This is a genomic window from Desulfoluna sp. CLI2B (genome assembly GCF_056847375.1).
Genome location: NZ_CP186557.1, coordinates 5,385,945 through 5,443,615, shown reverse-complemented (window position 1 = coordinate 5,443,615; position 57,671 = coordinate 5,385,945). Strand labels below are relative to the sequence as shown.

49 protein-coding genes and 3 pseudogenes (2 of these 52 cut by a window edge) are annotated in these 57,671 nt (G+C 57.1%); 24 read left to right on the top strand and 28 right to left on the bottom strand.

The window, feature by feature from the left end; all coding sequences use genetic code 11:
• The 6 genes and pseudogenes from ACOYW2_RS25370 to rdgC form a co-directional block, all read right to left on the bottom strand.
• A protein-coding gene (locus ACOYW2_RS25370; RefSeq protein WP_482418583.1) for a response regulator crosses the window boundary here: on the bottom strand, positions 1-428 show its 5' portion. The gene continues 349 nt to the left of window position 1, outside the view; 428 of the gene's 777 nt are visible here — the first part of the coding sequence; its start codon is at positions 426-428; its stop codon lies off the left edge, out of view.
• A 166-nt stretch (positions 429-594) separates the two neighbouring features.
• Positions 595-3,007, bottom strand: a pseudogene (gyrB, locus tag ACOYW2_RS25365) (DNA topoisomerase (ATP-hydrolyzing) subunit B).
• On the bottom strand, positions 2,910-4,199 hold the full coding sequence (gene dnaN, locus ACOYW2_RS25360) for a DNA polymerase III subunit beta (protein WP_482768374.1): 1,290 nt from the start codon (positions 4,197-4,199) through the stop codon (positions 2,910-2,912). Before dnaN ends, gyrB begins: the two are co-directional and overlap by 98 nt.
• Before the next feature lie 732 nt (positions 4,200-4,931).
• Positions 4,932-5,099, bottom strand: coding sequence for a hypothetical protein (locus ACOYW2_RS25355; RefSeq protein ID WP_482420497.1), 168 nt, complete (start codon positions 5,097-5,099; stop codon positions 4,932-4,934).
• Between the two features lie 141 nt (positions 5,100-5,240).
• Positions 5,241-5,459 carry a hypothetical protein gene (locus ACOYW2_RS25350; RefSeq protein WP_482420496.1) on the bottom strand — a complete coding sequence of 73 codons (219 nt, stop codon included), beginning with the start codon at positions 5,457-5,459 and terminating at the stop codon, positions 5,241-5,243.
• A 3-nt stretch (positions 5,460-5,462) separates the two neighbouring features.
• Positions 5,463-6,080 carry a recombination-associated protein RdgC gene (gene rdgC, locus ACOYW2_RS25345; RefSeq protein ID WP_482768373.1) on the bottom strand — a complete coding sequence of 206 codons (618 nt, stop codon included), beginning with the start codon at positions 6,078-6,080 and terminating at the stop codon, positions 5,463-5,465.
• A gap of 334 nt (positions 6,081-6,414) precedes the next feature.
• On the opposite strand from rdgC, the gene ACOYW2_RS25340 reads away from it, so the two are divergent.
• Entirely contained in the window at positions 6,415-6,801 is a 387-nt protein-coding gene (locus tag ACOYW2_RS25340; RefSeq protein ID WP_482768372.1) for a hypothetical protein, read from the top strand.
• A gap of 54 nt (positions 6,802-6,855) precedes the next feature.
• Positions 6,856-7,485, top strand: a complete 630-nt coding sequence (locus ACOYW2_RS25335; protein ID WP_482768371.1) for a lytic transglycosylase domain-containing protein — start codon at positions 6,856-6,858, stop codon at positions 7,483-7,485.
• Here ACOYW2_RS25335 and galU read toward each other — a convergent pair.
• Complete coding sequence (gene galU, locus ACOYW2_RS25330; RefSeq protein WP_482768370.1) at positions 7,478-8,344, bottom strand: UTP--glucose-1-phosphate uridylyltransferase GalU; 867 nt, start codon at positions 8,342-8,344, stop codon at positions 7,478-7,480. The genes ACOYW2_RS25335 and galU overlap by 8 nt on opposite strands.
• Before the next feature lie 218 nt (positions 8,345-8,562).
• Here galU and ACOYW2_RS25325 point away from each other — a divergent pair, with 218 nt between their 5' ends.
• Complete coding sequence (locus tag ACOYW2_RS25325; protein WP_482768369.1) at positions 8,563-9,357, top strand: YkgJ family cysteine cluster protein; 795 nt, start codon at positions 8,563-8,565, stop codon at positions 9,355-9,357.
• Between the two features lie 163 nt (positions 9,358-9,520).
• Here ACOYW2_RS25325 and dapA read toward each other — a convergent pair whose 3' ends face one another.
• Positions 9,521-10,558, bottom strand: coding sequence for a 4-hydroxy-tetrahydrodipicolinate synthase (gene dapA / locus ACOYW2_RS25320; RefSeq protein ID WP_482418575.1), 1,038 nt, complete (start codon positions 10,556-10,558; stop codon positions 9,521-9,523).
• A 392-nt stretch (positions 10,559-10,950) separates the two neighbouring features.
• On the opposite strand from dapA, the gene ACOYW2_RS25315 reads away from it, so the two are divergent.
• The 7 genes from ACOYW2_RS25315 to ACOYW2_RS25285 all read left to right on the top strand — a co-directional run bounded on the left by ACOYW2_RS25315 (position 10,951) and on the right by ACOYW2_RS25285 (position 17,750).
• Positions 10,951-11,574: a tetratricopeptide repeat protein gene (locus ACOYW2_RS25315; protein ID WP_180138195.1), complete on the top strand. Its 624-nt coding sequence runs from the start codon at positions 10,951-10,953 to the stop codon at positions 11,572-11,574.
• 94 nt (positions 11,575-11,668) lie between these two features.
• Positions 11,669-12,799 (top strand): hypothetical protein, encoded by a 1,131-nt coding sequence (locus tag ACOYW2_RS25310; protein ID WP_482768368.1) that lies wholly within the window; start codon positions 11,669-11,671, stop codon positions 12,797-12,799.
• 593 nt (positions 12,800-13,392) lie between these two features.
• Complete coding sequence (gene dsrA, locus ACOYW2_RS25305; RefSeq protein ID WP_482420488.1) at positions 13,393-14,769, top strand: dissimilatory-type sulfite reductase subunit alpha; 1,377 nt, start codon at positions 13,393-13,395, stop codon at positions 14,767-14,769.
• 51 nt (positions 14,770-14,820) lie between these two features.
• The gene (dsrB, locus tag ACOYW2_RS25300) at positions 14,821-15,942 is read left to right on the top strand and encodes a dissimilatory-type sulfite reductase subunit beta (RefSeq protein ID WP_482768367.1); all 1,122 of its coding nucleotides are present in this window, start codon (positions 14,821-14,823) and stop codon (positions 15,940-15,942) included.
• A gap of 85 nt (positions 15,943-16,027) precedes the next feature.
• Positions 16,028-16,276, top strand: a complete 249-nt coding sequence (locus tag ACOYW2_RS25295; protein ID WP_180138187.1) for a dissimilatory sulfite reductase D family protein — start codon at positions 16,028-16,030, stop codon at positions 16,274-16,276.
• A 65-nt stretch (positions 16,277-16,341) separates the two neighbouring features.
• Positions 16,342-16,551 carry a nucleotide-binding protein gene (locus tag ACOYW2_RS25290; RefSeq protein WP_482420486.1) on the top strand — a complete coding sequence of 70 codons (210 nt, stop codon included), beginning with the start codon at positions 16,342-16,344 and terminating at the stop codon, positions 16,549-16,551.
• Positions 16,503-17,750, top strand: a complete 1,248-nt coding sequence (locus ACOYW2_RS25285) for a cobyrinic acid a,c-diamide synthase CobB (RefSeq protein ID WP_482768366.1) — start codon at positions 16,503-16,505, stop codon at positions 17,748-17,750. Before ACOYW2_RS25290 ends, ACOYW2_RS25285 begins: the two co-directional genes overlap by 49 nt.
• Before the next feature lie 348 nt (positions 17,751-18,098).
• Here ACOYW2_RS25285 and ACOYW2_RS25280 read toward each other — a convergent pair whose 3' ends face one another.
• The 5 genes from ACOYW2_RS25280 to ACOYW2_RS25260 all read right to left on the bottom strand — a co-directional run bounded on the left by ACOYW2_RS25280 (position 18,099) and on the right by ACOYW2_RS25260 (position 23,234).
• A complete protein-coding gene (locus ACOYW2_RS25280; protein WP_482768365.1) occupies positions 18,099-18,656 on the bottom strand; it encodes a hypothetical protein in 558 nt (185 codons plus the stop codon).
• 16 nt (positions 18,657-18,672) lie between these two features.
• On the bottom strand, positions 18,673-18,960 hold the full coding sequence (locus tag ACOYW2_RS25275; protein ID WP_482768364.1) for a hypothetical protein: 288 nt from the start codon (positions 18,958-18,960) through the stop codon (positions 18,673-18,675).
• Positions 18,961-19,340: 380 nt separating this feature from the next.
• Positions 19,341-21,287: a methyl-accepting chemotaxis protein gene (locus ACOYW2_RS25270; protein ID WP_482768363.1), complete on the bottom strand. Its 1,947-nt coding sequence runs from the start codon at positions 21,285-21,287 to the stop codon at positions 19,341-19,343.
• A gap of 480 nt (positions 21,288-21,767) precedes the next feature.
• Complete coding sequence (locus ACOYW2_RS25265) at positions 21,768-22,262, bottom strand: cytochrome c3 family protein (protein WP_482420482.1); 495 nt, start codon at positions 22,260-22,262, stop codon at positions 21,768-21,770.
• 234 nt (positions 22,263-22,496) lie between these two features.
• Positions 22,497-23,234 (bottom strand): lysophospholipid acyltransferase family protein, encoded by a 738-nt coding sequence (locus ACOYW2_RS25260; RefSeq protein ID WP_482418567.1) that lies wholly within the window; start codon positions 23,232-23,234, stop codon positions 22,497-22,499.
• A gap of 467 nt (positions 23,235-23,701) precedes the next feature.
• Between ACOYW2_RS25260 and ACOYW2_RS25255 the strand changes: the two genes are divergently transcribed.
• The 4 genes from ACOYW2_RS25255 to ACOYW2_RS25240 all read left to right on the top strand — a co-directional run bounded on the left by ACOYW2_RS25255 (position 23,702) and on the right by ACOYW2_RS25240 (position 26,549).
• Positions 23,702-24,115: a MarR family transcriptional regulator gene (locus tag ACOYW2_RS25255; protein ID WP_218950983.1), complete on the top strand. Its 414-nt coding sequence runs from the start codon at positions 23,702-23,704 to the stop codon at positions 24,113-24,115.
• 2 nt (positions 24,116-24,117) lie between these two features.
• Positions 24,118-24,540, top strand: a complete 423-nt coding sequence (locus tag ACOYW2_RS25250) for an iron-sulfur cluster assembly scaffold protein (protein ID WP_180138172.1) — start codon at positions 24,118-24,120, stop codon at positions 24,538-24,540.
• 6 nt (positions 24,541-24,546) lie between these two features.
• On the top strand, positions 24,547-24,996 hold the full coding sequence (locus tag ACOYW2_RS25245; RefSeq protein ID WP_482418566.1) for a MarR family winged helix-turn-helix transcriptional regulator: 450 nt from the start codon (positions 24,547-24,549) through the stop codon (positions 24,994-24,996).
• A gap of 257 nt (positions 24,997-25,253) precedes the next feature.
• Positions 25,254-26,549: a hypothetical protein gene (locus ACOYW2_RS25240; RefSeq protein WP_482768362.1), complete on the top strand. Its 1,296-nt coding sequence runs from the start codon at positions 25,254-25,256 to the stop codon at positions 26,547-26,549.
• A gap of 17 nt (positions 26,550-26,566) precedes the next feature.
• Here the strand turns inward: ACOYW2_RS25240 and ACOYW2_RS25235 are convergent, their stop codons facing one another.
• From ACOYW2_RS25235 to ACOYW2_RS25210, 6 genes are all read right to left on the bottom strand, one after another.
• The gene (locus ACOYW2_RS25235; protein ID WP_482768361.1) at positions 26,567-27,016 is read right to left on the bottom strand and encodes a hypothetical protein; all 450 of its coding nucleotides are present in this window, start codon (positions 27,014-27,016) and stop codon (positions 26,567-26,569) included.
• Between the two features lie 365 nt (positions 27,017-27,381).
• A complete protein-coding gene (locus tag ACOYW2_RS25230; protein ID WP_482768360.1) occupies positions 27,382-28,605 on the bottom strand; it encodes an ABC transporter permease in 1,224 nt (407 codons plus the stop codon).
• Positions 28,598-29,611, bottom strand: a complete 1,014-nt coding sequence (locus tag ACOYW2_RS25225) for an ABC transporter permease (protein ID WP_482768359.1) — start codon at positions 29,609-29,611, stop codon at positions 28,598-28,600. Before ACOYW2_RS25225 ends, ACOYW2_RS25230 begins: the two co-directional genes overlap by 8 nt.
• On the bottom strand, positions 29,608-29,823 hold the full coding sequence (locus ACOYW2_RS25220) for a hypothetical protein (RefSeq protein WP_482768358.1): 216 nt from the start codon (positions 29,821-29,823) through the stop codon (positions 29,608-29,610). The genes ACOYW2_RS25225 and ACOYW2_RS25220 overlap by 4 nt, the downstream gene beginning before the upstream one ends.
• 258 nt (positions 29,824-30,081) lie before the next feature.
• Positions 30,082-30,900, bottom strand: a complete 819-nt coding sequence (locus ACOYW2_RS25215) for an outer membrane lipoprotein-sorting protein (RefSeq protein ID WP_482768357.1) — start codon at positions 30,898-30,900, stop codon at positions 30,082-30,084.
• Between the two features lie 109 nt (positions 30,901-31,009).
• On the bottom strand, positions 31,010-31,225 hold the full coding sequence (locus ACOYW2_RS25210) for a hypothetical protein (protein WP_482768356.1): 216 nt from the start codon (positions 31,223-31,225) through the stop codon (positions 31,010-31,012).
• A 495-nt stretch (positions 31,226-31,720) separates the two neighbouring features.
• Here ACOYW2_RS25210 and ACOYW2_RS25205 point away from each other — a divergent pair, with 495 nt between their 5' ends.
• The 4 genes from ACOYW2_RS25205 (at position 31,721) to ACOYW2_RS25190 (ending at position 38,565) form a co-directional block, all read left to right on the top strand.
• Positions 31,721-33,037: a dicarboxylate/amino acid:cation symporter gene (locus ACOYW2_RS25205; protein WP_482420474.1), complete on the top strand. Its 1,317-nt coding sequence runs from the start codon at positions 31,721-31,723 to the stop codon at positions 33,035-33,037.
• 569 nt (positions 33,038-33,606) lie between these two features.
• Positions 33,607-35,181, top strand: a complete 1,575-nt coding sequence (locus ACOYW2_RS25200; protein WP_482768355.1) for a transporter substrate-binding domain-containing protein — start codon at positions 33,607-33,609, stop codon at positions 35,179-35,181.
• 2 nt (positions 35,182-35,183) lie between these two features.
• Positions 35,184-36,620, top strand: coding sequence for a sigma-54-dependent transcriptional regulator (locus ACOYW2_RS25195; RefSeq protein WP_482768354.1), 1,437 nt, complete (start codon positions 35,184-35,186; stop codon positions 36,618-36,620).
• Between the two features lie 607 nt (positions 36,621-37,227).
• Complete coding sequence (locus ACOYW2_RS25190; RefSeq protein ID WP_482768353.1) at positions 37,228-38,565, top strand: ammonium transporter; 1,338 nt, start codon at positions 37,228-37,230, stop codon at positions 38,563-38,565.
• 444 nt (positions 38,566-39,009) lie between these two features.
• Here the strand turns inward: ACOYW2_RS25190 and ACOYW2_RS25185 are convergent, their stop codons facing one another.
• The 7 genes and pseudogenes from ACOYW2_RS25185 to ACOYW2_RS25155 form a co-directional block, all read right to left on the bottom strand.
• Complete coding sequence (locus tag ACOYW2_RS25185) at positions 39,010-39,807, bottom strand: sulfite exporter TauE/SafE family protein (RefSeq protein ID WP_482768352.1); 798 nt, start codon at positions 39,805-39,807, stop codon at positions 39,010-39,012.
• A gap of 161 nt (positions 39,808-39,968) precedes the next feature.
• The gene (locus tag ACOYW2_RS25180) at positions 39,969-40,415 is read right to left on the bottom strand and encodes a FadR/GntR family transcriptional regulator (RefSeq protein WP_482768351.1); all 447 of its coding nucleotides are present in this window, start codon (positions 40,413-40,415) and stop codon (positions 39,969-39,971) included.
• A 40-nt stretch (positions 40,416-40,455) separates the two neighbouring features.
• A complete protein-coding gene (locus ACOYW2_RS25175; RefSeq protein WP_482768350.1) occupies positions 40,456-40,692 on the bottom strand; it encodes a winged helix-turn-helix domain-containing protein in 237 nt (78 codons plus the stop codon).
• A 374-nt stretch (positions 40,693-41,066) separates the two neighbouring features.
• Entirely contained in the window at positions 41,067-41,729 is a 663-nt protein-coding gene (locus ACOYW2_RS25170) for a response regulator (RefSeq protein ID WP_482771087.1), read from the bottom strand.
• Positions 41,719-43,425: pseudogene (locus tag ACOYW2_RS25165) on the bottom strand (histidine kinase dimerization/phospho-acceptor domain-containing protein); the annotation flags it as partial. The pseudogene ACOYW2_RS25165 and the gene ACOYW2_RS25170, both read right to left, overlap by 11 nt.
• Before the next feature lie 460 nt (positions 43,426-43,885).
• Entirely contained in the window at positions 43,886-44,890 is a 1,005-nt protein-coding gene (locus tag ACOYW2_RS25160; protein ID WP_482768349.1) for a BMP family lipoprotein, read from the bottom strand.
• Positions 44,887-45,945, bottom strand: a complete 1,059-nt coding sequence (locus tag ACOYW2_RS25155; protein ID WP_482768348.1) for a BMP family lipoprotein — start codon at positions 45,943-45,945, stop codon at positions 44,887-44,889. Before ACOYW2_RS25155 ends, ACOYW2_RS25160 begins: the two co-directional genes overlap by 4 nt.
• 694 nt (positions 45,946-46,639) lie before the next feature.
• On the opposite strand from ACOYW2_RS25155, the gene ACOYW2_RS25150 reads away from it, so the two are divergent.
• The gene (locus ACOYW2_RS25150) at positions 46,640-48,085 is read left to right on the top strand and encodes an ATP-binding cassette domain-containing protein (protein ID WP_482768347.1); all 1,446 of its coding nucleotides are present in this window, start codon (positions 46,640-46,642) and stop codon (positions 48,083-48,085) included.
• Between the two features lie 234 nt (positions 48,086-48,319).
• On the opposite strand, the gene ACOYW2_RS25145 is transcribed toward ACOYW2_RS25150, so the two are convergent.
• Positions 48,320-48,742: an HIT domain-containing protein gene (locus tag ACOYW2_RS25145; protein WP_482768346.1), complete on the bottom strand. Its 423-nt coding sequence runs from the start codon at positions 48,740-48,742 to the stop codon at positions 48,320-48,322.
• Between the two features lie 832 nt (positions 48,743-49,574).
• Here ACOYW2_RS25145 and ACOYW2_RS25140 point away from each other — a divergent pair.
• Positions 49,575-50,072 (top strand): hypothetical protein, encoded by a 498-nt coding sequence (locus tag ACOYW2_RS25140; protein WP_482768345.1) that lies wholly within the window; start codon positions 49,575-49,577, stop codon positions 50,070-50,072.
• A 239-nt stretch (positions 50,073-50,311) separates the two neighbouring features.
• Here the strand turns inward: ACOYW2_RS25140 and ACOYW2_RS25135 are convergent, their stop codons facing one another.
• Positions 50,312-51,832, bottom strand: coding sequence for a sigma-54 interaction domain-containing protein (locus tag ACOYW2_RS25135; RefSeq protein ID WP_482418546.1), 1,521 nt, complete (start codon positions 51,830-51,832; stop codon positions 50,312-50,314).
• A gap of 458 nt (positions 51,833-52,290) precedes the next feature.
• On the opposite strand from ACOYW2_RS25135, the pseudogene ACOYW2_RS25130 reads away from it, so the two are divergent.
• The 4 genes and pseudogenes from ACOYW2_RS25130 to ACOYW2_RS25115 form a co-directional block, all read left to right on the top strand.
• Positions 52,291-53,001, top strand: a pseudogene (locus ACOYW2_RS25130) (Y-family DNA polymerase); the annotation flags it as partial.
• A gap of 17 nt (positions 53,002-53,018) precedes the next feature.
• Positions 53,019-53,651, top strand: coding sequence for a DinB/UmuC family translesion DNA polymerase (locus tag ACOYW2_RS25125; RefSeq protein WP_482768344.1), 633 nt, complete (start codon positions 53,019-53,021; stop codon positions 53,649-53,651).
• Positions 53,652-54,771: 1,120 nt separating this feature from the next.
• Entirely contained in the window at positions 54,772-56,934 is a 2,163-nt protein-coding gene (locus ACOYW2_RS25120; RefSeq protein ID WP_482768343.1) for a TonB-dependent receptor, read from the top strand.
• A 349-nt stretch (positions 56,935-57,283) separates the two neighbouring features.
• Positions 57,284-57,671 carry the 5' portion of an efflux RND transporter permease subunit gene (locus ACOYW2_RS25115; protein ID WP_482768342.1) on the top strand. It continues 2,354 nt past the right edge of the window, so 388 of the gene's 2,742 nt are visible here — the first part of the coding sequence; it begins with the start codon at positions 57,284-57,286; its stop codon lies off the right edge, out of view.

Genomic DNA, 57,671 nt, shown 5'->3' with positions numbered 1-57,671 from the left:
TCCACAAGCAGGACCCGGTGGGTCTCCGGCGAGGCCTGGCGGTAGATATCCATGCCGCGGCGCGCACCGCCCGGGGGACGTGCCAGTTCCCTTTCATCCGGCAGGGACGAGACCGAAAAGGCCTTGCCCTCGGAATCTGTGCTTTTTTCCACCACATTGAGGAGTTTTTCGGTGAGGCGGGTTCCGCTTCTGATGTAGCGCTCCATGTTTTTGAGACGCTCGTGGAAGGGATCATCCGCGTCCGTGTCGTGGAGCATGATGGAGATGTTCCCCTGGATCACCATCATGAGGTTGTTAAACTCGTGGGCCACGCGCCCGAAAATCCGGTTGCGCTCCTGGGAGATCTCTTTTTCGCGCAGGGAATCCAGCTCCGCTTCCAGGGCGGCTATTTTCTTTTCCAGTTCTCGATATGTGGGGGTCTCAGCCATTATTGATCTCTTTTCAGGTAAAAAAGTCCAATCCCACGCCGGGCCCAAAAAACCAAAGGGCCCGGACAAAACCTGCCGCACACAAAGAAAGGTGATCCCTTCATCGTACCCCGGCGACCTTGCGCGAGCCCTTTAGAACAAAACGTATCCCTTTGGATACCTGCGGTTAAATATCCAGGGACGAGACCTCAAGGGCGTTCTTCTGGATAAACGCCCGCCTGGGTTCCACCTCTTCCCCCATAAGCAGAGAAAAGATGTCATCGGCATTTTCCGCATCGTCGATGGTCACCTGGAGCAGGGTCCGACGGTCGGGATCCATGGTGGTCTCCCAGAGCTGGTCCGGGTTCATCTCACCGAGACCCTTGTAGCGCTGGATGTTGATCCCTTTCTTGCCGTCCTTCATCACGAGGTCGAAGAGCTTAAAGGGGTCTGTTGCGGTGTGGACCGTCTCGCCGGTTTCACTGTTGGTGACCAGCACCTCCCCGTCCATGACAGCCTGGATCTTGGCAAGGCTTGTTACGGCGGCGATGTATTCGGAGGAGTAGAAGAGCACACGCCCCACCTCCATGGTGCCTCCCATGTGAAGGGTCACCTCGTCGTCATCGGCCTTGACATAGAAGCGGTAGCGCTCCCTTTCCGGGTTGTAGGCCAGTATCGCCCATGTTGAACGGGTGTCGACGACGCGGCAGCGGAAGGCTTCCATCTTCTCACGCTCGCCGCAGCTCTGTCGATCATGCCCTCTTTGAGGCGCCCCCATGAGGAGCCTGCGGTCGTAGCCCCGGCGCTCCATGGTGTCCATGGCCTGCACAAAGGTGGACAGGTCCATGAGCATGTTGAAAAGCTCTTCCCCGGAGATCTCGGTGCCCCCTGCCGTGATGTTGCGGTTTTCAAAAATACGCTTAAAGATAAAATCCCGGTACCCGGTTTCATCCTTTAAGTAGACGCTGCTCTTGCCCTTGCCCACCTTGTAGAGGGGGGGCTGGGCAATGTAGAGGTACCCGCGCTCGATGAGGGCCGGCATCTGACGGTAGAAGAAGGTCAGCAGCAGGGTACGGATATGGGATCCGTCCACGTCGGCGTCGGTCATGATCACCACCTTGTGGTACTTGATCTTCTCGATGTCGTACTCTTCGCTGCCCACGCCGGTGCCGAGGACGGTGATGATGTTCTTGATCTCATCGCTTCGTAAGATCTTGTCGAACCGGGCCTTCTCCACGTTGAGGATTTTGCCTTTGAGGGGAAGAATGGCCTGGGAACGCCGATCCCTGCCCATCTTGGCAGAGCCCCCTGCGGAGTCGCCCTCCACGAGAAAGAGCTCGCGGAACTCGGGCTCGGAGTACTGGCACTCGGCCAGTTTGCCGGGCAGGGTGGAGTCGATGAGGGCACCCTTGCTGCGGGCCAGGTCACGGGCGCGCTTGGCCGCATCCCGGGCACGGGCCGCTTCCACCGCTTTGGTGATGAGCTTTTTGGCCACCGACGGGTTCTCCTGGAGAAAGTCGGCAAACTTTTCGTTGACCAGGGACTCCACCACCCCTTTGACCTCGCTGTTGCCCAGCTTGGTCTTGGTCTGGCCTTCGAACTGGGGCTCGGGAACCTTGACGCTCACGATGGCGGTGAGGGCCTGCAGATGGTGTCGTCCCTGGAGATCTTGCCCGCAGGTTGGCACGTTGTCGCTGGTGGCGTAGGTGTTCACCGGACGGGTCAGGGCGCCTTTTTAGAATTCGGGAAAGGTGAAGCTCCCTCCTTGTGGGGGTGTGGATGTTGTTGGCAAAAGAGTAGATCTTTTCGTTGAAGGTGTCGTTGTACTGAACCGCCACCTCCACCTGGATCCCGTCCCGCTCTCCACCGAAGGTGATGGGCTCGTGCAGGGCTGTCTGGGACCGGTTAAGGTATTCCACAAAGCTCTTGAGGCCCCCTTCATAGTGAAAGGCCTTTTTCTCATCGGAGCGCTCGTCTTCGATGGTGATGCGGATCCCGCTGTTCAAAAAGGCCAGCTCCCGGAGCCGCTTGGTGAGGATATCGAGGTTGAAGTTGTCGTCGTTCATCACCTCGGTGTCGGCCTTGAAGTGGACCCTGGTCCCGCGTTTTTCGGTCTCACCCGTCACCTTAAGGTCGCTGGTCTTCTCCCCTTTGGCAAAGGACATCTGGTGAATCTTGCCGTTCTGGTAGATCTCCAGGTTCAGGAAAACCGACAGGGCGTTGACCACGGAGATACCCACGCCGTGGAGACCACCGGAGACCTTGTAGGACTTGTCGTCGAACTTGCCCCCTGCATGAAGCTTGGTGAGAACCACCTCAGCCGCGGTCATGTTCTCGGTTTCGTGCATGCCCGTGGGGATTCCACGCCCGTTGTCTTCAATGCTGATGGAGTTGTCCGGGTGGATGACGATGGAAATGGTATCGCAGTAGCCTGCCATGGCTTCATCGATGCTGTTGTCCACCACCTCGTAGACCAGGTGGTGAAGCCCCTGGATATCCACGTTACCGATATACATGGACGGTCTTTTCCGGACTGCTTCGAGTCCTTTCAATACCGTGATACTGTCTTGGTTGTAGCTGTTGGTCTGTTCTTCTGTCATGCGTCTCTATAGCCTTTGGCCCACGTGTTGAGTTGATCCCCTGTGTCCCTGCCGTGTCGGTTATCAGGGAAAGGATCAGATCTTCATGGGCATGATGATGCTCAAAAAGCGCTTTGCTTCCACCCCTTCCACAAGGCAGGGGGCGCTGTCTGAGGTTTACCAGAATACGCTCATCGTTTATCACATTCAATGTATCGATTAAATATTTGGGGTTGAAGGCCACCTCCACCTCGTCCCGCTCAAAGGCGATGGCCATGTCCTCTTTGGACTCCCCAAGGTCCGGGTTGGTGGCGGTCACCTCCAGCCGGTTATCGGAAAAGTTGAAGATGACGCTGTTGTAGCTGTCGGACGAAAGGATGGACATGCGCTTGAGCATCATGGAAAAGAGCTTTCGGTCCACCTCGATGTCAAAGGCGTCGTCTTTTTCGATGACCTGCTCGTACTCGGGAAAATCCCCTTCCAGAAGCCCGATGATCACCGTCTCCTTGGCCATCTTGAAGATCAGGTAGTTGTCCTTGACCCCCACCTCCACATGCTCTGCATCTTTGTCGAGGATCTTGGCCGCCTCCATGAGGCCCTTTTTGGGAACGATGACGCTCTCCCCGGGGACAAAGTTGGCGTCGTCTCCGATTTCCACATCCACCTTGCACAGGCGGCGGCCGTCCGTGGAGACCATGCGCATCAGGTTCTGGCCGCCGCGCTGGATCCGTTCAAAACAGACACCGGTGATGTGGGCCCTCTTTTCATCGGAGGGTGCCTGGATCATCACGGTCTTTTCGATCATCTCACGCACGCCGCCCGTGGGGACGCGGGCAAAGACCACTTCGTCCACCCTGGGGACATCGGGGAAGTCGTCCGGGCTCATGCCGACAATATGGTAGACGATGTTGTTGTTCTTGATCTCGATCCACTGGCGCTCGATCTCTTCGATGAGAACATCTTCACCCGGAAAATTCTGGACAATCTCAAAGAGCTTCTTGGCATTGATGGTGATGGCGCCTTCCCGCTCCACATCCGCGGTGTAGTGTCCTTCAAACCCTGTTTCAAGGTCCGTAGCCACAAAGGAGATGCCTTGGCCTTCCCCTTTGATCAGAACATTGGCGGTAATGGCCAGGTTGCTTTTACGTCCTGTAATCCCCTGTACCCGTCCAAGAATGGTGGAGATATCTTTTTTGGCTATTTTGAATTTCATGAGGTTTTCCAAAGTTTCATGCTGAATCCGTGGTTCGATGGTCGGTGCAACCGGTACTGGTGTCCGAAGGTGCAGCCGGGGTGTGGTCGAGACTGGGATCAGGTCGTTCAATCAAGGGGTTTGGATTCAACGATTCGGTTTGTGAATGAAGGGGTCCAGGACCTGATCACCCCCTATGTCATAGTAAGTTATACCGAAATTATCAATATAAAAAAAAGTCATTTACCCCTTTTTTGGGGATCTTCTGGGGGGCTTTTGGGTCTGTGTTTGGAAAGTGGTCTAACTTTTTAAAAATTCTTTCCGTTTTCATTGTGCGGAATGTGTGAAGGCAGCCTTTCCGGCTGCCTTTTTATGTTGGGTGTGTTTCAGGGACAGGAAGTGTGAAGAGGTAGGGGGTATGTTCTTATTTTTAATTTTTTATAAAAGATCATCATAATAAAGGGTGTTGATAAGTGACATAAGTAGGATAAGACCTTTAAATAAAAGAAGATAAAAATGTCAAAAAACGGATTTATTCGGTCTAAAGCGTTGTTGAAAACCACCTGCTTTTTGACAGGTTTTGAAAAATTGTTGATAACCCTGCAGGTTTTGAACAATCCGTGAACCGGTTTTGGACAACAAAAAAGGGGCGCGGAAGACCGCACCCCTTGGGATATTCGTGCAAACCCCCTGTATATACAGGGGGTTTTGGTTATGAACAGGTTATGAACAATAAGAAAAACCTTTTTGTTTCTAAGATGTTAACCAGACCTTGATGGCGGGAACCGTCTCTTTTTTCCAGGCCTCGGAGATGCGCAGCCGCACAAAGTCACGGAAGAGTCCCCCGGTAAGATCCACAATCTCCCGGGAGAGAAAGAGCTTGTCGATGACGGCCCCTTCGGTTTCATCGCCCGATTCCACCGGGGGCGTCTCAGGGGTTTTCAGACCTGTGATGTTGAAATTTTCGCCCTTAAGGGTAAAGGTCCAGCCCAGGTCCCCTTTTTGTCCACGGGGGTGTTTAGGTAACAGGACCCCTTCCGGGTAGGCGGTTTCTGCCTCGCTTCAAGTCTGCGTTGCTCTCGCCGTTGATGGTAACGCCTCCTCCGGTGCCTTCGCTTCCCGATCACTCCGAACGATACGGTTGCCCACGGTGAGCTGTACGGGCATGCCCTCGTCGTCCTTGAGGCGCTCGGGGTCATTTTCCAGGGTAAACCAGAGCCAGGTGAGGAACTCATGGCCGAGGAATTTGTATTTGTTGTATAAGACAGCGATGTCGAGCATGGGTTACTCCGTAAAATCTTCTGGGGTGATGGACGAGAGGCGGTCCCGGTCCGTGTCGGAGAGGGAAAAGGTCAGGTCGGCCTGGGTGTAGGGAAACAGGCGAATGAGTTTCAGGCCGGAAAAACTTTTGTTGAAAAGGGTCTCGAACTCTTCGTTGGCGGCCTTCTGGGTGGAGTAGAGCCACACCTCCTGCTCCTCGTACTGCCACACCACGTCAAAGACGTTTGGCGTGGGCGGGATGCGGATGGTGAGGACGTTCATGACGTGCTCTTTGATCTCGCTTTTTTCGTTTTTCGACAAAAACTCCCGGTCGCTTTCAGCCAGGCGTTTGGCCGAGGCAATGGCCACCTGCTGCACAATGTCGAGGTGGGGATCGGACTTTTTGTCGATACGCATGCCAAAGACGTAGTGGGTGCCGATCTGAAAGGTGGCGTCGTCGAAATCGGGGGTATAGGGGGCCTCAAAGGAGGTCCAGCCCACGGCCATGTCCTGGGCTTCGTTGTCAATATCGGTGATGATCTGTTTTTTTAGCCCTTTGCGAACCTGCTCGGTGGGGTTTTCCGAGAAGCTTCCCTCCACCCGGTATCGGGCGATGGTCTGGGTGGCTGATAACAATCCCATAGGGTAGTCCTTCGTGGTGTCGGTTGGTTGTGTTGATAACCCGGCGGCATCGTTTCCTGTGCACAAGGGGTGTAACAAAAAGGGGGCCGGGTTGATGAGGGGCACCGGAAAGAAGGGCTTTCCAGGCGGCCCAAAGGCATTTTATATCGTGAATACTGGAGCCAAACAAGGCATTATATCTTGATTTTTAAGGGGGCTGCCCCGTATACCTCGTTTACGGATTGCGCTGTGAACCCATCATTGAGAAATGGAAGAAAGGGCGCATCCAACCTGTGAAAAAGGCCCCATACCAGGGGGGGCAGCCCCATAGCCGATGTAAAAATGGAGTTTAACGATGACGAAAAACTGTGTAAAATCAATGAAACTTGAAAACGGCCTCACCTTGATACTTGAAGATGCGTCCCGAAGGATCAGCGAGGACGCCTTTGTGGTGACGGCCCTTTTTTCCATTGAGTTCGAGGTGACCGAGACCGAGGCTACTGCCGTGGGCCTTTCCCTTCCCGAGTTGACCAAGGCCCTGGGGGGAACCACAGCGCGCTATGAAAAACGGCTGGAGCGCAACTTTATTGCGGCGTCTGACAAAGAGAGGGTCTTTGACGAGGTGACAGGGTCCTTTCTCAAAACCGGCCTGGCGTATCTGTCACACCCTTCATTTACAGGGGGGGTGGTCCGGAAAACCCTTGTGGAAAAACGGGGACGGTACAACAGCATCGGGTCGTGACACAAATGAAGGTCTAATTTTGGTACAGGGGGCGGTATGGCGCGGAGTCGGTGGATGATTGTGTTGTGGGTGGTCATGGGATGGACCGCTGCGGAGGCCGACATCTATATCTACAGGGACGCCTCGGGCACCCTGTGCTATACCGATTCTCCGGACGCCCGCCAGATCGACCTCATGGGGGCACGGCCCATGGGGGGGCAGAAAAAGAAACCAACGGGGAGAATGTGGAGCTCGTCGGCCTATGACGCCATCATTGTCCGTGCCGCCGAGGCCCACAGCATTTCCTTTGCCCTGGTGAAAGCCGTCATTCACGCGGAGTCGGGGTTTAACCCGAGGGCCCTCTCCCCCAAAGGGGCCAAGGGGCTCATGCAGTTGATGCCGGACAACGTCACCTATTACAAAATCAAAAACCCCTATGACCCCTATGAAAACATCATGGGGGGCACAGCTTACCTCAAGAGCCTGCTCACCGATTTCAAGGGCAACCGGAAACTCGCCCTGGCAGCCTACAACGCAGGTCCCACCACCGTCAGACATCACAAGGGCATCCCGCCCATTGCCGAGACCCGGGCCCAACGCCGCCAAAGTGAAACGTTTCATTCTGATCAGCAGCCATTGATTCAATGCATCAGCACAGGGTGGGGCGAGAAGGTCGTTCCCCCCTCGCCCGGGGTGATCAGTTGAGGAGGGTCTGGAGGTAGGCGGTGAGGCGGCCCTTGATCTCCGGGTTGTCCATGGCATAGGCGATGTTGGCCATCTGGAACCCTGCCTTGTCCCCGCAGTCAAAACGGGTCCCTTCAAAGAGAAAGCCGTAGATGTCCTGGGTGGTCAAAAGTTTTTCCATGGCGTCGGTGATCTGGATTTCACCGCCGGCACCGGTCTCTTTGGCTTCCAGGAGGTCGAAGATCTCAGGGGTGAGAATGTAGCGGCCGATGATGGCCTGGTTGGAAGGGGCCGACTCCGGGTCGGGTTTTTCCACAAGGCCCTGCACTCGGATGAGGCTGCCGTTTTCACTGGCGCCATCCACAATGCCATACTTATCCGTCTGGCTCGGGTCCACCTCCATCACCGCCACCATGGAGGACTGGGTGTCGTCAAAGGCCTCCATCATCTGGGAGAGGACAGGGTTTTCTGCCTTGACCAGGTCGTCGGCAAGGAGGACGGCAAAGGGCTCGTTGCCCACCACGTCCCGGGCGCACCAGATGGCATGGCCCAGTCCCAGGGGTTTGTTCTGACGGGTGTAGATAATGGTTCCGGTTTCAGGGACCAGGGCCTCCATGAGTTCCAGGGTCTGGTCCTTACCCCGCTCCTTTAAGATAGACTCCAGTTCATGGGAGTGGTCGAAGTGGTCTTCCAGGGCCTCCTTGCCCCTGCCGGTGACAAAGATGATCTGCTCGATGCCGGCGGCCAGGGCCTCTTCCACGGCGTATTGAATCAAAGGTTTATCCACCACGGGGAGCATCTCTTTGGGGAGGGCTTTGGTTGCCGGAAGGAATCGTGTGCCGAGACCGGCAACTGGAAACACCGCTTTTCGTATTTTCATAGAGTCGAATCCTGATGGTTTGATGTTGTGAAATTGTGAGTCGACGACGGCGGGCAGTGAGACTTTTTTGTTATACGGTGAATGGCGTCCGAAATCAAGGGGTGTCGGTAAATTTTTATTGTAAAACCGGAGTGAAATTATTATGTTACTCCTTTTTTGGGAACTAAAAACACATATGGGACGTGTTTTTGACATAGAAGGAGTGAGGAGCGATCAATATGAGTGAATCTGAAAAAAAGGCAGACATCGTACCGGTGCGGTTGGGACGCAGCTCCGGTTTTCAATTTGAATGCCACAAAGGTGTCAGCTGTTTCACCAAATGCTGCCGGGGGATCGATATCATCCTGACCCCCTACGACATCATTCGCCTGAAAAACAAGTTGGAACTTCCGTCCGAAGAGTTTCTGGCAATCTACACCGAGCCCCAGCTGTTTGAAAAAACCGACCTTCCCGTGGTGACCCTGAAACTTCTCGATGACGAGATCCGGTCCTGTCCCTTTGTGCGGGACGAAGGCTGCCTTGTCTACGACGACCGCCCCACCACCTGTCGCTACTACCCCTTGGGGGTCGGCAACCTCAGCCACGGCGAAGACGGCGGTGACGACGACAAGGATTTTTTCTTTTTCGTCAACGAGCCCCACTGCAAAGGGTTTGAAGAGGCCAAGGAGTGGACCGTGGATTCCTGGCGAAAAGACCAGGGCGTGGACATTCACGACGAGATCAACGCGGGCTGGGCAGATCTTATCGTGCGGAAGCGCAGCTTTCCCCCCAACATCCAGTGGACCCCCAAGGCCAAAGAGATGTTCTTCATGGCCTGCTACAACCTGGACGCCTTCAAGCGGTTTGTTTTTGAGAGCCCTTTTCTCGACAAATTCGAGGTGGAGGAAGAGCGTATCGAAAAGATGAAGACCGACGAATTGGCGCTGCTTGAGTTTGGTTTTCTCTGGCTCAAGGATGTTTTTTTCTTAAAGGAAAACGAGGATAAGCTGTTCAAGCCGAAGAACCCGGCATAGCCTGGGACGATGGCAGCCTTTTTTAAGGCTGTTTTGATAAAAAAGGGTCAATTGTTCATAACTTTTCAGGCAAAAGGCCCTTGATCCCGTTTATTGTTCATAAAAAAAGCCGACTCCCAAAGGGAGCCGGCTTTTTTTGTGCAGTTAAGCCTTCAGGGGGCCGTTAATAGGTCTCGTCATAGACAAGGCTCTCCAGAAGGGCTTTGTCGGTGAGGCGGGCCTTGATATCCACCCCGAAGAAGGACTCCACCGGAGCCAGGAGCTCGGGGTTGTTGTCCATTACTTCGGTGAGGTAGCCCACCACCACGTCAAGTCCCTTGCGGGTCATTTTACCCAGGGGCTTGCGGCAGGATCCCGAGGGCATCCCCAGAAGCTGCATGGCGGTTTTCACGGCCAGGGGGTTCCGGGCCAGGCACTTGACCTCGCCGAAGGGGGTCTCCTCCATGGTGACCACGCTGGTGAGCTTGAACAGCGGGGTGAGGGCCTTGTGCAGGGTCTCGGCTTCATCCATCTTGCCTTCGGCCACAAGCCTGATGAGCTTTGAGGCAGGCCCGGGTACGATGTTGGAGGCCACGGAGATGACACCGGAGGCGGCAATGGCCGGGTCGGTCATCATCTCCACCACCAGGGCGTCGTCTCCCGAGAAGATGTTGAAGTCGGGGCCGCAGACTTCGCGGGTGCGCTTCATGTTGTCCAGGTTGCCCGTGGCCTCCTTGACGGCTGAGACGTTGGGGCACTCCCGGTGAAGCAGGGCGATGTCTTCGGGAAGCATCTGGGCGCCGGTGCGACCGGGGATGATGTACGGAATCACCGTGATATCCGGGAAGGTCCGGGCCACGGGGGTGACATACTCTTTTCTGATCTCAAGGGAGCTGGGGCCGTTGTAGTAGGGGTCCACGAGGAGGACCGCGTCCACCCCGGCTTCCACGGCGTGCCGTGTAGCTGAAAGCGCCTCGTTGGTGTTGTTGCTTCCGGTGCCCGCAATACAGAAACATTTCCCCTTGGTCTGTTTGGAAATAATCTCTATCAGGCTGTTGTGTTCGTCCCAAGCGAGTGTGGGGCTCTCGCCGGTGGTTCCGACGGCCAGGATTCCTGTGATGTCGTTTTCGATCTGAAAGCGACACAGTTTTTCGAGGCCCTCGTAGTCCACAAGATCATTTCTAAAAGGGGTGATCAGTGCTGTGTAGCAGCCTTTTTTCATTGTCTTACCTCTGGCTTCGCAAATGTGACTGTAAGGTGGCTAAAGATTACAAACCTTGGAAAAATATAAAAAAAAAGAATGGTGTGTCAATACCAAAGGCTTGATTTCAAGGGGAAGGCCCCTACCTTTGTTGGTTTGGGATCCCCACCGGAACCTGTTTCGCATGAAAGGGGCCAGACCCTTTCGATTTGATTTGACAACCTTGGGAGGGCGTTATAGTTTGTGAATTTATTAAAAAAAAAGAAACCGAAGAGGCGGGTTGCACCTTTATATAAGGGGGTGTGCCCACTTTTTTCTGGCCGTGACATAAAAAAAATACCCGGTTCTGAGCGAGGGGTGCCCGGTTTGGGGTTTCTTCTCGTTTTGGATGGGTTACCAGACAAAGAGGGATCATGCAAAAGCCGAAGAACGCGCAAGAACATATTGCTCAACTGAGGGATGCCATTGCCGGAAATCCCGATTGCGGAAACAGCCACTACAACCTGGGCGTGGCTCTGATGGGATTGAAAAAATATGATGAAGCCGAAGCCAGCTTCAACGAGGCCGTGGGATGCAGTCCCACCCTCGCCGAAGGTTATGTGATGCTCGGCAGCATTGCCCTGCAGCGTGAAGATGTGGAGGGCTGCCTTTATTATAATAAGCTGGCCACCAAGTCCCGGGCCGGGTTTGCCGTGGGGTACGGCAACATCGGTTTCATTGAGCTGCAGCGCGGCAACGTGGACGAGGCCATCAAGAACCTTCAGAAGGCCATTGTGCATAACTCCAAGTTTGTCCAGGCGTACACCACCCTGGCCAACGCCTACCTGATGAAGGGCCTGGTGGACGAGAGCATCACCACCAGCAAGAAGGCCCTTGAGGTCCAGCCTGATTTTCCCATTCCCCACCACAACCTGGGGATCGCCTACATTGAAAAGGAAGAGTACGCCAAGGCCATTGAGCACTTTGACATAGCCCAGTCCATGGGCTACGAGGTGCCTGAGGCCCTGCTGAAAGAGGTGGAACCCCACCGCAGCTAAGCACTCGGATTCAAGGCCCCCTGCACACACTGCAGGGGGCTTTTTTTATGGCAAATACCTGCCCTGCAACCTGAAATTGATGAAGAAGCAACCCATGAAGATTACCTGGAGTCTGCCCGGTCACAGCCGCGGCGGTCAGATCGATGACGCAGTCCTTGCCACCCCGCTTCCTGCGGACCGTACCTGTGGGGAAGCGACCTTGTGCTACGGCCACTATGTCTGTGCCGTAGAGACCGTCCTTGAAAAAGAAGCCGCAGGCAGGGGAACCGGTCTGTTTCGCGCCTTGTTCTCCGCTCCCCTTCCCACCGTGGGATCTGTCCATGTGGAGATCCTCAAGCACGGGCACTTTTATCATCCGGCCCGCATGACCGTGTGCTCGGATGCAGGAGAGAGATCCCTGGTGGTGAACCTGGCCGTGACCCCCGAAGGGGGAGCCTGCGCCGAAGGGGAGTTTGCCCTTTTGAAACAACTCTCCTGCCGAAGTGCGGCCCTTCCCGAGGTGTACGCCCTGGACGCCGTGGACGTGGACACCCACCGCGTGGTGCTTTTTTTCGGGGAGTGGTTTGAAGGCTTTCACGAGTTTCACCAGACCCGCCATGACGGGAAAGACCGTGTGGTGGTGTGGGCCGGTGACGATCACGTCCTTTTACCCCCCCACCAGGAGGCCTCGGTGTATCGTCAGGCCGCCGAGATCCTGACCCGGCTCTACAACCCCCTGACCTTTGAGCTGGTGCAGCCCTGGCACCATGCGGCAGGGGATTTTGTGGTGAACATCGATGGGGAAGACCCTAGGGTTCGCCTCATCACCGTGCGGCAGTACACGCCCATGGCCGATGTGGAGGAGCCCGGGGCCGAAGAGCTTCTGGAAGGAGCCCTCTATTTTCTCATGCTCCTGAGCCTGCGGAACCGGTTGGATCGCTACGACGGCATCGGTGAGGTGGCCTGGGTGGGAGATCACTGCGTGCCCGCCACCCTCCAGGGGTTTTTCGACGGGGTGGCCCACCTCACCGATGTGGGGCCCCTGGAGGGCTCCTTCGGTGACTGGGTGGGGCGGTATCTGGTCGCCCATACACTGGAAGATTTTGTTGAGACAGCCTGCGGGGTGGTTTCGTCCTTCAACCCAGGGGCTTCTGAGATGGGGGTGGTGACGGCAAAGGCTGCCGAGCACGGGGCCGCGTTTTACCGTGCGGTCCAGCGGATGAATACCGAGGAAAACAGAAAATAATTCTGATTTATTTGTTCATTTAAATTGAATAAAACTAGGCATATCTTCAAAGGCGGGCCCCCCATGGGGTCCGTTTTTTTTATGTTTAAAAGTAAGTATTGAGATAAGAAATCAATGTGTTGATGTATGGGGGGAGATGGCCTGCGATGATGTGACTCGCTGTGAAACACGATGAGATATTCCCTGAAAGGTGTTATTTGCAGAAGGGGTCTGTTTTTGACCCGATTTTATGATTGCGATGTAGATATCGATAGGTCTCAATAGATTAACTCGTCTCACAATTTAACGGGAAGGCGATGCGCGGGCATGAGGCCTTGAAAGGCCTTTGGAATGTAAAGCCTTAATAACCACGGGAAAAAGCTTTTTTATTGACAAGAAAAGGCAATAACTTTATACCATGGAGTTTGATAATAGGGCCATTATAGTTGATTAATGGAAATTGCATAGACAGTAGCAGCTGGAACGGTTTGTTTTGGCTGTTATTTTATGTGGTTTAAGGTTTAAGGTTTGAGTGACTTGGCAATCAAAGTCAAATGGTTTCATTTGATTTCGTCTTGTTGAGTTAAAATTATTTATTCAATGGAGGTAAGGCAATGGCAAAGCATGAAACCCCTTTGTTGGACGAGCTGGAATCCGGGCCGTGGCCAAGCTTTGTGTCCGACATCAAGCAGGAAGCCGAAGTCAGGGCAAAAAACGAAAAAGGAATTGATTTTCAGATTCCTGCTGAAGCTTGCGACGACCTGCTCGGTCTTCTGGAACTCTCCTACAAGGACGGCACCACTCACTGGAAGCACGGCGGCATCGTAGGTGTTTTCGGTTACGGCGGCGGCATCATCGGGCGTTACAGCGACAAGCCCGAAGAATTCCCCGGCGTGGCTTCCTTCCATACAGTACGTGTGGCTCAGCCTGGTGCAAAGTACTACACCACTGAGTACCTGCGTAAACTGATGGATCTGTGGCAGTTCCGTGGTTCCGGTCTCACCAACATGCACGGTTCTACCGGCGACATCGTTCTGCTCGGTACCACCACGCCTCAGCTGGAAGAGATCTTCTACACCCTGACCCACGAGATGGATCAGGACCTCGGCGGTTCCGGGTCCAACCTGCGAACCCCCGCTGACTGTATCGGTCAGTCCCGCTGCGAATACGCCTGCTACGACACTCAGGAGCTCTGCTACTTCCTGACCATGATGTACCAGGATGAGCTGCACCGTCCCGCGTTCCCCTACAAGTTCAAGTTCAAGTTCGACGGTTGCCCCAACGGCTGCGTGGCCTCCATGGCCCGTTCCGACCTCTCCTTCATCGGTACCTGGAAAGATCAGATCCAGGTGGACCAGGCTGAAGTGGCCAAGTACGTTGACGGCACCAACCCCGCCAACGCCGGCGCTCACAGCGGTCGCGACTGGGGTAAATTTGATCTGGACGCCGAAGTACTTGCCCTCTGCCCCACCGAGTGCATGAAGTACGAGAACGGTGAACTCAAGATCAACGACAAAGAGTGTAACCGTTGCATGCACTGCATCAACGTTATGCCCAAGGCTCTGAAAGTCGGTAAGCAGCGTGGTGTTTCCATCCTCGCCGGCGCCAAGGCCCCCATCGTTGACGGCGCTCAGATGGGTACCCTCGTGGTTCCCTTCCTTGAAATCGACCAGACCATGAACAAGCAGCTGGCCGACTTCGACTCCGAAGAAGAGTGGATGGAGTACCTGGAAGAGAAATACGAAGCGCTCACTGAAGTCATCGAGTCTGTCTGGGATTACTGGATGGAAGAGGGCAAAAACCGTGAACGTCTCGGCGAGCTGATGATCCGTCAGGGTCTCCAGAAATTCCTTGAGAAGATCAACATGGAGCCCCAGGCCGTACACGTCGATCATCCCCGTACCAACCCCTACATCTTCTGGAAAGAAGAAGAAGTTGAAGGTGGCTGGGACCGTGACATCAACGAATACAGAAAGCATCACGCACGCTAGGAGGGGTATACCATGGCTTTTATTTCCTCAGGATACGATCCCGAAAAACCGATGGAAGGTCGAATCACGGACATTGGCCCGAAGCATTACGACCAGTTCTATCCCGAAATTATCAAGAAGAACAAAGGCAAGTGGAGCCACCACGAGATCCTCGAGCCCGGCGTTCTGGTCCACGTGGCTGAAAGCGGTGACGAAGTGTTCACCGTACGTTGCGGCGGCGCTCGTCTCATGAGCTCCACCCACATCCAGGAGATCTGCGACATTGCTGACAAGCACTGCGACGGTCGTCTGCGTTTCACCACCCGTAACAACATCGAGTTCATGGTGGATTCCAAGGACAAGGTTGAAGCCCTCAAGGCTGATCTTGCCCAGCGCAAATTCCCCGGTGGGTCTTACAAGTTCCCCATCGGCGGTACCGGCGCCGGTATCTCCAACATCGTCCACACCCAGGGTTGGATTCACTGCCACACCCCCGCCACCGATGCCTCCGGCACCGTAAAGGCAACCATGGACGAAGTGTTCTCTGATTTCCAGGATCACAGACTGCCTGCCAAGCTCAAGATCTCCATGGCTTGCTGCCTCAACATGTGCGGCGCGGTTCACTGCTCCGACATCGCCATCCTCGGTTACCACCGTAAGCCTCCCATCTTGGATCACGAGTACCTTGACAAGGTGTGCGAGGTTCCCCTGGCTGTAGCTTCCTGCCCCACCGCGGCCATCAAGCCCGCCAAGGTAGAGCTCCCCAGCGGCGAGACCGTTAACTCTGTAGCGGTTCGTAACGAGCGTTGCATGTACTGCGGTAACTGCTACACCATGTGCCCCTCCATGCCCCTTTCCGACGCCGAAGGCGACGGTATCGTGCTCATGGCTGGTGGTAAGGTGTCCAACCGTATCAGCGCACCCAAGTTCTCCAAGGTTGTTGTGGCCTTCCTGCCCAACGAAACCCCGCGCTGGCCTTCCATGACCAGAGCCATTGACGAGGATCAGATGAGCAGTACGCCAAAGGCGCCCGTAAGTACGAGCGTTTCGGTGACTGGGCTGAGCGTATCGGTTGGGAGCGATTCTTTGACGTGTGTGAACTCGACTTCACCCACCACCTCATCGACGACTTCCGCGATGCTGCGTACCAGTCTTGGCGTCAGACCACTCAGTTCAAGTTCTAATTCACGCTGAGCACGCATCCATTTCGTATGGAAATGGATAACTTGCAGGGGACCTGGTCTCCAGGTCCCCTGCCCTATAAATTTGGAGGTCCCCAATGGCATTAGAAAAAGAAGCAGCCAAAGAGGTCATCATCGAGAAACTGACCAAGAAGTCCAAATCCAAGTCCAAGTTCTACTTGAAGGATTTCTACGCATTCTTCCCCGATGAGAAGCCCCGCGCCGTAAAGAATATCGTGAACGCCCTCGTAAAAGACGAAGTTCTCGAGTACTGGTCCAGTGGTTCCACCACCATGATCGGTCTTAAAGGCCAGGGCAAGCAGGCCGGCGCAGAAGGCGAAGAGTAATCTTCCCCTGTTTCGCTGACAGGCTTTCCAGCGTATTTGTCTAAGACTCCCAAGTGCAGTGATTGATGAAATCTGAAAGAATCAGCAGTATCCCAGGCCTTTTTATTTCCGCGCTTCGCGGTGGATCAGGGAAAACCATTCTGACCATTGGCATCACCGCTGCACTGAGGAGTCTTGGCAAACAGGTTGCCCCCTTTAAAAAGGGGCCCGACTACATCGATGCCGGGTGGCTCTCCCTGGTGAGAAATGCTGCTACAACCTCGATACCTACCTGATCGACCACGACACCGTGGTCTCCTCCTACCTTGCCAATTCAGCCAAGCTGGGCGCGGACATCGCCATTGTGGAAGGCAACCGCGGCCTTTACGATGGCATCGACATCGACGGCAAGACCAGCACCGCAGAAACCGCAAAGCTTCTCAAGGCACCCGTGGTCCTCGTTCTGGATTGTTCCAAGAGCACCCGCACCATGGCAGCGGCCGTCCTGGGATGCCTCCACTTCGACCCGGAGCTTACCATCGGCGGGGTGATCCTCAACCGCATTGCAGGCCCGCGGCACAAGAACAACCTGATCAACAACATCGAATACCATACCGGTGTGAAGGTGATCGGGGCGGTGCCCAAGCTCAGGACCCATGATTTCCCCGAGCGGCACATGGGCCTTGTTCCCACCCCTGAACACGACTGGGCCTTTGAGTCCGTAAAAAACGCCGAGACCATTATCCGGGATAATGTGGACGTGCCGGGTATCATCTCCCTTGCGGAAACAGCCGAGCCCTTTGAGCGCACCGTCAGAGTCCCCGAGGTCGAGGCCGCAGGTACCGACGATCGACCTGTCATCGGGGTGATTCGCGACGCCTCCTTTCAATTTTACTACCCGGAAAACATCGAAGCCCTGGAGGCCGAAGGCGCCCGCGTGGTGATGATCAGCCCCTTAAGGGACACCGAGCTCCCCGATGATCTTGACGGGGTCTACATTGGCGGGGGCTTTCCCGAGACCCACGCCCGTGAGCTGGGTGAGAATGTGAGCTTTCGCCAGAGCCTTCTTGCCCGCATCAAAGAGGGCATGCCCCTTTACGCCGAGTGCGGCGGTTTGATCTACATGGGAGAAGAGCTCGAAGTGGATGGAGAGATCCACCCCATGACCGGTCTGTTTCCCCTCTCCTTTTCCGTGTCCAAAAGGCCCCAGGGCCATGGGTACGTGGTGGCCGAGATCACCGGGGAGAATCCCTTTTTTGAGGTGGGAACCCGCATCAAGGGCCATGAGTTCCGTTACTCCAAAATCACCCGATGGGACCGGGAAGACAATGACGCCGCCTTTACCATGGCACGGGGCACGGGCATGGCCGACAAGGCCGACGGCATCACCAAGTACAACGCCCTGGCCACCTACACCCACATCCACGCCCTGGGCACCCCTGCCTGGGCACCCTCCTTTGTTTCCAAAGCCTTAGAATACAAAAATCGATCTTAACAATCCCGGCTGATGCGGCCCGTCCGCAAGACCACCCCTATTGCCTCGCCACCTTCACAGAAAGCGGTGCTGTCGCGCACGTAGGCTCTTTCTTTAAACCACTATGACGGGTTGTATCTGTAAGGTTACGGCAGGCGTATGCCCGCAAGGAGATCTCAATGGATATTTTTTTTGAGGGATTTGTGTACTTGTGGGGCGGGATGAAGGGATGACCGGCCATCACGCCGGAAGGTGCGGAAGCCGCACCCGCACATGGGAACACCTGTTTAAAAAACGACATGTCCCGTGCGGGTGGGCTGCGTGCACCCTCCGGCGCCTGGTAAGCCCAAGGGGCCTTTTAGCAGGACATTAAACCTGCTTGAAGATATCCCCAACCATGCGGGGATTCCAGGTACCCCGGCCGGATCGGGTGGGGACCTTGGCCTTTAAAAAGGCCGTGGCGATGCGGGTCTGGGTGAGGCCCTGGGTTTTGAATTCGGCCATCACCTCCATGAGGCGGTCCTTGAAGGCCCCTTTGTCTTCGGCGCCCATGACGGCGAGCTCTGCTGCCACGCTGTCCAGATCGCTGTCGCTGGGGGAGGCGGGCTCTGCTACAGGGGCAGCCGGTGCGGGCTTTTCCGCCGCAGGAGCAGGTGCGGCCTCAACCGCAGCCCTGGGTGATACGGCAGCAGCAGGGACTGGTTGAGCCTCGGGGGCCTTGGCCACGGGCTGGGCCGGTGCAGGCTGATTACCCTTCATGGCCGAGTCGCGTTTTTTCTTCTGCTTGAGGAGCCACTGGGTCACCTGCTTGGCCTTTCGGGTGGTGACGGCCTTGAGCTTCATCTCTTTTCGGTACATGGCCGCGTCCATGACGAGGACCCCGTGGGGATCGGTGAGGACAGACCCCGGAAGGTCGGTGCTCTCCACAGCCCATCCGTCGTTTTCAAGCCAGTAGATGCGCTTTCCTTCTGTCCATGGGGCCTTTGCCGATGACGCCCTTGATCCAGACCCAGCCTTTGTCGCAGCGGTTCTGGATGAGGCCGCTCATGAGGGCCACGCTGCGGTTCTGGCTCTTTTCATGGATATGGTAGAGGTTTTCGGCCATGATGGACTGGACAGCCAGTTCCATGCGCTCAGATTCAATGAGATCTCCCAGCAGGGAGAGAGGTTTGCACGCTCTTTTCGATTTACCGGGTTTGAAATGAACCCTGATCTTTACATCCTTCTTCAACGGTCTCACTTCCTGTCATGACTTGCTGTGCGTTTGCTGTGACGGCTTGGAACACAAAACGGCCCACGGGAACACATAGTAAGGATCGCTTCCCCCGACAAAGGGAAAACCCGCCTTAACCCTTGGCTGATTTGACTCAATACCCAGGCGGATCGCAACGATGAACGGGGTCTATGTGTTGTCGTGGGCCCTTAAAAAGCCGCACCGAAGGAAATCATTTGGCGGTATCACGGGTGAGACCCCTGTCTCCCCTACCGAAGAAAAATGCTTTCACTTCAAGATGATGGGTTTGAGAAATCCATACCATAAATTCTCTTTGGAGACAAAAAAAATGGGGGGCCAAAGCCCCCCAAGTTGAAAAAAAAGTCACTTTTTTACTTTCAGACCTTGAAACGGCTCACCAGACCACTCATTTCATCGGAGAGCGTGGCCAGGTTATCGGCGTCGGACTGAACGCGGCTGCTGTTGTCTGCAAGGAATCTGGCCTGGCCGTTGACCTCCTCCATCTCCTCGGTGATTCCGTGGGTCTCTTCGCTGCTCTGGGAGATGGTGCGGGTGACCTCGTCAATGCCCATGGAGGTCTGGGCCACGTTGTCGGCAATCTCCCGGGTGGTTACAGACTGCTCCTCAACAGCAGCGGCGATGCCCGCTACAATTTCGCTCACATTGGAGATGATGGTGTCGATTTCGGCGATGTCGCTGCTGGCCGCGTCCGTGGAGTCCTGGATTCCCCGGATTCGGTCGGTGATTTCCCCAGTGGCCTCGGCCGTCTGGCGGGCCAGGTCCTTGATCTCCCCTGCCACCACGGCAAAGCCCTTACCGGCCTCTCCGGCCCGGGCCGCCTCGATGGTTGCATTCAGGGCCAAGAGGTTGGTCTGGTCCGATATCTCGGAGATGGTCTCAGTCACCACCCCGATGTCCCGGGCGGCCGCGGCAAGCTGTTCGACCCCTTTGGCCACCCCGCTGGCCTTGCTGGCCGCCTGGGTGGAGATTTCCCGGGCTCGTCCTGAGTTACCGGCAATCTCCGTGATGGTGGCGGTCATCTCTTCGGCGGCCGAAGCGATCATCCCCACGCCCGCCGAAGACTGGTTCATGGCGGCGGCCACATCGGCCATGTGGGCGTTGAGCTCCTTGCCGGAGGTGGTGACGGAAACAGCCTTGTCGCTCATGTCCCCGGAGGCGGTTTTCATCTTGTGGGTGACCCCGGAGAGATCGGTGGAGGCGCCGTCGATGATCTTGGTTTTTCCGGCAATCTGGGTGATGAGGTCCTGGAGGTTGCCCACAAAGGTGTTGAACCACTGGGCCAGCTCGCCGATTTCGTCCCCGGACTGGATGCGGATGCGCATGGTCAGGTCTCCCTCCCCCTGGGAGATATCCCTCATGCGGGAGGCAATGCGCTTGATGCGGGTGACCACCATGGCCTGGGTGAGGGTTCGGACCACGAGCCAGATCACCACCATGGTGATGGTGGCGATGATGATCAGCTGGTTCCGGAGGGTGACGGCCGCGGCAAACACCTCCTCAGACGGTGCATTGATGACGGTGATCCAACCGGACAAGTTCTCCTGCTTGAAGACGGAGATCTTTTCCTGGCCTTTGAAATCATAGGTCCTTAACCCGTTTTTCAACCGGAGGATCTCCTTGCTGAAATCAAACATGTTGCCGTTGAGGGTGAGGATCTTGCTCTTGTCCGGGTAGGCGATGACCGCCCCGTTCTCTTCCATGACAAAGGCATAGCCTGTCTCCCCCACCTTGATGGGGTCGATGAAGAGTTCGGTGACGGTGTTCATCTTGACCACGAGGCTGATGACACACACCACGGCGTTGTTAGCCGTCAGGGGCAGTGATTCCACGTAGACGGGCTCGCCGCTTACCTTGCTCTTGATTACCCGGGAGGTGACGGGCTGGCCCTTGAGGGCTTCTTTGAAGTAGGTCCGGTCCGAAATATTCAGGGAGTTCTCCACCCCGGGGACTGCCGAGGCAATGATGGTTCCGTCCGGCAAGGTGATCAGGAAGTTTTCGATGCTGGGAAAGGTCTCAAGGATGCGGGAGAGCTTCTCATGAACGGCCCTGCGCATCAGGGTGTCCTGATTGATGGCGAAGTTTCTGTACAGGGTGTCCGACCCCCAGTAGTGCAGCAGGGAACGGTTGTCTCGGATGAATTTTCCCAGGACCTCGGAGGTTGCCTCGGTCAGTGAGGTAAGCTGGGTGTGAACGCTCTGCTTGAGAGCATTTTTGGAGCTGACATACCCGAGGGTGGTGATGGCCACAAGGCCCGTGAGGATGATGAGCAGGACAGGTATAAGGAATTTTAGGCGTAGCTTCATGTGTGGTTCTCCGTGCCAACGTTGAAATATAAGGGGTGAAGAAAGGCTCTTCACATATTGCCTAACGAAGAATAAAAAAAGGCCGGGTAGGGCAGCTTTATTTTGCTGATAACGCCATGGAAGTCGCGTTTCGTTTTGCCCGTTGTGAGATGTTGTATACTTAGTTCAATCTCACTAATGTAGTCTTAACGGCACGGAACTATGTTTACTTAAGAACTAATTCGGAATTTTTCGAAACTTTTTTAAAACGAAGAATAAAACAGGGGAAACCTGTCGTTATTTTAGATGATTACCGGATTGCTGACAGAAGGGATCACCCGCGCTCTTTTCGTGTGGATTGGGTAAGTGAACGCCGGAGAGGAAGGGATGGGTGGGCAAAGAGCCGCCGGGAAGTGGAGGGCGGGAGCAGGCAATGAAAAAGGCGCTTTTTCCTGAAAAGGAAAAAAGCGCCTTTAAACAGATGCCCTGAATCAGGGACGACTACTTTTTAATTTTGCCTTCGGTGTGGCATTTTTTGCAGCTTGTGGGGGCCGGCCCTTTGGCTTTCTTGTCTTTGGCCTTCTTCTTGAACTCTTTGTTGAAGGCTTTGTGACAGGTGATGCAGTTGTCATGGACGGCCTCAGCATGGTACTGACGCTTTTCCTTGCCCTTGAGCTTTTTCTTGCCTTTGCCCTTGGGAGCCCGGCCGAGCTTGTCGTGGCACTCGATGCAGCGCTGGACATCATCACCCATGGTGAGCTCCAGGGCTTTGCCGTTTTCATCGTGGTGGCACTCACCACAGCCGATCTTGTAATCTTCGTGGTGCTTTTTGTGAGTAAACGGTACCGGACTGTACTTGTGTCCGCCGGCTTCGGTGTACTCTTTGGTTTTCATGTCAAAGGTGTCTTCCACGGTGGTCCCTGCCCAGAGAAGACTCACCGCCGCAAGAGAGACCACAAGGGCGGACAGCAGCGTAATCAAACGGGTTTTGTTCATTTTTAGTTTCCTTTCCTCTCCCAGTCGGTGACGGTTCGGTACGAAAGGTGCAGCCCGTGGCTGTGTCGTCAACTCCGCAGCGGCCGTCCCGGTTTAAAGCGTGATTCCCCTAAAATCACCATTTACAGAAATTATAAACGGGGTGATCTTATCAGGGGGAACTTTCAATGTCAATTGGTTCTCAGTGGATTTATCCAGTAGAAAACCATGGATTTATGATGTGTTTATAAAAGGTTACCCTTGAAGGGCTTCCTTCGGGTCAGGGCGTGGAACCGGGGTGGGAACCGGGATATCCCGGGGGTCGGAGACACCGGATTCGAAATAGCGATCGGCCTGGTACATCATGGCATTGAGCCGGTCGTCAAGCAATTGGCGCGCCTCTTCACAGGCCTCCCGGGAAGCGCCCTCTTCCACATGGATGGGTTCGGCGTACATGAGCATGATGCGGGAGAAGGGCTTGGGGATGATGGTGCGGTCCCAGCTTCGCAGGGTCCAGTGGTTGTCGCAGCTCCACATGCCGGCCTGGATGGGTCGGCCCGATTTCTGGGCCAGTGCCACGATGCCCATCTTGGAGATATAGGCAGGGCCGGTGGGGGCGTCGCAGGCCAGGGCCGCAGGGTGGCCTTTTTGGACGTAGGGAACCATCTCCAGCAGGGCCTCGCGGCCTCGTTTTTTGGAGGATCCCCGCACGGAGATCCAGCCAAAGGCTTCGACATAGCGGGAGGCAAGCTCACCGTCCCGGCTCATGCTGGCCATCACCACCACCTCTTTGAAGCGGTAGTACCAGATATAAGGAATCAGGCGCTGGTGCCATGTGACATACAGGACATTGCCGTGGGTGCGGCCCCGTTTGTGGGCGGCGCCAGCGTCTTTGCCGAAAATCTCCAGTCGGCAGGTGGCAAAAAGAAGGGAAAAAAGGACCCGTGAAAGAAGGCCGATTGCGTAGGACAAAGGGGGACTGAGCTTCTTCAATGATCGTCTCCATGGGTTTAATCTGCGGGTCTGGACCCGATGGGAAAATTCCTGGGTCGCTATTCTATCCTCGGGGTGTAAATTGATCAATTGAAAAAGCCTGTTGGAAATTTGAGGGTGTTCGAGGTACACTCATGGGCCTTGGGACCCTTTGGATAGGAACCCTGACGCCCGGTCACCGGATAAAATCCATTGCAGTTTTCTTCAATTATGCTATTGCATCGGGTGGCGCGGACGGTGCCGTTTCCGTATTGTATAGTGAGGGTAAATCGGTCGGTTAGCTCTGGTTTCCGGAATGCATGCCCCACGGGGGCCTGCCCGTGACGGAGGGCGCGTCTGTTCAGTGGGCCGAACCGCTTTGTGATCAACCGGGGTACGGCCTTCTGTGTTTTGGATATTGCCCTCTGGATTCAGAGGTGTTGGGTGGATCCCAAGGGGGATGGATACTTTTTTTGCAGGAGGCATCGGTGAAAGTCAGGCAACTTGCCCGTCAAATTGTTGAGTTTTACGAAAAGATTTCCTCCTGGGAGAATTCGGTGGTCAAGGGGAGCGGGTTGACCCCTTCCCAGATGCACACCATAGAGATCGTGGGCCACGAAGGTCGTCTTCGCATGCGGGAGCTGGCCGAGAAAAAAGGGGTCACCACGGGAACGGTGACGGTAACGGTGGATCGCCTTGAAAAAGAGGGGTACCTCCGGCGGGAAGCCCATGAAAAAGATCGCCGTTCCTATGAAATTGTGCTGACAGACAAAGGCGAGGCGCTTTTCAGGCGCCACCATGAATATCATGTGAGCTTAACCGAAGAGATGGCAGCGGCCCTCACTGAGGAGGAGATGGTTCTCTTTTCCGGGATATTATCGAAGGTCAACGGAGTATTTTAATCATGGATCATCACGAGCAGAATTTTCTGGAGCAGCATTCAGACGAGTATATTGAAATGGCGTACAGCTACGAAAGGCTGGAGCGCGTGGAGAACCCCGACGGCTACGGCAAGCGCGTTGGGGACTGCGGGGACACGGTGGAGATGTTCCTGACCATCGAAGAGGAGACCATCAAGCACGTCGCCATCCAGATCGACGGATGCCTCAACACCATCGCCTGTGCCAACACCGTGGCCTCCATGACCGAGGGGCGGACATTGGAAGAGGCCTGGGAGGTGACCCCTGAAAAGGTTGCCGGCTACTTAAAGACCCTGGAAGAAGATCATTTCCACTGTGCGGAACTCTCCGTGGGTGCCTTTTTTCTTGCCCTGAACGATCATCGCAAGAAGACCCGAAACGGATGGAAAAAGACCTATACCCACTGAGGTGTTATGGACGAAACCCCTGACAACCGCCTTTTTTTTCTCATCAACCGAAGCCGTCATGTGCTGCTGAAGTGGGCCGATGCCATCCTGATGGAGAAGCTTTCCGTCACCTCGGCCCAGCTTGCAGCCCTTTTTATCCTTGAAAAGGAAGACGGGTGTCTCTTAAAAGAGCTGAGCCGGGGGCTGGGGCTGAACAATTCAGCCATCACAGGCCTGGTGACCCGCATGGAAAAAGCAGGGCTCATTGAAAAACGCAGCTGTCTTGAAGACGGGCGTGCTTTCCAGGTGTATATTACCCCCAAAGGGGCCCGAACCGCCGCCCTTGCCCTGCCACTGGTGGATCAATTCAACGAGTTCGCCTCAGAGGGGTTTACCCCGGAGGAGATGGAGACGGTGTGCCGTTTTCTCGGCTCTGTCATCCACAAAATTTCCTGTGCCCAGACCCGCCCCTCCTGATTTGGCTTCCTGCGAAATTCTATCCTGTTTTGTGCTTGAAATGATAGGTTGCAGCGTTGTTTTTCGGGATGGGTCGCACTTTATTTGCCAAACCTCTGTCTGTTTGTTCTGAAAATCGGTCTTTTTTATCGTTAATGAGTGCTTTTTGCCCTTGGTGTGGGTGAATGTTGAAAACTTTTTCTGGCTCGCCCTTCCGAAGGCCTGGATTGTTCATAACTTTTCAACAGGACCCTGCCTGAAACCAGCCACAGGACACAATGACGTTTCCCCTGCTCACAGAATGGATCTTCTGGTTATGGGTGGCTCTGGTACCTGTGGTGGCGCTGGCCCTTGTCCGGGCCGTGCGCATCATCGGCTGGGCTCTCTCCCTTACCCGTGAGATACGCGCCCTTGAGGCGCGGGCCAAAACCGCACCGGATCATGAGGCTGCCGCCCTTGGCGTGGTGGTCTCTCACTGCAGGGCGACCCTTCGCTCTTTCTCCCCCGACCTTCCAAGCCTTGACGATCTTCACGGCTACCTCACCGAAGTTGCCGCCGCCTTTCACCCCGAGGCGCCTCGCCCGGAGCTGAGGGTGTCTGTGGGCCACCTGATCCGAACCCTGAACCGTTCCCTGGATCGCTTTGACGCCGTGCTCGAACGGCCTGGCCTGGCTCGCCTCAGGCGGGTGAGAGTTGCCACGGTCAAGACCAGCACCCGTCGGTTGAAACGGGTCACCGGCTTTCCTCCGGTGCGCTGGTACCTTCGTTTCAGGCGCTGGGTTTCCGGCATGAACGTCTTTCGCCTGCTTCTCCTCCCCGATCCCGTCTCTTGGCTGATTACCCTCTCCGGAAATCTCTCCCTCATGGTTCTGGGCAAGTGCCTCCTGACCGACCTTCACCTCTTTGTGGGCACCACCGCCCTGGAACTCTATGGCTCACCGGGTGCCGAAGGGGATGCCTCCGGCGGGGAGCCTGCTCCCGAGGCCATGGAAGAGGTCTTAAGGGAACTTGAGGGGCTCGACGATGCCCCGCCCGCAGCCATGGATCCTGCCCTTGCCCCCCTTCGCAGACGGATCACCGGGGTGTCGGCGCTTTTTCATCCCACCCCCGGCCTCTCTGTATTTGGGAAAACCGTAAAAGAGTCCGCTGAGCTTCTTGCCCAGAAGCACTTCCCCGAGGCGGACTCTCCCCTTGATGAGGCCAGAATCGGTCCCATCCTGGAGCGTACCCGCCACCTTCTGGCGCAGCTGGGCAAGGGAGAGTCTCTGCCTGTTGCCGGGCGTCTCTTTCGCGTCCGCCTGGACACCCTGGCAACAGTTCGCCGGTATGCCGAAGAGAGCCTGCCCAAAAGCCTCAAAGAGGCCGTCACCCACGGGAAAAAAGCCTATGGCTGGCTCAAGTGGCCCCTGACCGCTTACCGTCTTACGGCCAGGGGCGGGCTCCTCAAGGTGGCTGCGGGCCTGGGATGGCGTACTGCCGGAAAGGGCGTCACCCTCTTTTTGTACGGGCGCCTCTACGACTACGCCATGGAAGACGTGGACAGCGTGATGAGGCGATCCAAAGAGATGGCCTGACAGCCACGCAAGGTGGTTTAGAGTTTGGGCACGGGCCGTGAGGTTGCCTGGAAGTCCCTCATGAACATCTCCGGAATACTCTGGGACTCAAAGGTCTCCTGTCCCTCTTTCATGCCGAACAAAGAGAAGCAGAAGCCGATGGCCGCGGCACCGTTAAAGACGACCCGGGCGGCGTTTACGGATTGAAGGGCCGGGGTGGACACGAAACTCCAGAGGGCCGGATCCAGTGAGACACCGGAGTCGGTTGCCTGGCCGCTGATGGTGGCCAGGCCGGTCTGGGTGTTGATACGGCCGCTGAGCTCAAAGGTGTAGCTCATAAACGAGAGCTGGCTCCCGGTCTGGAGGACTTCATCACTTCCTTCCGTGGTCGTGGCAATGGTCATGGTCTCGGTGATGGACTGATAACTGCCGCGCTCCGGGATAAAGATGGTGACGTTGTAGGTGCCGTCAAACTTTTGCTGTGCCATGGTGATCTCCTTTGGGTCGGACAAACGAAGGTTAAGGGATTGCTGTGCCCATGGGGCGGCATCTGCGCAACCGCTGGTGCGGCAACAGAAAGAAGGTGGGGCTGTCTGTGGCGGAGAAGGAGGCGATGGTGGGTGCAGAACGGCGGTGAATACAAGGGGGCCCATGGGAATGAATGTTTGGGTAAACCTTGTAATTTATAGGGGTTGATGGGTGCCCTGTCAATGTTTAAGATGCGTTGATTTTTCGATGTTGAACGGGCCATGGTACGGAAGGCCGAACCCGGCCGGAAAACCAGGGGATTCCCAGTCAACAGGCCACACCGGACCCGGGTGCGATTTTATGAAAATCGCGATCATTCCAGCTGTTATGTATACCGGAGGGCCTCCACCGGGGTGATGCGGGCTGCTTTGGTTGCCGGGTAAAGGCTGACAACCAGGCCCAGGGTGACGATAACCCCGTTGGCGGTGAGGATGTCCGTGGGGGTGAGCACCGGGATGATGATGCGAGGCATGCCCCACATCTCGGTTCCCGCGGCAAGGGCGGAGAGGTCGATGCCGTGAATGGCGATGAGAAAGACCGTGGCAATACCCAGGATATTGCCTGCCGTAAGGCCCAGGAGCAGCAGGAAAAGGGACTCCAGGAGAACCCCCCGGATGATACCCGAAGGGCTCATGCCCAGGGCCCGGATAAGGCCGAATTCCCGGATTCGCTCGAAGACAGCCATGAGGGTGGTGTTGACAATGCCGAAGCCCATGGCAATAAAGACCACCCCGTACCAGATGTAGATGAAGGAGTCCGATAGTTTCAGGTACGCGGCCAGCATGGGCAGGCGCTCCTGCCAGGTGGTGACGGAGAGGGACTCGGTGTTGAGGGCCTGGCTTATGGTCCTGGCCACCTCCTTTTCTTCTCCCATCTCAGGCAACACAATGGAGACCTCCGAGAGGCGGTCCCCCAGTCCCAGCATCTGTTGTGCAGCCCCAAAGGGGACAAAGAGATAGGTCTTTTCGGTTGCTTCCAGGTCCGCGTCAAAGACCCCCACGATGCGAAAGGCTTTGGAGGCGATTTCTCCTTTTGTGTCCTGGCTCATGAGGATGAGCTTGTGACCGATCCTGGCCTCGTAGGCGTTGAGAAGGGCCCGTCCCACGACCACCTTGCTTTTGTCCGAGGCCTTAAGGGGGCGCCCTTCGGTGACGGCCCCGCCGATAAACGAGACAAAAGGCTCGCGCTCCGGGTCCATACCCACAAGGGTCACCCCGCCGGAGTGGCGCGCGTTGGCAGCCACGGCCCCTACGCGGATGCGACCGGTCCAGTGGCTTCCCCGGGGAAGGCGTGTCGAGAGGGCCTCTTTGTCGATGGCGCCCTCACCAAGGGAGTAATCCACCACCGGATCGTCCATGTACTCGGGGTGCTGGATCTGGATGTGGCCGGTGAGGGTCTTGATGCCGTTGCCCAGCATCTCCCGCTGCATGCCCCGGGTCAGGGCGCTTAAGAGGATGATGCTCCAGATCCCGATGACCACGGCCGTTGTAATCACCAGGGTGCGCCTCGGGTTGCGCCAGATATTGCGCCAGGCCAGTTCGTTATGCATGGTGCATCGCCTCCACGGGGTTCATGTTCCGGATCTTCAGGGCGGGAAACAGGGCGGAAAACAAGGTGATGGCAAGGACGGCCACCGGGCCGATGGTGGCCGAGAGCAGCGAGAGCTTGGGATAGAGGCGGCCGCTGATGCCGTATGCCTTCATGATCTGGTCACTTCCCGGGATGAGGATGCCGTGGGACTCGAACCAGAGGGTCAGGATGGCTCCGAAGGCGATGCCCACCGCAAGGCCCGTTGCCGTCATGAAAAAGGATTCGGTTAAGACCAGCCCCATGAGGCGTCCCGGGGTGGTGCCGATGGCCATCATCACCCCGAACTCCCGGGTGCGCTCGAAGATGGCCATGACAAAGGTGTTTAAAATGCTGAAGGCCACCACAATAATGAGGATCAGGTACATGATGAGCCCGCTCACCAGATCCATCTGGATGCTCTGGAGAAGCCCGGGGATGAGATCCATCCAGTCCAGGGCCACCGGGGGAGGCCCGTTGTGGGGCAGCTCTGCCAGCTTGGCGTTGAGCTTCGCCTTCAAGGGCGCCACCTCCGACAGGCTGCTGGCCCGGATGGCCACCTCGTGCACCCCGCCTTCCATGGTAAAGAGATCCTGGAAAAAGGCCAGGGGCAGGAGCACCACGTTGCGGTCATAGGCATCCAGCCCCGACTCGAAGATTCCCTGAACCGCCACCACCGTGGCCGCCACCGATCCGTCCCGGCCCTGTCCCAGAAGCGTCAGCTCATCCCCCACCCCCACCTTGAGGTTCCGGGCCAGGGTCTCCCCCACCAGGGCCGCGTCTTCCCCTTTGAAATAGCTTCCCTGCCGGATGATGGCTGCCAGGGTGGAGACTTTCTTTTCGCGCTCCGGGTCCACCCCCGTGACCATGCACCCGTAGGTTCGGCTGCCGCTGGTGACCAGGGCAAACCCGTTGGCCCTGGGCGCTGCGGCCACCACCCGCAGGTCCCCGTCCAGCAGAGCCGCTTCGGTTTCATCATCCCAGTTCAATGCCAGGCGCACCTCCCGGCTTTGGCTTGCACCTGAAGATGCCCGGTGCGCAAGGAGACCGAGGCGTTGATCATGGTCTCGTAGGTCCCAAACTGAAAGGAGAGCATAAACACCAGAAGCAGCGCGGCAAAGGCAATGGCTGCAATGGTCAGCAGCGTGCGCCTCGGATTCCGCCAGATATTCCGCCATGCAAGGGCGATGTCTGTGTTCATTGAAAGGCCTCATGGGGGCGGGAGGTTAAGAAAAAAAGTAACTATTCAGCTCCAAAAAACAGCCTCCGGCGGCAAGCAGATAGCAGATGTCATTTGTCCCTCGTTCCTCGGGTCACATCACATCTGGATTTAAAACGGCATTCATGTACCTTTTTTTATGAGCTGTTTGTTAAACTTTTTAAACGTTTAGCCCCCGGCAGGGCCGCCGGAGGCATAAGCTGAATAGTTACGAAAAAAAATGGGTTTTTCTTGCGGCCCTTATTTTCCCACCTTGATCAGGTTGGCCCGGGTAAAGGTGTTGGCTGGGAGTTCCCGGGTAAAGGTGAGGGCGTCGTAGACCATGACGGTGTATTCGTCCTGTGTGTCGGTCTTGGCCATCTTCCAGGTCATGGGAAAGAGCTTACCGTCCACGGATTGGATATCCGAGGCCGTCATCTCCTTCACCGGTTCCAGCTCTTCGTCAAAGAAGGTCTCTTTCAAGAGAATGTGGTCGTCCCGGATCTCAAGGGTGATCCTGCCCCAGATGACCGGGGCGTCGGGCTTGGGGTCGGACTGAACGTTATAGATGGTGTGGCCGTTTTGGGTGGTCTGTCCCGTGAGGCTGTGGGTGTAGTCGTAGATGAGGCTGTCGGTCTTGGCCAGGTCGTTGTTGGAGAAGTCCGAGCCCTGCCAGCTCTGGCTCATCATGGAGGGGGGCAGCTTGATGATTTTGTTGACCTTGGGGTTGTAGATCCACATGGTCCGCCCTTTTTTCAGGGTACCGTTGCCCCTGTCCTTGGCCGGGGACTTGATGACAAAGAGGCTCTCGGATTCTCCCTGGGTCCAGGCGTCGAGGGAGACGGTGCGCTGCCAGGTGGGGCGGTGGATGGTCATGGTGAGCCGGGAGACGGAGGCCTCCCCGCGCCAGTAGTCAAAGGCGGCCCGGACAATGGGTTCGGCTGATTCTCCGGTGCAGGGGGCGGGCATGAGACACAGCACCGGCAGGAGAAGGGCAGCCAGGACGCGTGTCAGAAAAATCACGCTCCGTGGTGCATGGGAGCTTTCTTGGAAGGTGCGGTGGGGGAAAAGCAGTTTCATCGCGGGCTCCTGGGGTGGTGGGTTGCCTCAGGCGGTCGCAAGGATAACGCGGCCATGTCTCCCCTGTTTTTGCACAGCAATAGATGGATTTCAATGGGTAATCACAGGGCTATATAAAATCCTCCCCGGGACGGGACGCCTTGGAATCGAGCCCTTGAAGGGTGACGGGCAGGGTGTAGAACTCCACCCGCAGTTTCACGGGACCGGTAATCACCACGTGGTGATAGCGCTCCGGAAAGATGACCACGGGGTGATCGGGGTCGCAGTCGATGGGGTGGTCCTGATCGTCTTCCCAGACGAACTGGCAGGCCCCCTCTTCCACCACGAGAAGCCCGCACTTGCCTTGGGGGCCATATGCTTTGCAAGGATGCCCGGTGCAATTGTGGTTTCGTCCATGGTGGGGGTGGCACCGGCGCGTTCTGCGCCGGGAGGCAACTGGGCGTTCTGGAAGTTCATGGGTACCTCCTTGGGTGGGGGATTCATGGGGGCTGAAAGCCGGGAATCGGGCTTTCGGATGTTAGAAGATAAGCACCCCTGCACTTTTTTCAAACCCTTATAACCTGCGACCCGTTATAACCTGGGGGACGCAGGGTATCTGTCTGGTTTTTGTGGCGGATACCCATGTACCGGGCGGCGGCGCTTTCAACAGGTTATATCCCTTCCGAGGGTGCGCAGGGAGCACCTTAATGGAAAATATGCCTGTGATAACAGGGGGTCATGCATTTAACGGGGCGGTTGGCATTGTCTGTGCTCTACTTCTATTCAATCAAATTAATTTGGGTTGCATTTAAGTTTTATTCATCAAAGATGGGGAATAGACATGACACAGATAAGCAGTGAAAAGAAATCAGGCCTGTTTGGGTGGTATTTCAACACAAACCTTTTGCTCCGTATTCTCATCGGCCTGGTGGCCGGTGCAGTGGCCGGCTTGATCTTCGGCCCCAAGATCGCGGCCGTGGCACCCCTGGGAACCGCCTTTGTCCGTCTGCTGAAAATGATCGTGATGCCGGTGGTGATCTTTACCCTGGTGGTGGGCGCGGCCAGCGTGCATCCCTCCCGCCTGGGACGCATCGGCGTCAAGGCCCTGGTTCTCTATCTGTTGACCTCGGCCTTTGCCGTGGCCATCGGCCTTGTCTTTGCCAACCTCTTCAACCCCGGCTCGGGCATGGAGCTGGTGGGCATTGCCGGTGCCAAAGGCAAGTCCGTGACTCCGCCCTCCATGGTGGATACCCTGCTCAACATCATCCCCACCAACCCCTTTGGAGCCATCACCTCCGGCAAGATGCTCCCCACCATCTTCTTCGCCATCTTTTTCGGCATCGGCCTCTCTCACCTGCGCGAGAGCGACGACGACCGAATTCAAAACGCCGCCCAGACCATGTTTGCCTTTTTTGAAGGCGGCGCCGAGGTCATGTACAAGGTGGTGGGCTGGATCCTTGAAGTGGCCCCCATCGGTGTGTTTGCCCTTATCGCCGTGGTCTTCGGAAAGCAGGGAGCCCAGGCCTTCGGCCCCCTGGCCCTGGTGACCCTTACCGTCTACGCTTCCTTTATCTGCCATGCGGTGTTTGTCTACGGCGGCCTTTTGACCCTTTACGGTATCAACTTCTTTGAGTTCCTCTCCCGAGCCCGCGCGGCCATCATCACCTCCTTTGTGACCCGAAGCAGCGGCGGCACCCTTCCCGTCAGCATGGAAGTGGCCGAGAAGAACCTCGGGGTTTCCCGCGGGGTCTACTCCTTCTCCCTGCCCCTGGGCGCCACCTTGAACATGGACGGTGCCGCCATCTACCAGGGGGTCTGCGCCATCTTTGTGAGCCTTGCCATCGGCGCTCCCCTGGCCCTGGACATGCAGCTGACAGTCATTGCCACCGCGGTTCTCATCTCCATCGGTTCTGCCGGGGTCCCCGGTGCCGGTGCCATCATGCTTCTCATGGTCCTTGAGTCCGTGGGCCTTAAAGTCGAGCCCGGCTCCGCTGTTGCCGCAGCCTATGCCATGATCTTCGGCATCGACGCCCTGCTGGACATGGGACGAACCTCCCTGAACGTCACCGGCGACCTGGCCGTGACCTGCGCAGTGGCCAAGTCCGAAGGGGAACTTGATCAGGCAGTCTGGGAACAGGGAGCCTCCGTGGAGCTCTAATCCGTCTTTCTTGTAAGGTCTGACGAAACGGGTCGGATGCGTTTTTCCCGCCGGGAAATAAGGTGTCCGGCCCGTTTTGTTTGGATGGCTATTCAGCCCGACACCGCCTTCCATGGTTATATAGGTTGGGTTTGATAAACAGGTCATCGTGAACGCCTCGGACCGGCGAAAGGTATGGGCAATCCGACCGGTGTATACGTACCGGAGATTCAACCGAAACGTTTTTGCGGAGCTTTTTTAAAAAAAGCGACCCGCCGGAGGCCACTGAATCGTTCCCTTTTTTGTATGGCTTTTGCCATCTGGGGCAAGGGGTTGAAAAGATGAAACCCGTATTGACAGAAGAGCCCTCGGGGGCCATAACCAAGGACAGGTATCAATGGTTTACCCAAGGAACAGGTCGGTTATGAGAGGTTGTCGTTATTTTGCTTCAGGGGCCGTGTCACACGGCCCCAAGTGCCCGTGGGCAGCACGGTGCGCCGCCCTTTTTCTGCTTTTTCTTCTCCTGGCCCAGGCCCTGGGCCCCCGAGCCGCCCGGGCCCCACCGCACATTTCGTAACAAAACCTACATCGTGGGCGGCGACTACTACTATCCCCCGTATGAGTACCTGGATGAAGAGGGCAATCCCAAGGGCTACAACGTGGAGCTCACTCGGGCCATTGCCGAGGTCATGGGCCTCAACATCGAGATCCGCCTGGGCAACTGGAGCGAGATGCGCACCGCCCTTCAACATGGGGAAGTGGACATGCTGCCGGGCACGGTGTTCACCGAAGAGCGACTGTCCGTGTTCGATTTTGTCCCCCACGCCCTGATCCACCAATCCATTTTTTACCGCAAAGGCTCCAGGCCGGCCAAGAGCGTCGACGACCTGGTGGGCTCCGAGGTCATTGTCCAGGAAGCCGGATCCATGCACGACACCCTGGTCAAGCACGGCGGCATCAAGGTTATTGTTTCGGACACCCATGCCAACGCCCTGAGGATGCTGGCCGCAGGCCAACACGATTACGCGGCCGTGGCCAACCTGCCGGGGCTTTATCTCGGGCGCAAACACCGCCTCTCCAACATCGTCACCTCGGGCAAGACCGCGGTGAGCTTCAAGTACTGCTACGCCGTAAAAAAAGGGGATGCAGAGCTTCAGGCCCGGCTGAACGAGGGGCTCTCCATTTTGAAGAACACGGGGCGGTACCAGGAGATCTATGACAAGTGGCTCGGGGTCCTGGAGCCGAGGACCCCGTCGTGGACGCGCATCATCAAGCTCAGTATGGTGGTGGTGATCCCCCTGGTGCTGATGATGGGCGCCATCCTCATGTGGAACCGCACCCTGAAGCGGGAGGTGGAAAACCGAACCCGGGAGCTTCATCTCCAGCAGCAGCAGCTCATCCAGGCGGACAAGATGGCCTCCCTGGGGATTCTGGTCTCCGGGGTGGCCCATGAGATCAACAACCCCAACAGCCTGGTGCTTTTGAACACCCCGGTGATCATGGACTCCTTCGAAGACCTGTGGCCCATTCTGGAGGCTTACTATCAGGAACACGGGGATTTCTGGGTGGGGGGCCTTGAGTACACCCGCATGCGTGAGGAGATCCCCTACATGCTGGCGGAAATGCAGGCCGGGGGCAAGCGCATCAAGCACATCGTGGAAGACCTGAAGGACTTTTCCCGCATCGACAACTCCCGCCAGATGGAGATCATGGATTTGAACGAGGTGGTGCGTGCGGCCACGCGGCTGGTGGATAACTCCATCAAAAAGGCCACCCACTCTTTTTCGGTCTCCTGCGGCGAGGGGCTGTACAAGGTCCGGGGCAACCCCCAGCGCATCGAGCAGGTGGTGGTAAACCTGATCTTGAACGCCTGCCAGGCCCTCACCGCACCGGAGCAGGCCATCTCCCTTCAGACCTTCAACAGCCCGGACCGCAAAGGGGTGGTCCTGGAGGTGCGCGACCAGGGCAGCGGCATCAACCGCATGCCACCTGCCACGGCCACCGATCCCTTTTTTACCACCAAGCGGGACACCGGCGGCACCGGACTGGGCCTTTCGGTGTCCACCACCATCGTCAACGAACACGGCGGGGTGCTGTCGTTTGCCTCCGAGCCCGGCGAAGGCACCACCGTCTCCCTTCGACTCCCCATGTTCAAAAGGATGTGACCGTGATTCCCAAAAAATCCCTCTACCCCTCATTCAAGGTGCTGATCGTTGACGATGAAGAGCCGTTTATCCGAAGCCTCTCCATCGCCCTGGAGCGGTCGGCCGGCATCAACAACCTCACCCGCTGCCAGGACAGCCGGGAGGTGATGGGGATCCTGTCCCAAGGGGGCTTTGGCCTGGTGCTCCTGGATTTGAACATGCCCTGGCTCTCCGGGGACAAGCTCCTGTCGTCCATCATCGAGGAGCACCCCGATGTGGTGGTGATCATTATCAGCGGCATCAACCAGATCGAACCGGCCGTGCGGTGCATGAAGCTGGGGGCCTACGACTACTTCGTCAAGACCAACGAGGAGGACCGCCTGGTCATGGGCGTGAACCGGGCCATTCAGATGGTGGAGATGTCCAAGGAGCACAAGGAGATCAGAAGTCGCCTTCTCCACGACCGCCTGGAACACCCGGACGCCTTTGAAGAGATCTTGACCGGCGACAAAGCCATGCGGGCCGTGTTCCAGTACATGGAGTCCGTGGCCAAAAGCGCCATGCCCATCCTCATCACCGGGGAGAGCGGCGTGGGAAAAGAGCTCTTTGCCCATACCGCTCATCGCCTCAGCGGGGTGGAAGGGCCCCTCATTTCCATCAACGTGGCCGGCCTGGACGACAACGTCTTTTCCGACACCCTCTTCGGGCACGCCCCCGGGGCCTTTACCAGCGCCCACGGGGTACGCAAAGGGATGGTGGAGCAGGCGGCCCAGGGCACCCTCTTCCTCGATGAGATCGGGGACCTGAGCGTCACCTCCCAGGTGAAACTGCTTCGCCTTATCCAGAACGGAGAGTACTACCCCCTGGGGAGCGACCGGCCCAAGCGCTTAAACGCCCGCATCGTGGTGGCCACCAACCAGGACCTGGATAAGAAACAGGCCAAAGGCGAGTTCCGCAAGGACCTCTACTACCGCCTCTGCGCCCACCACGTGCATATCCCCCCCTTGCGGGAGCGCAAAGGGGATATTCCCCTTCTCCTGAACCACTTCCTCGGCGAAGCCGCCGACGCCCTGGGCAAAAAGCGGCCCACCTACCCCCGGGAGCTGGAGACCCTCCTTGCCAACTACCCCTTCCCCGGCAACGTCCGGGAACTCCAGGCCATGGCCCATGACGCCGTGAGTACCCACAAGGCAAAAATGCTCTCCCTGGATGCCTTTAAACGCAAGATCGGCTCCATGACCCTGCCCGCCCATGACCAACGCCAAGCCCTAGCCCTCCTTGAGGACGACAGCGTGTTCGTGGCCACCAAATCCCTGCCCTCCGTCCATGACGTCACAGATCTCCTCGTGACCGAGGCCATGAAGCGTGCCGACGGCAACCAGTCCATCGCCAGTCGCCTCATCGGCATCTCCCAGCCCGCCTTAAGCAAACGCCTCAAAAAGATGAAGCAGAGCGACTAAGGGCTGTGCTCAAAAAGCGTGCCTCCGTCAGCAAATGTGTAGGGGCGTTAGCCCCGGAGCATTTGCGATCCTGGGATCCAAGGGCTCAGCCCTTGGCCGCCGGAGGCCGTTTTTTGAATCGAAGGCATGTCTTTTAGTAACTATTCAGCTCAAAAAAACAGCCTCCGGCGGCAAGGTGTGCCACCTTGAAAGCAGGTTGCGGATGTGTTTTGCCCCTCGTTCCTCGGGTCAAATCACATCCGCCTTTAAAGTAAAAATTCACTCAAAATGATTTTTTAAAACCTGTTTGTTAAACCCGCCTTTATAAAATCAGGCAAAAGTTTAGCCCCCGGCAGGGCCGCCGGAGGCATAAGCTGAATAGTTACGTCTTTTAAAGGTTTTATCGAGGGGCGAAAAACAACAAAACTGCAATCAATACGACTTGTGAATTACATAAGTGTAACTTTGTTTGCGGGGTTGCCGTGTGTGGATTTTAATGGAAACGCTGAATTTCGAGATGACGTGTCAGGCCGTGGTGATGGCACGAAACTTGATTGGGGATATCCCCGAAATCATGACGAAATTTTTCGTAAGGGACTTATTGTGAACTTTCTGATGGGGATAAACGATGAGACATTGGGTTAGAACAGCGGTGATGGCGGCTGGGGCATGGGCGACGCTCAAAGGGGCGGCCTTTGCCCTCACTGGGGACGGGGTGGACACGGGCAGTACGAGCTGGATGCTGATCTCAACGGCCCTGGTGCTTTTGATGGTGCCGGGCCTGGCCATGTTTTACGGCGGGCTGGTGCGGACCAAGAACGTACTTTCCACAATGATGCACACCTTTGTGGCCCTGGCCGTCATCGGGGTGCTCTGGGTGGTGTGCGGGTACAGCCTCACCTTTGGAGAGAGTATCCTGGGCGGGTTCTGGGGCTGGAACCCGGACTATTTTCTGCTCTCCGGCATCGACTCCCGGGTGACGGGCGGGATCCCCGATTACATCATCGCCATGTTCCAGGGAAAATTTGCCATCATCACCCCGGCCCTGATCAGCGGGGCCATTGCCGAGCGGGTCAAGTTCAGGGGGTACATTGCCTTTATCGCCTTGTGGTTCCTTTTTGTCTACGCCCCCTTGTGCCACTGGATCTGGGCGCCGGACGGTTGGCTTTTAAACACCGGTGCCGCCGGGGTCATCGACCTTGCCGGGGGGCTGGTGATCCACGTCTCCGCAGGGATCAGTGCCCTGGTGGCCGCCTTGTACCTGGGGCCCCGCAAGGGGTTTCCGAAAACCGCCTTTCACCCCAACAACCTTGTCATGACCATGATGGGCGCAGGCCTCCTCTGGGTGGGATGGTTCGGGTTCAACGCCGGTTCCACCCTGGGCAGCGGCCTGGACACGGCCCGGGCCCTGGCCATGACCCAGATCTCCGCCGCCGCAGGCGCCCTCACCTGGCTGGCCATCGAGGCGTGGATCTTTAAGAAGGCCACGGCCCTGGGCTTTGTTTCGGGCATCCTGGCAGGCCTTGTGGTCATCACCCCGGCCGCCGGCGTGGTGCAGCCTGGCGGTGCCCTGATCCTGGGGGCTCTTTCGTCCTGCCTCTGCTACTGGGCCCTGACCCTCAAGCCCAAACTCGGCTACGACGACTCCCTGGACTGCTTCGGCATCCACGGCGTGGGCAGCGGCCTGGGCGTTCTCATGCTCTCCTTTTTTATCCGGGACAGCTGGATGGACGAGGCCTCCGCCGCCGCAGGAAAAGCCTGGGGCCCCTTTGATCAGCTCCTTGTCCAGCTCACCGGCATGGGCGCAACCATCCTTCTGGCCGCCGGTGTCACCTTTGTCCTGTGCATCGTCATCGAAAAGACCCTGGGCTTCCGCGTGGACGAAGAGTCCGAAGTCATCGGACTCGACCAGGTCCTCCACGGCGAGACCGGCTACGGGTTGGGCGGTCAAAAAAGGCTTTCGTAACGGGCAACGTGGTTGAAAAAACAAGCCTCCGGCGGCAAGGGGCAAGCCCCTTGACCCCAGGTTCGCGAATGCTCCCGACCTTCGTTCCTCAGGTCGATCACATTCGCTGACGGGCTTCGCCCGCAAAGGGTGACCGGTTTCTGGGCTGCCTTGAACGTTGAAATAAAAGAGGCCGTGTGCCGCCCATGGGGTGACACACGGCCTTTTTATTTAGTCAGTGTAGTTGCCTCCGGCGATCTTTCTGGAGGTATGGTTAATTAATGCCGATCGTCGTCACGCTACGGTAACGTATCCTGTTATTGGGACGTTTGTGGTCCGGGCCGCATACACCCGAATCCCGGTTTGAATACCATTGCGCTTTTGACCTGAGGAACGAAGGGCAAAAGCGCAATGGCAACCTGCTTTCAAGGTGGCTCACCTTGCCGCCGGAGGCGTTTTTTTGTCTTAAAACACGCTGATGAGCATGCGGGTGGCCACCACGTAGAGGAGGATGGCGAAGATGCGTTTGAGTTTGTCTACGGGCAGGCTGTGGGCGAGTTTGGCGCCCAAGGGGGCGGTGAGGACGCTGAAGCAGATGATGCCGAAAAGGGCCGGGAGGTAGACAAAACCCAGGGAGAGGTCGGGCAGGCCCGGGGTGCCCAGGCCGTTGAGGATGTAGCCGAAGGCCCCTGCCAGGGCGATGGGCAGGCCGATGGCCGACGAGGTGCCGATGGCGTGATGGACCGGGATGTTGCACCAGGTGAGGAAGGGAACCGACAGGGTGCCGCCCCCGATGCCCACGAGGCTGGAAAAGGAACCGATGATGCCCCCTGCCCCGAAGATGCCTGCGGTGCGGGGAAGCTGCCGGGAGGCCGCGGGTTTTTTGCCCAGGATCATCTGGGTGGCCACGTAATAGAGAAAGGCCACAAAGATCCCTTTGAGGATGTGGGTGGGGAGGGTGGAGGCCACGCAGGACCCGGCAAAGGTCCCCACGATGATGCCCGGGGTGATGCGTTTGAACACATCCCAGCGCACGGCACCGCGCTTGTGGTGAGCCCGGAAGCTGGAGACCGACGTGAAGATGATGCTGGCCAGGGAGGTGCCCAGGGCCAGGTGCATCATGAGCTCCTGGGGGATGTTCTGAAGGGTGAAACTGAAGACTAGCATGGGCACGATCACCAGACCGCCCCCGATGCCGAGGAGTCCTGCCAGGACGCCGGCGATGGCGCCCACAACCGCGTAAATCATAAACGATGTCAGCATAATCCCCTTATTGTCCTATTCTGGATTCTAAAAGCAGCCTCCGGCGGTCCTGCCGGGGGCGAAACGTTTCAAACGTTGAACAAACAGGTTTAGCTTGGGCTTTGCGGAAGCCTTGGCGAATCATTTCACCCCGAAAAACCAGGGACGAACCACAGGGACAATCAGCTATCCGCCGGAGGCCATTGTGACTCCTCTCCTTCAAACACGGCCTGCTCCACGGTTTCAAGGTGGCGGCGCATGGCGGCTTCGGCCCCTGCGCTGTCTCCCCGCTCCAGGGCATCGATGACCTCCACGTGGGCGATGACCGACAGGCGGCTGCGCTCGGGGGTCTGGAGTGCTTCGGTGCGGGACTCCGTGAGGATGGAGGTGAGGTTTTTCACCACATTGAGCAGGATGCTGTTGCCCGATGCTTCGGCAAGGCAGAGGTGAAAGGCCTGGTCTATGTCCTCGGTGGTCTCGCCTGCCAGGGCCCGTTTTTCCTGTTCAAAGACCAGCAGCTTGAGGCGGACGAGCTGGTCTTCGGTGATGTGAAGGGCTGCCCGGGCAGCAAGCTGGGGTTCGATGATGCGCCGGACGTCGAAGATCTCTGCGAGGCGTTCGGTTTTCAAAGGGACCACCCGGGCCAGGTGGGCGGCCAGGGCCGACTCGTCAGGCTCGGAGACAAAGGTCCCGGCTCCCCTGCGTGTTTTCGACCATTCTTGCTGCTTGGGAGACGTTGTTCCGGATGGCCTCTCGGATGCAGCTCCGGGAGACGCCGAAGTGTTCGGCCAGGCTTCGCTCCGAGGGAAGCCGGGTGCCCGGCGGCCACTCGTCGCTCTGGATGCGGGCGGCAATGGCTTTGGCCACCGTGTGAAAGAGGCGGCCCTCCGTCTCTATTTTGGTCATACCAATACTCCATGAAGATGTTTTTTGGTATGACCAATATCACGGCCTTCAGACCACTGCAACCTCAAAAAATGCGGGAGGCAACGGATTGTTCAAAAAAACGCAAAAGTTATGAACAATGGGGGCGTTCTCTGAACGTTGTTTTTGGAGTTGTTCTGGCTGGGTTTTGGCTGGTTGTAGATGGGTTTTGATGTGTTTTGGTCGGGCGGGTGCGGCGTATGGTTTGTGTTTGGGGTGTATGATGTGTTTTTGTTCTTTTTTGGTGCACCCCTTTGCCCTTCTGACGTGCCGGATACCCCTGTTTCAGGGCCTGAATGATACCCGTGGCCATGGTTTTGTCGCCTTGGTGCTTACGACATGCGTTTTTAGGGCGGTCACACGCTGTCGTCGGGGACATCGGAGAGATCTGAAAGGTCGAGGTCGGGGTAGAGGCGTCTGGCGCAGTCGGCGCAGATGCCGTGGGTGAACCCCAGCTCTGAGTGGGTGGAGAGGTACTTTTCGATCTGGTGCCAGTAGCCGTCGTCATCGCGCACTTTTTTGCAGGAGGCGCAGATGGGCAGGAGGCCGCGAAGGGTTTTGACATGGGAGAGGGCCTGCTGGAGCTCTTCAATGAGCCGGGCCTGTTTGGCGATGAGGAGGCGCACCTGCACATGGGTGCGGACCCTGGAGAGGACCTCTTCCCGCCTGAAGGGTTTGGGGATGTAGTCCTGGCCCCCGCATCGGAACCCTTCCACAATGGCCGTGGTCTCGCCCTTGGCCGTGACAAAAACCACGGGGATGTCTTCGGTGAGGGCATCGGCCTTGAGGGCACTGCAGGTGGCAAACCCGTCGGGGCCCGGGGGCATCATCACGTCCATGAGGATGAGGTCCGGGAGAAAGTGCCGGGCCACCTCAATGGCCTTGGTGCCGTTGGTGGCAAAGGCGAGGTTGTACCCTTCCGGTTCCAGGATTTTCATGATGAGGTCGATGTTTTCCGCCTTGTCGTCCACGATGAGGATTCTCGGAGGGGCGGGGGTGTGCTCGTCAGGGGTCTGCATGGGGATCTCCTTGGGCGGCTGCATCCATCAGGGCGATGATGCCGTCCATGTCGTATTTTCGCATCAGTCGGGTCATGGTTTCTTTGGCCTCTCCGTCCAGTTGTTCCATTAGCTTTTTGAGTTCGCTGATTTTTCCGAACCGGGCTGCCTCCCGCACGGCGCGGCGAAGGTCTGGCGGCAGGTCAACGGCCATGGGGGGCAATGGGGTCGGTGGTTTGGAAACGGGTTTGAAGGCCACGGGGAGCAGGGTTTCCACAGCATGGGTCACGTCATCGATGCGAAGGGGTTTGGGAATGCAGTGGTCAATGCCCTCTTCCTGGGCGAGCTGCTCCTTGAGTTCAAAGACATCGGCGGTGACCAGTACCGTGGGGACGGGTGCGGGATCTTTTCTGGCCCTGGCCATCCGGGCCGTGTCCAGGCCGTTGAGGCCGGGCATGTGGTAGTCCACAAAGAGAATGTCCGTGGGGCGGGTGTCCAGCTGAGACAGGGCGTCCCGTCCGTTGTCCACGGTGGTGACGTCGAAGCCCAGCCCTTTGAGGATGGTGGCAAGGACGTCCCGGTTGTGCTGGTTGTCGTCCACCACCATGGCCGTGAGGGCGCCGTTTTTATCCAGGGTCCTGGGGCTTGGGGGCGATGGTGGCGCGGGCAGGCTTTCCATGGGCACTTGGGGCAGCTTGAGGGTGAAGTGGAAGCGGCTTCCCAGGCCTTCGCCCGAGGTCAGCTCCAGTTTGCCTCCCATGAGCCGGACATAGCTGTCGGAGATGGGCAGGCCCAGGCCGGTACCCTCTTCCCGGGCGTCGGTGTGGCCGGCGAAAGGGCAGAAAAACGGCGGGCCATGCCGTCGGGGATGCCTGTGCCGGTATCCCGGACCTCGAAGTGAAAGAGGTCCGGGGCGGTCTCTTGCACTCGGAGGCGGATGGCGCCGGAGCCGGTGAATTTGACGGCGTTGTTGAGCAGGTTGATGAGCACCTGGCGAAGTTTGCCTTCGTCGCCCTCCACCGGAAGGCAGATGCGCCCTTCGGGCCCCGAGACTTCCCAGGCAAGGTTTTTGTGCTTGCACCTCAGGGCAAAGAGGGTGTCCAGATTGGTGAGCAGGGCCATGAGGTCGAAGGGGATGACCCGAAGGTCCATTTGGCCCGCTTCGATCTTGGAAAAATCGAGGATGTCATTGATAACCCCCAAAAGGTGGGTTCCGCTCTTTTCAATGGTGTCCACGGCGTGGCTGGTGTCCGGGTCACCCAGCTCCTTTTGCTGGAGGAGCTGGGCGTAACCCAGGATGGCGTTTAAGGGGGTGCGGATTTCATGGCTCATGTTGGCCACGAAAATGCTCTTGTACCGATTGGCCACTTCAGCCTCTTCCTTGGCTTTGTGCAGGGCCTCTCCCATGGCCTCTTTCTCTTTGATCTTCTCCTGCAGGAGACGGTTGGTCCCTTCAAGCTCCCCGGTCCGTTCCTCCACCTCTTTTTCCAGGTGGGCATAAAGGTGCTTGAGGCTGCTGCTCATCTCCTGGAAGGCATGGCACAGGTCGCCTATTTCATCGGTGCGGACGTCTAAATCGGGCTTGACGAATTCCCCCCGGGAGAGGGCCTTGGCCATGGTGGAGAGGGTGACTACCGGGGTGACAATGCTCTTGGACAGGAAAAGATGGAGGCTTACGGCCACCAGTCCCAGGATGAGAAAGCTGCCCACGCTCAATGTGATGGCGTCTATGCGGAGCTGGGCCACGGCGGTGTCGGTGAAGATCCCGATTTCGACCTCACCTAAGGGCACGCCGGTGTCGGAGGTGATGGCCTTGGAGGCGATGAGGATGTTGCTGCCGGTACGGCGCTGTTTTTTTGTGACATCTTTTCCGCGGATAATGGTCTTGATGTTGATGAGGGAGTTGCCGGAGGTGTCGTAGATTTCACAAAAGGCCACCTGGGGGAACTGCTCCACGCTCAACGCCACCTCTTCCAGGATGAAGTAGTTGTATTTTTCCAGGGGCTGCACGCTGAACTCTGCCACCAGGGCGGTGAGCCGCTCGGTCTGCCGGGTGAGGTCCCCCATGAGCTGGTGCCGCTGCTTGTCCAGGATCAGGGCCCCGGACAGGATCAGGGCCACCAGGAGGATCAGGAGGATCCCGGTGGTGATCTTTCGCTGGAGTGTCCAGGCAAAGGTCATGGCGCTCCTTTTGGCGGGGCAGCGGTTCGGGGAAGGCGGATCTCACCGGCGATGATCTTCAGGCGCACCTCCTCCAGGCGGTCGAGGAGAGCTTCGGGGATCCGGGTGCGGGTGTAGGTCATGGGGGACAGGCCCACCCCCTCTTCCAGGAGGCCATAGTGGCGAATGCCGGGGCGAAAGCGGCCCATGGCGATTTTGGCCACCTCTTTGTAGGTGGCGATGTCCAGGCGCTTCATCATGCTGGTGAGAACATGGCCCACGGCAAGGTGGTCCTGATCCGAGTCCACACCGATGACAAAACGGTCGGCTGCCCGGGCCGCCTGGATGACGCCGTTGCCCGTCAGGCCTGCCACGGAAAAGATGGTGGTGGCACCGCGCTCGTACATTTCGGTGGCCACGGCATGTCCCCTGGCGGGGTTATTGAACCCGCTGTAGTCCGGGGCTTCGGAGATAAAGGCCACCTCTATGGGGATTCCCGGAGAGGCGTAGCGGACCCCGGCGCGAAACCCGGTGAGAAAGGGGGCCATGACCGGTATATCCACGGCTCCGATGTAGCCCACCTTCTGGGCGCCGGGCATGGAGGCTGCCAGGAGACCGGCCAGAAAAGACCCCTCTTCCACGGCAAACACCGTGGAGACAACGTTGGGGAGGCCCTTGATGGGGACATCGTGCATGATGAAATAGACGTCGGGGTGGCGCTTGGCGTAGGTGGTCACCAGCTCCTTGAATTCAAACCCGTTGGCCACGATTACCTGCACCGGTCGCTTGAGAAGGCGTTGCATGGCTTGTTCGGCCGCGGCCTGTGATTTTTCCATGTCCTCCACCACCACGTCGATGCCCAGGTCCTGTTTGGCCTTGATGAGACCGGCGTAGGTCATGTCGTTGAAGGATTGATCGCCGATGCCGGAATGGCCCACGAGAAACCCCACGGAGATGGAGGAGCCAGAGACGGGGATTGCAGGTACCAGAAGGGCTGCCAGAAAAAGGATGAATGATTTCATGGGGCGGCCTCCTCGCACCGGTGCACGGTGAGTTTTCCTGAGATGATGTCGGACTCCGCCAGCTTCAGCTGCCGGTGGATCGCCTCGGGGATCATGTCCCGGGTGAACCGCATGGGGCTTAAGCTGACGCCGCCGTTTTTCAGGTTGTACGGGCTCTCTCCGGGCTGGAAGCGTCGGGAGAGGATTTTTTCCACCTCCATGAGGGAGGCCCGGTCCAGGCGCTTCATCATGCTGGTGAGGATGAGCCCCCTGGCCATGTGGTCCTGATCGGCGTCGACGCCGATGACGTAGCGGTCGTGGGTCCGTGCGGCCTGGATGACCCCGTTGCCCGAGAGCCCGGCCACGGCATAGATGATGTCCACTCCCTGGCTGTAGAGTTCGTCGGCCAGGGCGTAGCCGGCATCGGGGTCGCTGAAGCCGGAGTAGTTACCTGCCTCGGTGATGTAGCGGGTGATCACGGTGGCCTCGGGGTTGGCGAACCGGACCCCTTGGGTGAACCCCATGTGAAAAGAGCGGATGGCGCACATGCGGACCCCGCCGATGAACCCGATGCGTCGGGTTTTGGTCATGGCGCCTGCCAGGACACCGGCCAGGAAAGACCCCTCGTGGTTGGCAAAGGTGGTGGAAACGATGTTGTCATAGCCTTGGATAAGGTGGTCATTGATGATGAAGGTGATCTCAGGGCGTTGGGATGCCACGGTCTTGACCAGGGGGAGAAGGCCCGCACCGTTGCAGACCACCACTGTGGCTCCGGCGGAGAGCAGGGTGTCCAGGGCCTCTGCCCGGGAGGCGTCGTTTTCTTCGGCCGGTGCGTAGGTGAGGCGAATGCCGTATTGCTCGCGAGCCTTGGCCAGCCCGATCCAGGTCATGTCGTTGTAGGACTGGTCCCCGAGTCCCCCGCCCCCGGCAAGGAACCCCACGGTGAGGGATTCGGCCCCGCAGGTTCCCCACAGCATCAGCACAAGGGCCAGCAGCGGGAGAAGGCCCGCTCGGATGATGCGACCAGGGTGGGGCGTGGTGTGGCGCCGGCAGTTGTGGGACGAGGTGATACGCATGTTGTCCTGCTGTTGTTAAAAATATGGAAACCGAACCCCTGGGAGGCATTCGTTGCCGACCATCAGGCCAGCCATGGGGCAAGGGGGCGTGGAAAAAGGGTGGGGAGGCGGATTCAAGGGGTGGTCATGGCGTTGGGCCTGTTTAAAAAATTACCATACCGACCTGTAAATAAAAAGGCTGTTTTTCTATGGATCTCAATGGGTTTGGGTGAAAATGGCGCCTCGGGCGCCCCTTGGGAAGGGGTGGGAGAAGGGAACGGAATGCGGAAAAGAGATGAAAAAAGGTGAAAAGTTATGAACAATTGGGGCTTCTGGTGGCGTGTTTCACGCGTTTATGAGGGAAACCAGGTGGAAAGTCGGTTCTGATGTGAGGGGTGTGGCGTTTGAAGGGGTTGTTGTGGTGAATATCGGTGTCTTGTCATGTGTTTTTCGGGTTTTGTATTGGTTTGGGGTCGAGTAATGGTGGTTTTGAGGGGGATGATCCCTCTTTGGTGGGGAGAAATGGGCAGGCACAACCCGGCTATGGGCGATATCCCTCGATGTACTGAGGGCTCCTGGGGCAGAATGGGCGGAATGGACGGAAAAAGAATCGTAACCATTCAGCTCAAAACAGCCTCCGGCGGCCCTGCCGGAGGCTTGCAAAGAATCTCCCTTAAAGTTTGGTCCATGGCTGTGCTATATACGCCCCATGGACATGACACTTTCATCCGTGGACTATCGTATCGCAGGCAACGCCTGGCTTCGTGACATCAACCTCACCCTCTCACCGGGGCAGGTATGGGCCGTCACCGGACCCAACGGCTCGGGAAAATCAGCCCTGGGAACCCTGCTGGCCGGCAAGGCCGAGCCCACATCGGGGAGCCTCACGGGCATGCCCGAGGCCGTGGGACACCTCTCCTTTGAGGAGCACCTGGCCACCATTGAGCGGGAAATCCGGGAAGACGACACCGATTACATGGATCGCATCGACCCCGGTCGGTCTGCGTTGGGGTTTATCATGGAGCAGGTGAAGGACGAGCCCAAGGCGCGCCTGTTGGGGGAATCCTTTGGGCTGGCTCCCCTGTTTGAGCGGGGCCTGCGCTTTCTCTCCACCGGAGAGATCCGAAAGACCCTCATCTGCCGGGCCCTGATGAAAGATCCCACCCTCATGGTCCTGGACGACCCTTTTTGCGGACTGGACAAAGGGGCCACAGCTTCTTTAGGAGAGCGCATCCACGGGTTGTCCCGTACCGGGGTGACCCCGGTGCTCATTTTGGGGCGAGAAGGGGAGGTAATGCCCTGGGTGACCCATGTAGCCGAGATGAACCAGGGGCGCCTTGTGTACTGCGGCCCTGCAAAAGGGTGGGCCCAAAAGCGACCTGCCAAGGTCGCTTCGGCCCCTGCAGCGCTTTCCGATGCCTGCTTTGTCCCGGCGGAAGACGCCACGGTGTTCATGGAAGGAGAGCCCCTGGTTCGGTTTCAGGACGTGTCCGTGGCCTACAACGGACGGCCCGTGGTGTCAGGGGTGAGTTTTGCCTTGAGAAAAGGGGAGCACCTCATGATCACCGGCCCCAACGGCTCGGGAAAATCCACCCTGCTCTCCATGATCAACGGGGACAACCCCAAGGCCTACGGCAAAGACATTTCCCTTTTCGGGCGCAGGCGGGGCACCGGAGAGAGCATCTGGGAGATCAAAAAAGAGATCGGTTACCTCTCCGCCGAGTTCCAGATTGGCTACAGAGCTTCTGCCACACCCTTCTCCGCCATCCTTTCGGGCCTTACGGACTCCATCGGCACCTACCGGCGGTTTTCCCCAAAAGAGAAAGAGGCGGCCCTTGCCTGGCTCGATGCCATGAACCTCTCCCATCGCAAAGAGAGCCCCTTACGCAGCCTCTCCTCAGGGGAGCAGCGCATGGTCCTTATTGCCCGGGCCATGATCAAGGCCCCTGCCCTCCTCATTCTGGACGAACCCTGCCAGGGGCTGGACGATGCCAACAGCCGCTTTGTCCTCGACCTGGCCGACCGGGTGGGCATGAGCGGAAAAACCACCTTGATTTACGTCACCCACACCGAGACCGACACCCTCTCCTGCATCACCCACCACCTGCGCCTGACCCCCGACCGGGAAACCGGCAGCACCGCACGGGTGGCACAGGTTTAACCAGGGCCAACGCATGTAACTATTCAGCTCCAAAAAACAGCCTCCGGCGGCAAGGTGTGCCACCTTGAAAGCAGATAGCAGATGTGATTTGCCCCTCGTTCCTCGGGTCAAATCACATCTGCATTTAAAACGGCATTCATGTAACTGTTTTTTATGACCCATTTGTTAAACGTTTAGCTCCCGGCAGGGCCGCCGGAGGCAAACAGCTAAATGCGTTTGTCCTGCAGGTCACACTCAAGCCGATAGAAAATCGTCGCCAAGCTGTGTTTTGAGGGTGCTGATGAGCTCCTGTGCCTCGGTATCGGTGTAGGGCTCAGCGCCGGGGGCTCCCCAGACCGGTGCGGGCCAGCAGTAGTCGGAGGTAAAGCGGCCCACCACGTGGATGTGGAGCTGGGAAACGACGTTGCCGATGGCGGCCACGTTGAGTTTTCCTGCGCCCAGGCTCTCTTTGGTGAGGCGGGAAAGGGTGCAGACCGCCTTGTGCACGGCCTCCTGAAGGGGGGGCTCCAGCTCGTAGAGCTCGGTCTTCTGGGTGGGGGGCACAAGGATGAACCAGGGGACCTTTTTGTTGTTCATGAGAAGCAGGCAGAGCCCGTTTAAGGTGCCCAGGGTGAAGCAGTCATGGTCCAGTCGGGGGTCGAGGGTAACATCGGTCATGGAGGTCTCCTGTAAATAAAGGGTGAATGGCCGGCTCAAAAGCTAGTCCGAAATGTAATTGTTTCGTATCTGTTTGCCTCCGGCGGCCCTGCCGGGGGCCAAACTTTTGCCAAACTATATGATCTGGGTTTGACAAACAGGTCTTGTAAACGCTTATGCTTTTATAAAGCGTTGCCGATAAGCCCATTGCTTCACATCGAACAGATATGCAACCGGGATGTTTTTGCGGAGCTTTTTCAAAAAACGAATACCCCGGAGTTATCCCGGTTTAAGTCAAGTGAATCCCAAGTGCCATTTATCGTGTTTTCGGAATAATGAAAGGGGCCTTTTCTGCAAAAACGATGGCCATATGTCACACACCACGCGAATGCCCCCGAAAGCGTGTGTAAGGCGACTGCCTCCATGCATTCGCCATAGGGTTTCAAGGTGCCCCACCTTGCCGCCGGAGGCAGGCTTTTGGTAACGACTTTAACCATAGAAAGCAATCTGAATAGTTTCCCCGAATTCAGGGCAAAGATCAACGGCGGCCATGTGGCTTAAGGGATGTGTCATGGGGAGGAACGTTTGTGTTTGCTCGTATTTTGCCTTTAAAGCAGGGGTAAAGCTAAGGGGAAAACCAGCCGAAAAGGGGAATGTGGGGCTGGGTGTTGCGGTCCCTTTAAATCAACCTCCCCCTTTGCCGCTAAGCCCCAGCGGGGCTGAGCGGCAAAGGGGGAGGTGACCGGAACGTTTTTGCGGGGCTTTTTTTTAAAAAGCGGCCCGCCGGAGGCGTAACCACAAGTGATGCTCTGATTCGGGTGGATCTATAACGACGTAGCGTGGGAGAGAGGTGATGGCACAACCCGGGTGGATCCGATATCGGCTTTTGATGATGGTGCTGGGGGCCTGCCTGATGGCCTCCTGTGTGGCGCGGGTGGAGCCTGTGGACAGGCGACAGGCCTATCTGATGTCCCGGCAGATCCACAAAGAGGAGCAGTTTCTGGAGGTACGCCCCTTTCTCTCCCAGTTCGGGGACATCCCGGTACCGGGCGAACTCTATGAGGTGGCCGAGCACACCCTGCTGATGGAGACCCGGGGCGAGAAGACCGGGCTCATCGTCTACACAGGGCGGGTCTTGAAAACCTCCCTGGAAATCTTTTTCAGGGCCGAGCTCAAGAAGAGGGAGTGGACCCTGGTGACGGCCTGCGCCTCCGAGCCCTCCACCGTGCTTCTTTTCAACAAGAAAACCCGCTGGTGCGTTATCATCCTCGACGCGCGGGGACCCCACACCGATGTCCGCATCGGAGTCTCCCAGGACCTGGGCCTTGCCCCGCGCCTTGTGGGCCACTGAAGAACAGATCGCTTTATCAAAAAATAATGCCGCAGTGAGTTACCCGAGATTCAAGGGGCAACGTGCTGCGGCATTTTTTTTGAAAGTTTTGGTAAGCAGATTTTGTAACTAGTCAGTTGCCTCCGGCGGGTCGTTTTGTTGATGGACCCGCTTTAAATAAATCAGGCAACCGTTTGGCCCCCGGCAGGACCGCCGGAGGAAACGATGAACTGAATTGTTTCCCAGATTTTAAGCAAGCCCTATCTGTAATCCTTGTAATGAATATCGTATTTCTGGGCCTTGTAGGAGAATTTCCTGACGGTGGTGCCCAGCATCTGGGCGGCGGCGGTGATGTTTCCCCGGGTGTTTTTGAGGGTATCGATGATCATCTCCCGCTCCAGGTTGGCCGTGGCCTCTTCCAGGGTTTTGGCCGGCAGGGTGCCGGACTCGGTGCCGGTCTGGAGGGTGGGCGGCAGGTGGTAGCCGTGGATTACCCCTTCGTTGCATAGGAGAACGGCCCGTTCAATGCAGTTTTCCAGCTCCCGGACGTTGCCCGGCCAGTGGTAGCTCATGAGCATGTCGATGCCCGGGGTGGAGATGCGCCGGATCTCCTTTTCGTTCTCCTTGGCGTACTTTTCCACAAAGTAGTCGGCCAGAAGGAGGATATCGGTTTTGCGCTCTTTCAAAGGGGGAAGGAAAATGGGGAAGACGTTGAGCCGGTAGTAGAGGTCCCCCCGAAAGGTCCCTTCGTCCACGGCCTGTTCCAGGTTTTTGTTGGTGGCCGCGATGATCCTGACGTCGCTTTTGAAGGTGCGGTGCCCCCCCACCCGCTCGAACTCTTTCTCCTGCAGGGCCCGTAAGAGCTTCACCTGCACATCGAGGCTGATGGAGCCGATCTCGTCCAGGAAGAGGGTTCCCTTGTGGGCCAGCTCGAATTTACCCTGCTTCTGGTTGATGGCGCCGGTAAAGGCGCCCTTTTCATGGCCGAAGAGCTCGCTTTCGATGAGGTTCTCGGGCAGGGCCGCGCAGTTGACCTTGATAAAGGGGTGTTTGGCGCGGTTGGAGTTGTAGTGGATGGAGTTGGCCACCAGCTCCTTGCCGGTTCCGCTCTGGCCCCTGACCAGCACGGTGGCGTTGCTCTTGCACACCTGGGAGATCATCTGGTAGACCTCCCGCATCTTGTTGGAGTTGCCGATGATGTTGGTGAACCGGTACTTGTTCTCCAGCTCCGTGCGCAGGCGGGTGTTCTCTTCCTTGAGTTTTTCCTTTTCCCGGTTGATCCGTTCTAAATTGATCACGTGGGTGGCGATCATGGTGGCCACCACCGAGAGGATCTCCGTGCCTTCGGTGAGGGAAAAGCTTGCCTCAAAGGGCCGGTCCACGCTCAGGGCGCCGATGACCCGCTTTCCCTTGATGACCGGTACGCAGAAGAAGGAGTACTCCACCCCGTTGTGCTTACGGGAGGCGGTGCGGTCCAGAAAGAGAGGCTCTTCGCTGATCTTGGGAATGGCAACGGGCTCGCCTTTTTCAAAGACGGTGCCGGTGATCCCTTCACCGGGCCGGTACTTGCCCTTGCGCATGGCGCTCTTGGAGAGGCCGTGGGCCACCTCGATGTTGATCTCGTTACGCCTGGAGTTCAGGAGCGTGATGGTACCCCGCTCCATATCCATCCCCTCTTCCAGGATGTTCAGCACATTGTACAGGGCGTTTTTGAGGTCGAGGTGCTCGTGGAGGGCTTTGCTGATTTCAAAGAAGAGTCTCGTTTCGTTCAGGCGTTTCATGCCGTCTCCCAAAGGCTCTGAAATGGCATCGACTCCCCGGCAGGGCCGAGGGGGGCTGCCTTTTGATAAGGGGGCCGGGCGACAGGCCTTTTGCCTGCCGTCGGGCGGGGGCGGCTGACTGAAGGCGTCTCCTTCCCGAGTCGCCGCCATGGGTCAGTGATAGGGAAAAACCGGGGTGAAGGCAACAAATTTGTAATTTTTGGCGACTAAATTTCAAGGGGCCGGAGCACGGAATATCCGGCGTCTTTAGGGGTAGGCGGTGAAACAGGTGGATCCCCGGGGTTTCAGAACGGTTCTCATGTGCGTGCCCCTGGCACTCTGTCGGCTCATTGTCATCACCGGGTACCGGTGGAGGGGAATGTCGGTGTTGTCAGTTGTGGTGAGCATGCTCCGTCAGGAATTTGGTTCCCTTTTTGGATATGATATAAGATATCTGATATATTATATATCATTACCCAATGCAGTGCTCGGTTTCTCCAGGACCAACGCATTTGGATTTTTGCCTCCGGCGGCCCTGCCGGTTTCCCCACCCCGTGTTGAAAAGCAAAGGGGGCGGTGCTACCTTAATATGTGTGCAGGCAGGAGGGCGGGCTCGCCTTGGCTCCACGCCTTTTTCTAATGATCGTTTACGGGAATCCGGCATGATTCTTCACCTTGACATGGATGCGTTTTTCGCCGCAGTGGAACAGTTGGACCATCCCGAGCTGCGCGGGCAGCCCGTGGTGGTCTCCGGCCACTCCGCCCGGTCCGTGGTGTCCACGGCAAGCTATGAGGCGCGTCGTTTCGGGGTGCATTCGGCCATGCCCCTTTATGAGGCCCTGAAGCTCTGCCCCCATGCCCGGGTGGTCCCCGGCAACCGGCGGCGCTACAAGGAGATCTCCGCCCGGGTTTTTTCCATCTGCCGGGAGTACACTCCGTTGGTGGAGCAGGTCTCCATCGACGAAGGTTACCTTGATGTCAGCGGGTGCCAGGGCCTCTTCGGTCCCCCCGAGACCATCGCCCGCACCCTTCGAAAGCGGGTGGCCGAGGAGACAGGCCTCACCTGCAGCGTGGGCGTGGCCCCCTTGAAATTTCTGGCCAAGGTCGCCTCGGACATCAACAAGCCCGACGGCATGTACGTGATCTCTCCCGAAGCTATGGACGCCTTTCTCGTGGCCCTGCCCGTGAAAAAGGTCCCGGGGGGCTGGTGGAGGCCAACTGTGTGCCCCTCCTCGAAGAGCTGGGCATCCGGACCCTGGGAGATGTCAGGCAGTACCCTGCCCAGGCCCTTACCAACAAGATGGGATCTGCCGGTGAGCGCCTCACTGCTCTGGCCTGGGGACAGGACCTCTCCCAGGTGTCGGCCGAGGCCGACGAAGCCAAGAGCATCAGCAGCGAGACCACCCTGGATAAGGACACCACCGACCCGGCCCTTGTCCACACCCGTTTCCTCGCCCAGGCCGACGAGGTGGCAGCCCAGCTCCGCCGCAAAGGCCTCTTTGCAAGACGTGTGGCCATCAAACTCACCTTTGCCGACTTCCGGCGCATCACCCGTCAGACCACCCTGGACACCCCCACCCACCTCTCCGGCCGCATCTACGAAGAAGCCGTGGCCCTTTTCAACAGGGAATGGAAAGGCCAGCGCATCCGCCTCGTGGGCCTCGGCTGCTCCCAGCTCACCCACGACGAATCCGCAGCCCCCAGCCAGCTGGACCTCTTCGGCCAGGTCGCCCGCCGCCAGGCCCAGGACGACGGCTGGGAAAAGGTGGAACACAGCGTGGATGCCATCCGTGAAAAATTCGGAAAATATGCTGTCACCCGGGCCCGGGTGAAAAAATAAAAAAGATGACGATTCAGCTTGCCTCCGGCGGCCAGCTTTTTGAAAAAAGCTGGACCAAAAATGTTTCGGTTGCATCCCTTTTTTCTCATCCCCGCGAAGCTGAGGGAAATAAGGGCTTAAAGAGCCGCTGAGTCCAAAGCATATGGCTCATCAATGTCAGAGACACAACCGGAATCCCCCTTAAGACCTGTTTGTGAAACCCAGTCTATAAAATTTGGCAAAAATTTGACCTCAGCAGGGCCACCGTAGGTTTTGTTGGCCTGAGTAGCCGAAAACAAGAAAGGTTGTGGGGATGTCCCTGCCCAGAAGTAAGGGCAGGGACATCCATGATCCCAACGGAGCTGGACTTCGGGCAGCGGAGTCCGTTTTCCAGATCCGTTGGGGGCCCGGCGCCAGAAGCTGGAGGAGAGTTTCACCTCCATGGCCCGTTCCGGTCACCGAGGACATCGACACACTCCTTATTCGAGGTCTTTTTCCCTTCTCTGATGAGGTGAGCCGTGGAGGGCGGCTTCGTGGGAGAAAGGGGCTTGGAGCCGGTGTGATGTGACCCGTTCTCAGGAGGACTGTTTCGGCCTGTTTGAACGTGTTGCGTCTCTGGTGTTTGACTTGTGAGGGGTGTGAAAACATCGGAAAATAAATTTTGGTTTTTTAGATAAAAGAAAACATAACACGACGATGACTGGTGACTCACGGCTTGAAAGTTCAGCTTCTATAAGCTTGTAAATGTTGTGTCAATTAATTTTTTCGATTGCAGTATAAAGTTAGGGAGTACGAAAAGAAGCAAAAGGGCCAATGGCTAAAAAAGTTTGACTTTTCAAACTTGCCCCTTTACCGTGTCCAATAATTTGGGGTGCCTAATTTTATTTGGTGTCCAGAGTTAGCAGCGGAGTGTTTATCGTTGTTTTTCAAGTCATCATAGAAAGGGGTGTCGTCATCCGGCAGCCACTGTGCCTTTTTCCGGCCCGAAAGGTACAGAATCAGGGTCGCCGTATTACCTCGCGTGTCTCTTTCAATGGGTGACCTGAACTTTTCGGTCATGGACCCTGTTGCCACGTCGCCATATGGCGGTGGCATAGAGCCTCGGCCAGTTATGAGTGCTATTTCAGGAGTTGTTTCAGACATGAAGTTGAGGAGTGTGATGGTTGCCGGTACCCTTATCGGCCTGATGTGTTCATCCGGTGCGCTGGCAGTTGAAGGGGAGCAACAACCCAATGGAGGCAAAGACACGGTCAAAGAGTTTCAGATGGAAAACAGTACGGTTACCGGTGAATATATCGAGATAGAAGCCATCAGCAGCACGAAAAATATCAAGGTGATTACCAGGGCGGACATGGAGAATAAGGGCTATGAGAGCCTCTCCGAGGTTTTAGATGATGTTCCGGGCATCAACGTGAATAAGACCGGGTACGGAGAAATTGATATTCGAGGGCAGGGGAGCCGCACCGCCAGCCGTAACATCCAGATCATGGTGGACGGGGCGCCCATTGGAGTGCTTACCCAGCACCCCTTCAAAACCGACTACAACATCATCCCCGTCGATCAGATCGAAAAGATAGAGATCATTGAAGGTGGCGGGGCTGTTTTGTACGGTAGCGGCACCGCAGGCGGAGTCATTAATATCACAACGAACCTGAAGGGGATGAACAAGCCCCAGACCTCCGCAGGGTATGAGTACGGTTCTGAGAATGAGCACCGCTGGTTCGCCAACGTTGGTTTTCAGCCTTCGGATAAACTGGTTCTCCAGGCCAACTACTCTGGAGAAAATTCAGATCTTTACTTCAAGAACACCTTCAGAAAGAGTGATTACTTTGGGTTGGGTGGTGCCTACAGGCTCACGGACAACCAGATTCTCTCTGTGAAGTACACCCATTTTGAAGAGGAAGGGGACTATGTCTACAACGTAAACAAAGAAAAACTGAGGGAGGAGGGCAGGCAGTATGTCCCCACTAAGAGAAGAGTCATCGTTGCCTACGATGAGGTGACGGGGGATTACACCTTCAAGGATGTGGATGGGTACAACCAGAGCGACAGGGAATCCAACGGCTTTAAGGTAGCCCACAGCATCAATTTTACAGACAACCTTTCTCTTATGACAGACCTTGTCTCCCAGGAGGGGACATTCCGAAACACCCACTATGAGACAAAGGATACGGATTATGAGAGCTTAGGGGCCAAGCTTAAGCTGAACTGGCGCTACGGTGATCAGCAGAATCTTTTGGTGGGCGTGGACCGTATCCATCAGGAATCGACCTTCGAAGAGTATCAGCACAGTAAGAAGGCAAGCCTCTCTTTCAATTACGAGAAAGATGTCCAGGCCCTTTTTATTCACAACAAAAGTCGTCTTGGCAGTTTCGAGTTTACCCAAGGGGTGAGGTGGGACGCCACGGATTGGGAGACCACCAAGCCCGAGGGGTCGGGAAGCAAGTTTGCAGGCACATCGTCCACCTTCGACAACGAACGGCGAAATGAAGCCTATGAGTTGTCGTCCGCCTGGCTCTATTCCGACACGGGACGCCTTTTTGCTAGGTACGAGCGGGGGTTCACAACCCCCGACGGCATTCAGATAACCGACGATGTGTACGTGGACAGCAAAACGCGCATCTTCCAGCCCACGGAAGCCGAAGACGAGATCTACGACACCTATGAAATCGGTATGCGGGATTACTTTCTTAACACCTTTCTCTCTGCCACCGCCTACATCACCACCACGGACAACGAGCTCAATCGCGTTAAGGTTGTCAATGACATCGGGGCCGCCAGCTGGAAAAAAGATCGGAAGACTCTGAACCTTCTGGAGACGGAACGCTACGGCGTGGATGTATCCGCGGAACACGTGTTTGGCCGGTTGACGCTTTCGGAAAGCTACGCCTGGTCCATGGGCAAGACCGATTACAACAGCAAGGGGAAAGCCATTATCGATGCAGGCAAGAAGATCGACTGGACCGACAGCGGCCTGGAAAAGGTTCCTGAGCACAAGGTGGTCCTCACCGCAGATTACGATCTGACCCCGCAGTTGAGCGCTGGGATGACGTATAAGTATACCGGCGGGTATAAAAACTATTTCGATAAAGGGGATAAACCCGAAGACGACCTGGTGGACAGTTACGAGCTCACGGACCTGAGCCTGCGCTATGCCATGAAGGGGGGGCTTACCCTCTATGGCGGGGTCAACAATCTGTTCGACGAAACGTATTACCGCTATGTTTCCAGCGGGAGCAGCTCGTCAACAGTCTGGCCTGCCTTTGGTCGTACCTGGTACATTGGGGCCAGGTACACCTTTTAGATCCGGGGTTGTCGTTTTTACTTTGTAAAATATTTTCTCGATGCACCCGCATTTCGCTTTGGTCACCCTTCGGGGAGGTCAAAACGAAGCGTGGGTGCGAACATGTCACACCCCACGCGAATGTTTTGAAAATGGTTGCATGAAGTCTGCCTCCATGCATTCGCCACAGGGTTCCCAGGTGCCCCACCTGGCCGCCGGAGGCTGGCTGTTTTTCTGTTGGTTGTGCCTTTGGCGGTGAGGCATCTGTTTGGCCCTGAGAGGGCTGTTTTATTTTGTCCTTTTGTTTTACCTGTCGTACAAATAGTGGGTGATCAACGGTATCTGCTCTTTCTCGACACAGGTGAAATTTATGAGACGCTACATTCGATTTGTTATTGCTCACCCCCTTCTCGTCCTGGGGGTGCTTGCCATCATCACGGCCTACCTGGCCCCTGGCCTGGGGCTTCTGACTTTCAACAACGCCCTGGAGGCCTTTATGCCCCGGGACGATCGCGACTACCTTCAAAACGAAGAAGCCAAGGAGATCTACGGGGACAACAGCCGGTTTTTTATTATCGAGGTGTCCGGCAAGGCCATGACCCCTGCTTTTTTCGGCCGGGTGGAGAGCCTGGTGGAGGACCTGGAGGCCTACAAGGACTACCCTTCCGTGGAGATGGACGCAGGCCTAAGGCGCTTGACGGCCCTGGCCCAAGAGCCCCCAGCCTCTGCCGAGGCCCTTCTGGAGGACCTTTCCCCCT

Coding starts and splice junctions, on each gene's coding strand:
- ACOYW2_RS25315 (WP_180138195.1), top strand. CDS start 10,951: ATGCAAAAGCCGAAGAACGCGCAAGAACATATTGCTCAACTGAGGGAT.
- ACOYW2_RS25175 (WP_482768350.1), bottom strand. CDS start 40,692: ATGACCAAAATAGAGACGGAGGGCCGCCTCTTTCACACGGTGGCCAAA.
- ACOYW2_RS25235 (WP_482768361.1), bottom strand. CDS start 27,016: ATGGCACAGCAAAAGTTTGACGGCACCTACAACGTCACCATCTTTATC.
- ACOYW2_RS25215 (WP_482768357.1), bottom strand. CDS start 30,900: ATGAAACTGCTTTTCCCCCACCGCACCTTCCAAGAAAGCTCCCATGCA.
- ACOYW2_RS25335 (WP_482768371.1), top strand. CDS start 6,856: ATGATTGTGTTGTGGGTGGTCATGGGATGGACCGCTGCGGAGGCCGAC.
- rdgC (WP_482768373.1), bottom strand. CDS start 6,080: ATGGGATTGTTATCAGCCACCCAGACCATCGCCCGATACCGGGTGGAG.
- ACOYW2_RS25190 (WP_482768353.1), top strand. CDS start 37,228: ATGAGACATTGGGTTAGAACAGCGGTGATGGCGGCTGGGGCATGGGCG.
- ACOYW2_RS25240 (WP_482768362.1), top strand. CDS start 25,254: ATGACGTTTCCCCTGCTCACAGAATGGATCTTCTGGTTATGGGTGGCT.
- ACOYW2_RS25155 (WP_482768348.1), bottom strand. CDS start 45,945: ATGCGTATCACCTCGTCCCACAACTGCCGGCGCCACACCACGCCCCAC.
- galU (WP_482768370.1), bottom strand. CDS start 8,344: ATGAAAATACGAAAAGCGGTGTTTCCAGTTGCCGGTCTCGGCACACGA.
- ACOYW2_RS25230 (WP_482768360.1), bottom strand. CDS start 28,605: ATGCATAACGAACTGGCCTGGCGCAATATCTGGCGCAACCCGAGGCGC.
- dsrA (WP_482420488.1), top strand. CDS start 13,393: ATGGCAAAGCATGAAACCCCTTTGTTGGACGAGCTGGAATCCGGGCCG.
- dnaN (WP_482768374.1), bottom strand. CDS start 4,199: ATGAAATTCAAAATAGCCAAAAAAGATATCTCCACCATTCTTGGACGG.
- ACOYW2_RS25290 (WP_482420486.1), top strand. CDS start 16,342: ATGAAATCTGAAAGAATCAGCAGTATCCCAGGCCTTTTTATTTCCGCG.
- ACOYW2_RS25220 (WP_482768358.1), bottom strand. CDS start 29,823: ATGAACACAGACATCGCCCTTGCATGGCGGAATATCTGGCGGAATCCG.
- ACOYW2_RS25250 (WP_180138172.1), top strand. CDS start 24,118: ATGGATCATCACGAGCAGAATTTTCTGGAGCAGCATTCAGACGAGTAT.
- ACOYW2_RS25245 (WP_482418566.1), top strand. CDS start 24,547: ATGGACGAAACCCCTGACAACCGCCTTTTTTTTCTCATCAACCGAAGC.
- ACOYW2_RS25150 (WP_482768347.1), top strand. CDS start 46,640: ATGACACTTTCATCCGTGGACTATCGTATCGCAGGCAACGCCTGGCTT.
- ACOYW2_RS25135 (WP_482418546.1), bottom strand. CDS start 51,832: ATGAAACGCCTGAACGAAACGAGACTCTTCTTTGAAATCAGCAAAGCC.
- ACOYW2_RS25185 (WP_482768352.1), bottom strand. CDS start 39,807: ATGCTGACATCGTTTATGATTTACGCGGTTGTGGGCGCCATCGCCGGC.
- ACOYW2_RS25140 (WP_482768345.1), top strand. CDS start 49,575: ATGGCACAACCCGGGTGGATCCGATATCGGCTTTTGATGATGGTGCTG.
- ACOYW2_RS25310 (WP_482768368.1), top strand. CDS start 11,669: ATGAAGATTACCTGGAGTCTGCCCGGTCACAGCCGCGGCGGTCAGATC.
- ACOYW2_RS25120 (WP_482768343.1), top strand. CDS start 54,772: ATGAAGTTGAGGAGTGTGATGGTTGCCGGTACCCTTATCGGCCTGATG.
- ACOYW2_RS25340 (WP_482768372.1), top strand. CDS start 6,415: ATGACGAAAAACTGTGTAAAATCAATGAAACTTGAAAACGGCCTCACC.
- ACOYW2_RS25145 (WP_482768346.1), bottom strand. CDS start 48,742: ATGACCGATGTTACCCTCGACCCCCGACTGGACCATGACTGCTTCACC.
- ACOYW2_RS25205 (WP_482420474.1), top strand. CDS start 31,721: ATGACACAGATAAGCAGTGAAAAGAAATCAGGCCTGTTTGGGTGGTAT.
- ACOYW2_RS25170 (WP_482771087.1), bottom strand. CDS start 41,729: ATGCAGACCCCTGACGAGCACACCCCCGCCCCTCCGAGAATCCTCATC.
- ACOYW2_RS25270 (WP_482768363.1), bottom strand. CDS start 21,287: ATGAAGCTACGCCTAAAATTCCTTATACCTGTCCTGCTCATCATCCTC.
- ACOYW2_RS25325 (WP_482768369.1), top strand. CDS start 8,563: ATGAGTGAATCTGAAAAAAAGGCAGACATCGTACCGGTGCGGTTGGGA.
- ACOYW2_RS25350 (WP_482420496.1), bottom strand. CDS start 5,459: ATGCTCGACATCGCTGTCTTATACAACAAATACAAATTCCTCGGCCAT.
- dsrB (WP_482768367.1), top strand. CDS start 14,821: ATGGAAGGTCGAATCACGGACATTGGCCCGAAGCATTACGACCAGTTC.
- dapA (WP_482418575.1), bottom strand. CDS start 10,558: ATGAAAAAAGGCTGCTACACAGCACTGATCACCCCTTTTAGAAATGAT.
- ACOYW2_RS25160 (WP_482768349.1), bottom strand. CDS start 44,890: ATGAAATCATTCATCCTTTTTCTGGCAGCCCTTCTGGTACCTGCAATC.
- ACOYW2_RS25295 (WP_180138187.1), top strand. CDS start 16,028: ATGGCATTAGAAAAAGAAGCAGCCAAAGAGGTCATCATCGAGAAACTG.
- ACOYW2_RS25265 (WP_482420482.1), bottom strand. CDS start 22,262: ATGAACAAAACCCGTTTGATTACGCTGCTGTCCGCCCTTGTGGTCTCT.